Origin of the sequence: Microvirga pakistanensis (genome assembly GCF_004458765.1) — a bacterium.
In the GTDB taxonomy this organism is placed as follows: domain Bacteria; phylum Pseudomonadota; class Alphaproteobacteria; order Rhizobiales; family Beijerinckiaceae; genus Microvirga; species Microvirga pakistanensis.
Window position 1 is genome coordinate 57,445 of sequence record NZ_SPJX01000332.1, and the last position, 57,671, is coordinate 115,115.

Annotated in this window: 49 protein-coding genes (1 of these 49 running past the window's edge); 23 read left to right on the plus strand and 26 right to left on the minus strand. The window is 61.3% G+C overall.

The genetic code is table 11. The annotated features are described in order from the left end of the window. Positions 1-41: 41 nt before the first annotated feature. Positions 42-659, plus strand: coding sequence for a helix-turn-helix domain-containing protein (locus E4K09_RS17655; RefSeq protein WP_134499101.1), 618 nt, complete (start codon positions 42-44; stop codon positions 657-659). A gap of 23 nt (positions 660-682) precedes the next feature. Here E4K09_RS17655 and E4K09_RS17660 read toward each other — a convergent pair whose 3' ends face one another. The 6 genes from E4K09_RS17660 to uraH form a co-directional block, all read right to left on the minus strand. After that, positions 683-1,630 carry a c-type cytochrome gene (locus E4K09_RS17660; RefSeq protein WP_134499102.1) on the minus strand — a complete coding sequence of 316 codons (948 nt, stop codon included), beginning with the start codon at positions 1,628-1,630 and terminating at the stop codon, positions 683-685. Between the two features lie 65 nt (positions 1,631-1,695). Next, positions 1,696-2,130, minus strand: a complete 435-nt coding sequence (locus E4K09_RS17665; protein ID WP_134499103.1) for a c-type cytochrome — start codon at positions 2,128-2,130, stop codon at positions 1,696-1,698. Positions 2,131-2,268: 138 nt separating this feature from the next. Then, the gene (locus E4K09_RS17670; RefSeq protein ID WP_244610567.1) at positions 2,269-2,589 is read right to left on the minus strand and encodes a rhodanese-like domain-containing protein; all 321 of its coding nucleotides are present in this window, start codon (positions 2,587-2,589) and stop codon (positions 2,269-2,271) included. Between the two features lie 69 nt (positions 2,590-2,658). After that, complete coding sequence (gene lysM, locus E4K09_RS17675) at positions 2,659-3,105, minus strand: peptidoglycan-binding protein LysM (protein WP_134499104.1); 447 nt, start codon at positions 3,103-3,105, stop codon at positions 2,659-2,661. A gap of 75 nt (positions 3,106-3,180) precedes the next feature. Next, entirely contained in the window at positions 3,181-4,623 is a 1,443-nt protein-coding gene (gene puuE, locus E4K09_RS17680; protein ID WP_134499105.1) for an allantoinase PuuE, read from the minus strand. Between the two features lie 3 nt (positions 4,624-4,626). Next, positions 4,627-4,980 (minus strand): hydroxyisourate hydrolase, encoded by a 354-nt coding sequence (gene uraH, locus E4K09_RS17685; RefSeq protein WP_134499106.1) that lies wholly within the window; start codon positions 4,978-4,980, stop codon positions 4,627-4,629. 193 nt (positions 4,981-5,173) lie between these two features. Here uraH and E4K09_RS17690 point away from each other — a divergent pair, with 193 nt between their 5' ends. From E4K09_RS17690 to ligD, 7 genes are all read left to right on the plus strand, one after another. Beyond that, positions 5,174-6,391 (plus strand): urate hydroxylase PuuD, encoded by a 1,218-nt coding sequence (locus E4K09_RS17690; RefSeq protein ID WP_134499107.1) that lies wholly within the window; start codon positions 5,174-5,176, stop codon positions 6,389-6,391. A 46-nt stretch (positions 6,392-6,437) separates the two neighbouring features. After that, positions 6,438-6,872, plus strand: coding sequence for a GlcG/HbpS family heme-binding protein (locus E4K09_RS17695; RefSeq protein WP_134499108.1), 435 nt, complete (start codon positions 6,438-6,440; stop codon positions 6,870-6,872). A 170-nt stretch (positions 6,873-7,042) separates the two neighbouring features. Further along, complete coding sequence (locus E4K09_RS17700) at positions 7,043-8,638, plus strand: peptide ABC transporter substrate-binding protein (RefSeq protein ID WP_134499109.1); 1,596 nt, start codon at positions 7,043-7,045, stop codon at positions 8,636-8,638. Between the two features lie 84 nt (positions 8,639-8,722). After that, positions 8,723-9,643 carry an oligopeptide ABC transporter permease OppB gene (oppB, locus tag E4K09_RS17705; protein WP_134499110.1) on the plus strand — a complete coding sequence of 307 codons (921 nt, stop codon included), beginning with the start codon at positions 8,723-8,725 and terminating at the stop codon, positions 9,641-9,643. 8 nt (positions 9,644-9,651) lie between these two features. Then, a complete protein-coding gene (locus tag E4K09_RS17710; RefSeq protein WP_134499111.1) occupies positions 9,652-10,797 on the plus strand; it encodes an ABC transporter permease subunit in 1,146 nt (381 codons plus the stop codon). Between the two features lies 1 nt (position 10,798). After that, positions 10,799-12,433, plus strand: a complete 1,635-nt coding sequence (locus tag E4K09_RS17715) for an ABC transporter ATP-binding protein (RefSeq protein ID WP_134499112.1) — start codon at positions 10,799-10,801, stop codon at positions 12,431-12,433. A 42-nt stretch (positions 12,434-12,475) separates the two neighbouring features. After that, positions 12,476-14,071 (plus strand): non-homologous end-joining DNA ligase, encoded by a 1,596-nt coding sequence (ligD, locus tag E4K09_RS17720; RefSeq protein ID WP_134499113.1) that lies wholly within the window; start codon positions 12,476-12,478, stop codon positions 14,069-14,071. Here the strand turns inward: ligD and E4K09_RS17725 are convergent. Continuing rightward, entirely contained in the window at positions 14,053-14,688 is a 636-nt protein-coding gene (locus E4K09_RS17725) for a glutathione S-transferase family protein (RefSeq protein ID WP_134499114.1), read from the minus strand. The genes ligD and E4K09_RS17725 overlap by 19 nt on opposite strands. Before the next feature lie 139 nt (positions 14,689-14,827). Between E4K09_RS17725 and E4K09_RS17730 the strand changes: the two genes are divergently transcribed. From E4K09_RS17730 to E4K09_RS17740, 3 genes are all read left to right on the plus strand, one after another. Further along, positions 14,828-15,652 (plus strand): polyphosphate kinase 2 family protein, encoded by an 825-nt coding sequence (locus tag E4K09_RS17730; RefSeq protein WP_134499115.1) that lies wholly within the window; start codon positions 14,828-14,830, stop codon positions 15,650-15,652. Positions 15,653-15,714: 62 nt separating this feature from the next. After that, positions 15,715-16,551, plus strand: a complete 837-nt coding sequence (locus E4K09_RS17735; RefSeq protein ID WP_166802383.1) for a universal stress protein — start codon at positions 15,715-15,717, stop codon at positions 16,549-16,551. A 109-nt stretch (positions 16,552-16,660) separates the two neighbouring features. Next, on the plus strand, positions 16,661-17,575 hold the full coding sequence (locus tag E4K09_RS17740) for an SMP-30/gluconolactonase/LRE family protein (protein WP_134499117.1): 915 nt from the start codon (positions 16,661-16,663) through the stop codon (positions 17,573-17,575). Positions 17,576-17,662: 87 nt separating this feature from the next. Here E4K09_RS17740 and E4K09_RS17745 read toward each other — a convergent pair whose 3' ends face one another. Then, complete coding sequence (locus tag E4K09_RS17745; protein WP_134499118.1) at positions 17,663-18,118, minus strand: PaaI family thioesterase; 456 nt, start codon at positions 18,116-18,118, stop codon at positions 17,663-17,665. Positions 18,119-18,192: 74 nt separating this feature from the next. Between E4K09_RS17745 and E4K09_RS17750 the strand changes: the two genes are divergently transcribed. The 7 genes from E4K09_RS17750 (at position 18,193) to greA (ending at position 24,595) form a co-directional block, all read left to right on the plus strand. Then, positions 18,193-19,137 carry a DMT family transporter gene (locus E4K09_RS17750; protein ID WP_244610568.1) on the plus strand — a complete coding sequence of 315 codons (945 nt, stop codon included), beginning with the start codon at positions 18,193-18,195 and terminating at the stop codon, positions 19,135-19,137. Between the two features lie 101 nt (positions 19,138-19,238). Beyond that, entirely contained in the window at positions 19,239-20,429 is a 1,191-nt protein-coding gene (locus E4K09_RS17755; protein ID WP_134499120.1) for a substrate-binding domain-containing protein, read from the plus strand. 6 nt (positions 20,430-20,435) lie between these two features. Then, entirely contained in the window at positions 20,436-21,209 is a 774-nt protein-coding gene (locus E4K09_RS17760) for an ABC transporter ATP-binding protein (protein ID WP_193557310.1), read from the plus strand. Further along, complete coding sequence (locus E4K09_RS17765) at positions 21,202-21,927, plus strand: ABC transporter ATP-binding protein (RefSeq protein ID WP_134499121.1); 726 nt, start codon at positions 21,202-21,204, stop codon at positions 21,925-21,927. Before E4K09_RS17760 ends, E4K09_RS17765 begins: the two co-directional genes overlap by 8 nt. Then, a complete protein-coding gene (locus E4K09_RS17770; RefSeq protein ID WP_134499122.1) occupies positions 21,924-22,949 on the plus strand; it encodes a branched-chain amino acid ABC transporter permease in 1,026 nt (341 codons plus the stop codon). The genes E4K09_RS17765 and E4K09_RS17770 overlap by 4 nt, the downstream gene beginning before the upstream one ends. Beyond that, positions 22,946-24,064, plus strand: coding sequence for a branched-chain amino acid ABC transporter permease (locus E4K09_RS17775; protein ID WP_134499123.1), 1,119 nt, complete (start codon positions 22,946-22,948; stop codon positions 24,062-24,064). The genes E4K09_RS17770 and E4K09_RS17775 overlap by 4 nt, the downstream gene beginning before the upstream one ends. Positions 24,065-24,127: 63 nt before the next feature. Beyond that, complete coding sequence (greA, locus tag E4K09_RS17780; RefSeq protein ID WP_134499124.1) at positions 24,128-24,595, plus strand: transcription elongation factor GreA; 468 nt, start codon at positions 24,128-24,130, stop codon at positions 24,593-24,595. Positions 24,596-24,605: 10 nt separating this feature from the next. Here the strand turns inward: greA and E4K09_RS17785 are convergent, their stop codons facing one another. The 4 genes from E4K09_RS17785 to E4K09_RS17800 form a co-directional block, all read right to left on the minus strand. Further along, positions 24,606-26,081 carry a sensor domain-containing diguanylate cyclase gene (locus E4K09_RS17785; RefSeq protein WP_204985751.1) on the minus strand — a complete coding sequence of 492 codons (1,476 nt, stop codon included), beginning with the start codon at positions 26,079-26,081 and terminating at the stop codon, positions 24,606-24,608. A gap of 246 nt (positions 26,082-26,327) precedes the next feature. Beyond that, complete coding sequence (locus E4K09_RS17790; RefSeq protein WP_134499125.1) at positions 26,328-26,555, minus strand: hypothetical protein; 228 nt, start codon at positions 26,553-26,555, stop codon at positions 26,328-26,330. A gap of 95 nt (positions 26,556-26,650) precedes the next feature. Continuing rightward, the gene (gene mfd, locus E4K09_RS17795) at positions 26,651-29,965 is read right to left on the minus strand and encodes a transcription-repair coupling factor (protein ID WP_134499126.1); all 3,315 of its coding nucleotides are present in this window, start codon (positions 29,963-29,965) and stop codon (positions 26,651-26,653) included. 531 nt (positions 29,966-30,496) lie between these two features. Next, positions 30,497-30,694 carry a hypothetical protein gene (locus E4K09_RS17800; protein ID WP_134499127.1) on the minus strand — a complete coding sequence of 66 codons (198 nt, stop codon included), beginning with the start codon at positions 30,692-30,694 and terminating at the stop codon, positions 30,497-30,499. 321 nt (positions 30,695-31,015) lie between these two features. Between E4K09_RS17800 and E4K09_RS17805 the strand changes: the two genes are divergently transcribed. After that, on the plus strand, positions 31,016-32,443 hold the full coding sequence (locus tag E4K09_RS17805) for a protein adenylyltransferase SelO (RefSeq protein ID WP_134499128.1): 1,428 nt from the start codon (positions 31,016-31,018) through the stop codon (positions 32,441-32,443). A gap of 55 nt (positions 32,444-32,498) precedes the next feature. On the opposite strand, the gene E4K09_RS17810 is transcribed toward E4K09_RS17805, so the two are convergent. From E4K09_RS17810 to glgA, 14 genes are all read right to left on the minus strand, one after another. Then, entirely contained in the window at positions 32,499-33,200 is a 702-nt protein-coding gene (locus tag E4K09_RS17810) for a LuxR C-terminal-related transcriptional regulator (protein WP_244610569.1), read from the minus strand. Positions 33,201-33,424: 224 nt separating this feature from the next. Beyond that, positions 33,425-34,060 carry a HupE/UreJ family protein gene (locus E4K09_RS17815; protein WP_244610570.1) on the minus strand — a complete coding sequence of 212 codons (636 nt, stop codon included), beginning with the start codon at positions 34,058-34,060 and terminating at the stop codon, positions 33,425-33,427. Beyond that, entirely contained in the window at positions 34,026-34,649 is a 624-nt protein-coding gene (ureG, locus tag E4K09_RS17820; RefSeq protein ID WP_134499130.1) for an urease accessory protein UreG, read from the minus strand. The genes E4K09_RS17815 and ureG overlap by 35 nt, the downstream gene beginning before the upstream one ends. Beyond that, positions 34,646-35,335, minus strand: coding sequence for an urease accessory protein UreF (locus E4K09_RS17825; protein WP_244610571.1), 690 nt, complete (start codon positions 35,333-35,335; stop codon positions 34,646-34,648). The genes ureG and E4K09_RS17825 overlap by 4 nt, the downstream gene beginning before the upstream one ends. A 4-nt stretch (positions 35,336-35,339) precedes the next feature. After that, on the minus strand, positions 35,340-35,813 hold the full coding sequence (locus tag E4K09_RS17830) for an urease accessory protein UreE (RefSeq protein WP_134499132.1): 474 nt from the start codon (positions 35,811-35,813) through the stop codon (positions 35,340-35,342). A 1-nt stretch (position 35,814) separates the two neighbouring features. Beyond that, positions 35,815-37,542: an urease subunit alpha gene (gene ureC / locus E4K09_RS17835; protein WP_134499133.1), complete on the minus strand. Its 1,728-nt coding sequence runs from the start codon at positions 37,540-37,542 to the stop codon at positions 35,815-35,817. Beyond that, positions 37,542-38,162 (minus strand): urease subunit gamma, encoded by a 621-nt coding sequence (locus E4K09_RS17840; protein WP_134499134.1) that lies wholly within the window; start codon positions 38,160-38,162, stop codon positions 37,542-37,544. The genes ureC and E4K09_RS17840 overlap by 1 nt, the downstream gene beginning before the upstream one ends. A 9-nt stretch (positions 38,163-38,171) precedes the next feature. Beyond that, positions 38,172-38,885, minus strand: coding sequence for an urease accessory protein UreD (locus E4K09_RS17845; protein WP_342211357.1), 714 nt, complete (start codon positions 38,883-38,885; stop codon positions 38,172-38,174). Between the two features lie 115 nt (positions 38,886-39,000). Beyond that, positions 39,001-39,696: an urea ABC transporter ATP-binding subunit UrtE gene (gene urtE, locus E4K09_RS17850; protein ID WP_134499167.1), complete on the minus strand. Its 696-nt coding sequence runs from the start codon at positions 39,694-39,696 to the stop codon at positions 39,001-39,003. A 2-nt stretch (positions 39,697-39,698) separates the two neighbouring features. Further along, the gene (gene urtD, locus E4K09_RS17855) at positions 39,699-40,451 is read right to left on the minus strand and encodes an urea ABC transporter ATP-binding protein UrtD (protein WP_134499136.1); all 753 of its coding nucleotides are present in this window, start codon (positions 40,449-40,451) and stop codon (positions 39,699-39,701) included. A 4-nt stretch (positions 40,452-40,455) separates the two neighbouring features. Next, entirely contained in the window at positions 40,456-41,526 is a 1,071-nt protein-coding gene (urtC, locus tag E4K09_RS17860; protein ID WP_425293859.1) for an urea ABC transporter permease subunit UrtC, read from the minus strand. Positions 41,527-41,588: 62 nt separating this feature from the next. Further along, a complete protein-coding gene (gene urtB, locus E4K09_RS17865) occupies positions 41,589-43,178 on the minus strand; it encodes an urea ABC transporter permease subunit UrtB (RefSeq protein ID WP_134499138.1) in 1,590 nt (529 codons plus the stop codon). Positions 43,179-43,242: 64 nt separating this feature from the next. Continuing rightward, positions 43,243-44,475 (minus strand): urea ABC transporter substrate-binding protein, encoded by a 1,233-nt coding sequence (gene urtA / locus E4K09_RS17870; protein WP_244610575.1) that lies wholly within the window; start codon positions 44,473-44,475, stop codon positions 43,243-43,245. 322 nt (positions 44,476-44,797) lie between these two features. Then, a complete protein-coding gene (gene glgA / locus E4K09_RS17875) occupies positions 44,798-46,282 on the minus strand; it encodes a glycogen synthase GlgA (RefSeq protein WP_244610576.1) in 1,485 nt (494 codons plus the stop codon). Between the two features lie 328 nt (positions 46,283-46,610). Here glgA and treZ point away from each other — a divergent pair, with 328 nt between their 5' ends. From treZ to glgX, 4 genes are all read left to right on the plus strand, one after another. Beyond that, positions 46,611-48,431 (plus strand): malto-oligosyltrehalose trehalohydrolase, encoded by a 1,821-nt coding sequence (treZ, locus tag E4K09_RS17880; RefSeq protein ID WP_134499140.1) that lies wholly within the window; start codon positions 46,611-46,613, stop codon positions 48,429-48,431. Continuing rightward, entirely contained in the window at positions 48,428-53,281 is a 4,854-nt protein-coding gene (locus E4K09_RS17885; RefSeq protein ID WP_134499141.1) for a malto-oligosyltrehalose synthase, read from the plus strand. The genes treZ and E4K09_RS17885 overlap by 4 nt, the downstream gene beginning before the upstream one ends. Positions 53,282-53,422: 141 nt before the next feature. After that, positions 53,423-55,651, plus strand: a complete 2,229-nt coding sequence (gene glgB, locus E4K09_RS17890; RefSeq protein WP_193557311.1) for a 1,4-alpha-glucan branching protein GlgB — start codon at positions 53,423-53,425, stop codon at positions 55,649-55,651. A gap of 92 nt (positions 55,652-55,743) precedes the next feature. Then, positions 55,744-57,671 carry the 5' portion of a glycogen debranching protein GlgX gene (glgX, locus tag E4K09_RS17895; protein ID WP_134499143.1) on the plus strand. 280 nt of this gene lie beyond the right edge of the window, so only the first 1,928 of its 2,208 coding nucleotides appear in the window; the start codon lies at positions 55,744-55,746; its stop codon lies off the right edge, out of view.

The window sequence follows — 57,671 nt, forward strand, 5'->3', positions numbered from 1 at the left end:
AAAGGAACGGATGTTCGGTTTTTCAGAACAGAGGCAACGGCATGGGCGTCGAAGGCAAAGAGCGGCAGCGGGACCTGGAGACGGGCGCGCAGGTTTTGTCCGGGAACATGGGCAAGACGATCCAGCGGCTGCGCAAGGCTTACAACCTGTCCCTGTCGGAACTGGCCGAGCAGTCGGGCGTCGCCAAGTCCATCATCAGCCAGATCGAGCGGAACGAGACCAACCCGACCCTCGCCACCATCTGGCGCCTGAGCCAGGCCCTCGACGTGTCCATCGAGCGGGTTCTCGCCTCCGCCGACGAGGAGCCGTTCATCGAGAAGTCCTCCAAGGCCGACACCCCCATTCTCGTCTCCGACGACGGCAAGATGAAGCTCGCCATCATCGGCTGGATCAAGACCATCGAGTGGCTTCAATGGTACGACGTGCACTCCGAACCCGGCGGCGTGCTCGATTCCGACAGCCACCAGCGGGGCTCGGTGGAGTGCCTGTCCGTGCTCGAGGGCGAGTTCGAGGTCGAGGTCGGCGGCGTCACACAGCAGGCCAAGGCCGGTGAATCCCTGCGCTATCGGTGCGACCGCCCCCATTCCGTGCGCTGCATCGGCACGATTCCGGGCCGCGCCACGATGGTGTGCATCCTCAAGGCCGCCGTGATGGATTGAGGCCAAAGCCTCAATCCAGCTCCTTACGGCTTGGGCGCAACGTAGCCCTGCTTCGGCGGCAACGAGAGCAGGTATTCCGCCATGGCCTGGCGATCGGCATCCGGCAGTTGCCCCGTATTGCGAACCACATCCCCCATCGGCCCCCCGACCGTGTCGAACAGAGGCGTCTCGCCGGTTTTCAGGAGCGTCGCGAGTTCCTCGGGGCTCCAACCGCCGATGCCGGTCTGATGGGGCGTGATGTTGGGCACCGCGCCGCGCCCTTCCGGATCGGGCCCGCCCGCAAACCGTCTTTCCTCGATGATCGCTCCGGCGAAGCTGCGCTCGCTGTGGCACTCGGCGCAGTGTCCCGGTCCGTTCACCAGATAGGCGCCCCGGTTCTGGCTTTCGGACTTCGATGGATCGGGCGCGAACGGCTTGCCGTCGAGGAAGGCGAGCTTCCATAAGCCCACGCCGCGGCGGATATTGAAGGGGAACGGCAGGTCGTGATCAGGCGCCTGTCCCGCGACCGCGGGAAGGGTCTGCATGAAGGCGAAGAGATCGGCCAGATCCTCCCGGCTCATGCGCTGATAGGAGGTATAGGGAAAGGCCGGGTAATAGTGCCGGCCGTCGGGGGAGGTTCCCTCCTGCATGGCGCGGATGAAATCCGCCGTGCTCCAGGATCCGATGCCGTCCTGCTTGTGCGGCGAGATATTGGGAACATGAAACGTGCCGAAGGGCGATTTCAGGGCATAGCCGCCGCCGAGCCGCAGCTTGTCGTCCTGGTTCGGGGTGGCGTGGCAGGAGGTGCAGCCTCCCGCGAAGAACATGACGCGGCCGTTCTCCAGGTTCGGGGCGCGGTCGATGCCCGCCGCAGTCGCCGAAGTAGCGGAGGCCCCCCGCACCATCCGATAGGCCGAGGGCGACGTCAGGACCAGAAAGCCCAGGACGCCGAGCAGTACGAGAATGCCTAGACCCAGAATCGCTTTACGCATCGCCGTTCCCGACACGAAGCGGGCGGCTTCTCTCCAAAGCCGCCCGTTCGATCACTCAAGAGGTCTCAGCTCTTCTTGCGGAAGTCGTTGTGGCAGGCGCCGCAGTTCTGGAGAACCTTCGGCATCTCCGCCTTCAGCGTCGCTTCGTCCTTGATCGAGGCAAGGGCCGTGGTGGCATCCTGATTGAGCTTCGTCATGATCGATTCGAACTTCGCCTTGTTCTGCCAGATCGACGGAAGCGCTTCGGTTTTCGGCGCGTCCTTCGTGTTCTCGGGGAAGAGCGGCGCAGCCTTCTGGGAGTTCTCGGCGAACACCTTGAGGCCGGCCTGCACCTTAGCGAGATCAAACGGCTCCTGACCACGGAGCATGCCGCCGATCGGACGGGTCTGTGAGCCCATCTGCTTCATCAGATTCTGACGCTGCTCGACCACATCGCTCTGGGCAATGGCCGCCGACACGCCGAGCGCCAGAACGCTGGCGATGAAAATCGTACGCTTCATGAAGTCGTTCCCTTGTTTATCGAGCGGTGACTGGCTCATACCCTTGCCGTCACCGTCAGGCTGTCATTAGGGCATATCTTCTTAAGATTGCGCACTGTACTTTAGAACACATCTACGTGAAGTGCCGCCCCATTGCGGTCACTCGACAGGCTCTCCCGCGGAAACCCAATCCTTGAAGCCGCCCTTGTAATGCTCGTGAATACCGAGGCCCGCAGCCTGCGCGAATTCGAGCGCCCGGACGGACCGGACGCCTGCCGCGCAGGAAAACACGATCCGCCTGCCCTCCGGCAGAGACGACGGATCGAACGACGAGAGCGGATGCGAGACCGCGCCGGGGATATGCCCCGCGGCGAATTCATGGGGCTCGCGCACATCGACCAGCAGGATCGATCCGTCCTGTAGCCCTTCCTTGATGTCTTCGCGATCGAGATCGACGACCCGTGGCATAGATGCGTTCATCGAAGCGCTCCTCCCTGCAAGGCCCTCTTCATAAGGGCTGCGCAGGGCGCATGACAACCCGAGCCTCCGTCACGCGAGCGGCGGGATCCGGAGCACCCAGCCCGGCTGGATCATGTCGGGATCCTTGACCGGCGGAGAATTCGCCTTGACGATCTCCGTGTACTTTGCGCCCTTGCCTTTGCCGTAGTGCTTTTCTGCAATCTCCCAGAGCGTGTCGCCCTTCTGAACCGTGTACATGGTGGCGGGAGCGGACGGCTGCTGGATCTGAAGGTCGCTCGTATCGACCTCCGCGACGCCATAGGTGTTGCCGAGCGACAGAATGATCTTTTCAGCCTCCTCCTGGGTCACCGCCTGACCGGAGAGCTTCACCTGATCGCCGTTGACCTGGATCCCGAGCTTGCCCGCATCGAACCCGTGCCCCTGAACTTCCTTCTGCAGCGCCTCAGGCGTTGCCGCAGCGGCGCTGCCGCCGAAGATCTTGGCGCCGGCGTCCTTGATGAACTTAAAAAGGCCCACGTATTCCTCCGTCGAATTGGCCGAATCTCCGGCCAAGCAGTGACGAAGACGCACGACCTTCGCAAAGGGTTCCCCTCAAGCCAGGTTCGAGAACACGTCCGCCAGCGACGGCAGGCGCTCCTTGAGGCGCAGGAGCGCGATCAGCTCGATCTGCACGATGGCCGTTTCGAACTCGGTCTCGGCATCGTGCTCCAGCCTTTCCTCGAAGGCCGCCATGATCTCGCCCTTCGTGCGGCCCTTCACCGCCATGATGAACGGGAAACCAAATTTTTGCCTGTAGGCATCGTTCAAGGCGATGAAGCGGTCCCGCTCCTCTTGCGAGAGGCTGTCGAGACCCGCTGAGGATTGCTCGTTGCGGGAATCCGCCGTGAGATCCGCGAGCTTCAGACGTCCGGCGAGATCGGGATGCGCTCGGATGAGAGCCATCTTCTGGTCTCGCGTTGCCTCCGACAACACATGCACCAGAGCCGCGTGCAGCCCTTCCGCCGTATCCTGCGCGGTCGTGAAACCGGACCTGTGGCCGCGCTCGGCAATCCATGGCGAATGCTCGAAGATGTCGCCGAACAACTCCAGGAACACCGCCCTGCTCATCGTGCTCGGCCTGAGATTGGCCGGGCGGTGATAGCGGATCCAGAGCCGCGCGATGTCGATGCGCCGGGCGATCCACACATCGTCGTGAGACGCCACGTAATCGAGAAAGCGCGCAAGCGCCGCCGCGCGCCCGGGGCGGCCCGCAAGACGGCAATGAAGGCCCACCGACAACATCTTCGGTGCCGTCGCGCCTTCCGCATAGAGCGTATCGAAGCTGTCCTTCAGATAGGCGAAGAACTGGTCGCCCGAGTTGAAGCCCTGCGGGGTTGCGAAGCGCATGTCGTTGGCGTCCAACGTATAGGGCACGATGAGCTGCAGGTGATGCCCGTGCTGCTCCCAGTAAGGCAACTCGTCGGCATAGGAATCCGCGCTGTAGAGAAATCCTCCCTCCTCCGCGACGAGGTGATTGGTGTGCTCCGACGTGCGGCCGGTATACCAGCCGAGCGGGCGCTCTCCCGTGACCTCCGTGTGGATGCGGATCGCTTCTTTCATGTGGGCCCGCTCCTCCTCCCGTGAGAAATCGCGGTAATCGATCCACTTGAGCCCGTGGCTCGCGATCTCCCAATCGGCTTCCTTCATGGCCGCCACCGCCTCCGGGTTGCGCATGAGAGCCGTCGCAACGCCATAGACGGTGACGGGCATCCTGCGTTCGGTGAACATGCGCCACAAACGCCAGAAGCCGGCGCGGGAGCCGTACTCGTAGATCGACTCCATGCTCATGTGCCGCTGGCCCAGCCAGGGCTGGGCACCGACGATTTCGGACAGGAAGGCCTCAGACGCACGATCCCCGTGCAGGATGTTGTTCTCGCCGCCCTCCTCGTAATTGATCACGAACTGGACGCAGATCCGCGCATCGTCCGGCCACCGGGGATGAGGCGGATTTCGGCCATAGCCGACGAGGTCGCGGGGATAGGAGGTCTCGGGCATGTTTCAGCTTCCGCGATAGGTGGAATAGCTCCAGGGCGTGACGAGGAGCGGCACGTGATAATGGCCGTCCGGCTCCGCGATGGTGAAGCGGACGGGAACCGTGTCCAGGAACGGCGGATCGGCCGTCGGCGTGCCGAGCGCCTTGAAATACGCGCCCACCTCAAAAACGAGCTCGTAAGTGCCCGCCCGAAAGGCCTCGCCGATCATGAGAGGCGCGTCGGTGCGCCCGTCGGCATTTGTCACGGTGCGGAGGACGGAGCGGCGGACATCGCCCTCGAGGACGAAGAGTTCGATGCGGATTCCCCTGGCGGGCTTGCCATTGACGTTATCCAGGACGTGGGTGGACAGGCGGCCCATGAAACCTCGCATGCTTGGACGAAAGCGGAAATGTTTCGGGCCCGGCGCCCGGCGTCAAGCATTCCATGCGCAACTGCCCCAAAAGTCCAGGACTCGCCCGTGGCGGTTCCTGTTGAAAAAGCGCGCCGGGAGGCCTTCCGCAATTGGGGGCGCCGCCCTAGGCTTAGGCTTCCTTCAGTGTTCAAGGGGCTGCATGATCGACCCGCAAATATCCGAATGGATCAGCCAGATCCTGCGCTGGACCCACGTGATCACGGCCATCGCCTGGATCGGTTCGTCCTTCTATTTCATCCATCTGGATCTGAGCCTGAAGAAGCGGGAGGGCCTGCCGGAAGGCGTCGGCGGCGAGGCCTGGCAGGTTCACGGCGGCGGCTTCTACAACATGCGCAAATATCTCGTTGCGCCTCCGGAACTGCCGAAGGAGCTCACCTGGTTCAAATGGGAGAGCTACTCCACCTGGATCAGCGGCTTCTTCCTGATCGTCTGGGTCTATTATCTCCAGGCCGACCTCTACACGATCGATCCGGCGGTGCGCGCCCTCGCCCCCTGGCAGGCGCCCGCTATCGGCATCGGGGGAATCCTGGTGAGTTGGTTGGTGTACGAGGGGCTGTGCCGGTCGCCCCTCGGCAAGAACGGGCTTGTGCTCGGCTTCGTGCTCTTCGCCTATATCCTGCTCGCGGCCTTCGCCTTCACGCAGGTTTTCAACGGACGCGCCGCCTTCCTCCATACGGGCGCGATGATCGCCACCTGGATGTCGGCGAGCGTCTTCTTCGTCATCATCCCGAACCAGAAGAAAGTGGTGTCCACCCTGCTGGCTGGCGGATCACCGGACCCCAGGCTCGGGCAGGAAGCAAAGCTGCGCTCGACGCACAACAACTACCTGACCCTGCCCGTCATCTTCCTGATGCTGTCGAACCATTACCCGCTGGCCTGGTCGTCGCGCTATGCGGTGGGGATCATCGGCTTGATCCTGATCGCCGGCGCGGTGATCCGGCACTTCTTCAACAGCCAGCATGCGGGCAAGGGCTCGCCCTGGTGGACATGGGGTATTGCTGCGGCCTCCATCGCGCTCGCGATCTGGCTCTCGATCATTGGCAAGCCCGGCAGCGAGACCGTGGCGGATGCGTCAGCGGCCGCAGAACCCGCGGCCGCCTTCGAGGAGGCCACGCTCGCCATCCAATCCCGCTGCTCCATGTGCCATGCGGCGGCACCTGTCTGGGAGGGCATCCCCGTCGCGCCCAAGGGCGTGCGGCTCGACACGCCCGAGGAGATCGCCCGCCATGCGGAGCCCATCAGGATCCAGGCGGTGCTCACCCACGCCATGCCGCCCAACAACATCACCGAGATGACCCCGGACGAGCGCAAGGCCGTCGCCACCTGGCTGGCGAGCCGCGAGACCGCTACGCGTTGAACCCTGTGCACCCCCGCACCAAGACTATGTCGATGGAGGATTCCCGATGTCCGAGCTCAGCCTCAAGACCGCCCAGACCATTGCCGAAGCGACCCTAAAGACCGCGCGGGAGAAGGCTTTCAAGCCGCTGTCCGTCGTGGTCTATGATGCGCGCGGCGCCCTGCGGGCCCTCCTGTCCGAGGACGGCACGAGCCTCAAGCGCGCCGAGATCGCCATGGGCAAGGCCTATGGCGCATTGTCCCTCGGCGTCGGCTCGCGGGCTCTCCACAAGATGGCGACGGACCGCCCCTATTTCGTCGCCGCCGCCACCCATGCCGTGGGCGGGCAGCTCGTGCCTGTGCCGGGAGGCGTGCTGATCAAGAACGCACAGGATCAGATCCTCGGAGCCGTCGGCGTGTCCGGGGACACCTCGGACAATGACGAGATCGCTGCCGCAGGCGGAATCCAGGCCGCGGGCCTGGTCTTCGACGCGGGCGCCTGAATGTCGCCATAGCCAAGCCCTTGGCAACCCTGGGTTACAGAAACGGTCCGCGGATAGGACTGGACACGAACGGTTGATTGATCAACTAATGGGACAAGGTTACTGCCATATCGGCTCTGACCGAGACATTCTAAGACCCTAAGATATAAACCAGAAAGGGAACGCGTCCGATGTCATCATGGATCAAACGTACGGCGCTTGCTGCCGTCGCCACGGCCGCCCTCATGGGTGCCATGGGCGCCGCTTCGGCCGAGGTGGTCTACAACCGCGGGAACCTTGGCGAACCGGAAACGCTGGACACCCACAAGACCTCGACGGTGCAGGAAGCTCATATCCTGCGCGACATGCTCGAAGGCCTCGTCGCCTACAACGCGAAGGGCGAAGCCGTTCCCGGGCAGGCGGAGAAGTGGGAGGTCAGCGACGACGGCAAGACTTATCGCTTTACGCTGCGTCAGGGCCTGAAGTGGTCGAACGGCGATCCGGTCACGGCCGAAGACTTCGTCTTTTCCTACCGCCGCATCATGGATCCGGCCACGGGCGCGAAATATGCGAATATCCTGTACCCGATCAAGAACTCCGAGAAAATCAACAAGGGCCAGGGCAAGCCTGAAGAGCTCGGGGTGAAGGCGGTCGACGCCAGGACCGTCGAAATCACCCTCGAGGCTCCCACGCCCTATTTCATCGAGCTGCTCACCCACCAGACCAGCCTGCCCGTGCACAAGGCCTCCGTCGAGAAATTCGGCAAGGATTTCGTGAAGCCCGGCAACATGGTGTCCAACGGCGCCTACAAGCTCGTCGAGTTCGCTCCGAACTCCCACATCAAGCTCGCGAAAAACGAGAACTACTGGGATGCGAAGAACGTTCAGATCGACACGGTGAACTTCATCCCGCATCCGGATCTCGCCGCCGCCGTGCGCCGCTACGAGGCGGGCGAGCTCGATTCCATGGACGAGCTTCCGGCCGATCAGATCAAGTCGCTCAAGGAGCGCTTCAAGGACCAGGTCAAGCTCGGTCCCTATCTCGGCACCTGGTTCTTCGTCGTCAACTCCTCCAAGGCTCCGTTCAACGACGTGCGCGTGCGTCAGGCCTTGTCCATGGCGATCGACCGCGAATTTATCGCGGGCGAGATCTGGGGCCAGACCATGCAGCCGGGCTATTCCTTCATGCCGCCAGGCGTGGGCAATTACGGCGAGCCGGCTTACATGGAGTACAAGGACCAGTCGCCGATCGACCGGGAGGACAAGGCCAAGGCCCTCCTCCAGGAGGCAGGCTTCGGGGCGGGCAAGCCCCTGAAGGTCCAGATCCGCTATAACACCACGGACAACAACCGCAACTCGGTCATCGCGATCGCAGACCAGTGGAAGCAGATCGGTGTCGAGACGTCGTTCATCAACACGGACGGCAAGACCCACTTCGCCCACCTTCGCGACGGCGGCGACTTCGACATCGCGCGCTACGGCTGGATCGCCGACTATTCGGACCCGAACAACTTCCTGTTCCTGGTCAAGAGCGACAACAAAGGCTTCAACTACGGCAAGTACAACAGTCCGGAGTTCGACAAGCTTCTCGATGACGCCGCCAAGGAACTGGACCTCAAGAAGCGCGCCGACATGATGAAGAAGGCGGAGGCTATCCTGATGAAGGACATGCCCTGGATCCCGATCATGTACTACGGCAAGAGCAACCTGATCTCGCCGAAGATCAAGGGCTTCGTCCAGAACACCCGCGGCGTCTATCCGTCGCGCTTCCTCTCGAAGGCGCAGTAAAATAAAGAGCCGGAACAGGGCGGTCTGATCTTCAGACCGCCCTATTCTTTTATCTGTTATCGCGTTTCAGCGGAGGAGCCCGCCGTGCTCTCCTTCATCGCCCGCCGGTTCCTGTCGGCCATTCCGACGCTGTTCATCATCGTCACGATTTCGTTCTTCCTGATCCGGCTTGCGCCCGGCGGCCCGTTCGATCTCGAACGCCCGCTTGAAGCGAAGGTGATGGAGAACCTCAACCGGATCTACCAGCTCGACAAGCCGCTGATCGAGCAATACTGGCTCTACCTGAGCGCCGTCATGCAGGGCGATTTCGGCCCCTCCTTCATTCTGCGCGACTTCTCGGTGGCCGAGCTCTTTGCCCGGGGCCTGCCGGTTTCCATGACCCTTGGAGCCCTCGCCCTGTCGCTGGCGGTGCTCCTCGGCGGAACCCTTGGCACCGTTGCGGCGCTGCGCCAGAACAGCGCCATCGACTACCTAGTCACCGGCATGGGGGCGCTCGGCCTGACGATCCCGAATTTCGTGGTCGCTCCCATCCTCCAGCTCGTCTTCGGCCTCGCCCTCGCGATGCTGCCCGTGGGCGGCTGGGCCGAGGGCAATCCGCGCAACATGATCATGCCGGTCATCGTGCTGGCCCTGCCCCAGATCGCCGTCGTCGCGCGCATGACACGCGCAGCCATGATCGAGAACCTGCGCTCCAACCATATTCGCACTCTGCGCTCGCTCGGCCTGCCGACGCGGACCATCGTGGCTCATGCCCTGCGCGGCGCGGCGCTGCCGGTCGTGTCCTATCTCGGCCCTGCCGCCGCCGCCCTGCTCACCGGTTCGGTGGTGGTCGAGACGATCTTCGGCCTTCCCGGCATCGGCCGCTATTTCGTCGAAGGCGCTCTCAACCGCGACTACACGCTCGTCATGGGCACGGTCGTGGTCGTGGCCGTCTTCGTCCTGTTGTTCAACCTCGTGGTCGATATCGTCTACGCGCTGATCGATCCACGCATCCGTTACGATTGAGTGTCATCATGGCTGAAGGCGCTGTTCTTCCTGTCGAAACCATGACCGGGCCCGTCGTCACGGGCCGCTCCCTCTGGGCGGAGGCCCGGGGACGCCTCGTCCGCAACCGGGCCGCCCTCGCCAGCATCATCGTGCTCGGCCTGATCGCGCTGGCCTGCATTGTCGGACCCTTCTTCACAGGCCATCCGTTCGATCGGGTCTATACGGATTACGTGAAGGTGCCCGCCAGCCTCGAGGCCTACCCGAAGCCGGACCAGATCGAGCCTCAGATCGAGCGCATCGGCGCACGGGTACGGGCCAAGGCCGAGAACATCAGCACCGACGACGGCACCGTGCGTCTCACCCTCGTGAGCACGAGCGCCCGCCCCATCGACGAGCGGCTGCTCGCCTATTTCGAGCGCTCGGACCTCTTCGGCACCGCCCGGGTGGTGGACCGTCAGGAGGAGGGCCGCAGGCTCATCGTCGACGTTCCGGTGAAGCAGCAATACTTCTACTTCGGAACCGACACGAACGGACGCGATCTTCTGACCCGCACCATGAAGGCCGGCCAGATCTCCCTCTCCATCGGCCTGCTCGCCACCTTCGTGGCAATCCTCATCGGCGTGATCTACGGAGCGACTTCGGGCTATCTCGGCGGGCGCGTCGACCTCGTGATGATGCGCATCGTCGACATTCTCTATTCGCTGCCCTTCATCTTCTTCGTGATCATGCTGGTCGTCTTCTTCGGCCGCAACTTCATCCTGATGTTCATCGCGGTCGGAGCGGTGGAGTGGCTCGACATGGCCCGTATCGTGCGTGGCCAGACTCTCTCGATCAAGCGCCAGGAATACGTGCAGGCCGCGGAGGCGCTCGGCGTCGAGACCAAGGGCATCATCCGCCGCCACGTGATCCCGAACACGCTGGGGCCCGTCGTGGTCTACATGACGCTGCTCGTGCCCAAGGTGATCCTCTTGGAGAGCTTCCTCTCGTTCCTCGGCCTCGGCGTGCAGGAGCCCAATACCAGCCTCGGCGTCCTGATCTCCGAGGGCGCCAAGAACATCCAGGGCGCCACCTGGATGCTGCTCTACCCGTCCATCACCCTTGTCGCGATCCTGTTCTGCCTCAACTTCATCGGCGACGGCTTGCGCGATGCTCTCGACCCGAAGGATCGGTGACATGGCCGAACCCGTTCTGTCCGTCCGCAACCTTCACGTCCGCTTCCGCACCGGCGACGGCATTCTCCATGCGGTGAAGGGCATCGACCTCGACATCCCGGCCGGCGAGACCGTGGCGATCGTGGGCGAGTCGGGCTCAGGCAAGAGCCAGACCATGATGTCCGTCATGGGGTTGCTCGCATCCAACGGCTGGGCCGAAGGCTCGGTGACCTATCGTGGGAAGGAACTGATCGGCCTTTCCCCCGACAGGCTCAACGCCTATCGCGGCTCGAAGCTCACCATGATCTTCCAGGAGCCGATGACCTCGCTCGACCCGCTCTACCGGATCGGCGACCAGCTCGCACTGCCCCTGATGACCCACGGCAAGATGAGCAGGGCGGCCGCGCGCAAGCGCGCCATCGAGCTCCTGGAGCTGGTGCGGATCCCCGATCCGGCCCGCCGCATCGATGCCTATCCGCACGAGATGTCCGGCGGTCAGCGCCAGCGCGTGATGATCGCCATGGCGCTCGCCAACAATCCGGACGTGCTGATCGCCGACGAGCCGACCACTGCTCTCGACGTGACGGTTCAGGCGCAGATCCTCGCATTGCTGCGCGACCTTCAGAAGCGTCTCGGCATGTCCATCGTGTTCATCACCCACGATCTCGGCATCGTGCGCCGTTTCGCGGACCGCACCTATGTGATGAAGCGCGGCGAAGTCGTGGAGAGCGGAACCACGGCGGACATTTTCGCGTCCCCCAAGCATCCCTACACCCAGATGCTGATCGACGCGGAGCCGCGGGGCCGCAAGGAACCCGCGCCAACTGGCGCGCCCGTCGTTCTGGACGCCAGGAACATCCAGGTGACGTTTGCCCTCGAGAAGAACCTGTTCGGCAAGACCACCCACATCCTCCGCGCGGTCGACGATGTCAGCCTCGCCGTGCGGGCCGGGGAAACGGTGGGGATCGTGGGCGAGTCGGGCTCCGGCAAGTCCACCCTCGGGCGCGCGATCCTGAAACTGCAGCCTGCCTCCGGAATGGTGCGGTTCGAGGATCGCAACCTCATGCCCCTCGACCGTTCCGGCATGCGCCCCCTGCGCCGGCATCTGCAGCTCGTCTTCCAGGATCCTTTCGGCTCCCTCTCGCCGCGCATGACGGCGGGCGAGATCGTCACAGAAGGCCTTCTCGTCCACGAGCCGAGCATCTCCCGCAAGGAGCGAGACCGCCGGGCGGCCCAGGCCTTCGAGGAGGTGCAGCTCGATCCGGCGTGGCGCAACCGCTTCCCGCATGAATTCTCCGGCGGCCAGCGCCAGCGCATCGCGATCGCCCGCGCCATGATCCTGCATCCGAAGCTCGTGGTGCTCGACGAGCCGACCTCGGCCCTCGACCGCTCCGTGCAGAAGGAGATCGTGGAGCTGCTGCGCAACCTGCAGAAAGCCCATGGCCTCGCCTATCTGTTCATCAGCCACGACCTCGCGGTCGTGCGGGCCTTGTCGGATGAGATCATGGTCATGAAGACCGGCAAGGTGGTGGAGCGCGGCACGGCCGAGGACATCTTCGAGCGCCCTCGGGAGGCCTATACCCGCGACCTGATCGCCGCCGCCTTCCTGACCGAGCGCGACAACACCGAAACCAGGAGCCAGCCCCTGGCCTCCTGAGCCCTGGAACCGAACACCACCGCGCGGATTTGACTCCGCGCCATGGCAAAGCTCGCTTCCTACCGCTCCAAGCGCGACTTCACCAGAACCTCCGAGCCGGAGGGCAAGACAGCACGGCGCAAGGGCTCGTCCTTCGTCGTCCAGAAGCACGACGCCTCCCGCCTGCATTACGATTTTCGCCTGGAGCTCGACGGTGTCCTGAAGAGCTGGGCCGTGGCGAAGGGCCCGAGCCTCGTCAAGGGCGAGAAGCGTCTCGCGGTCCAAGTGGAGGATCACCCGCTCGCCTATGCGGATTTCGAGGGCACGATCCCCGAGGGGCAATATGGCGGCGGAACGGTCCTTGTCTGGGACCGGGGCACCTGGGAGCCGGAGGGCGATCCCCAGAAGGGATATGACGAGGGCCGCCTCACCTTCCGCCTCGACGGCGAGAAGCTCCATGGCACATGGCATCTGATCCGCATGGCGAAGCGCCCGCGCGAACGCCAGGAATCCTGGCTGCTGATCAAGGCCGACGACCCCTATGCCCGCACCGAGGACGTCCCGGACATCCTCGAAGAGGAGCCCCTCTCCGTGAAATCAGGCCGGTCCATCGAGGAGATCGCCCCCACCCGCAGAGCCGCGAAAGGCACGGCGAAGCGAAAGACAGCCTCGAAGAAGGCCGCTGCCCCTCCGGTGGAGAAGCGCGCGTCTCCCGCAAAGCGCACAGCCACCGCCAAAGCTGCCAAGGCGAGCGACGTCGCGGTTGCCGGCATTCCCCTCACCCATCCCGAGCGGGTGCTCTGGGAGGATCAGGGGCTGACCAAGCAGGAACTCGCGGAGTTCTACGCAGGCGTCGCCGAATGGCTCCTGCCCCATCTTGTCGACCGCCCCCTGACCCTGATCCGCTGCCCTTCGGGGGCGCAGAAGAAATGCTTCGTCCAGCGCCATTCCTGGGCGGGCATGAATTACGCCATTCACAGCACCATGGTGCCGGATACGTCGGGCAAGCTGGAGGTGCTGACCGTCACCGACATCCAGGGCGTCGTGGCCCTCGTCCAATCGGGCGTGCTGGAACTGCACGTCTGGGGGGCGACAATGAAGGATCTGGAGCGCCCGGATCGGCTGATCTTCGACCTCGATCCCGGAGAGGGCGTGGAGTGGACCCAAGTGATCGAAGGCGCGCTCGCGATCCGTGAGCGCCTCAAGGCGCTCGGCCTCGAGACTTTCGTGAAGACCACGGGAGGCAAGGGCCTCCATGTGGTGGCGCCTCTGAGGCCCAAGGCAGCCTGGAAGGATGCCCTGGACTTCGCCCGCAATATGGCGGAAGCCATGGCGACGGACGAGCCGGATCGCTACACCACCACCTCGGTCAAGAACGAGCGGAAAGCTAAGATCTTCATCGATTACCTGCGCAACAACCGGGAGGCGTCCGCAGTCGCTCCCTATTCGAGCCGCTCGCGTCCCGGCGCGCCCGTGGCGACGCCGGTTGCCTGGGAGGAGCTGACGCCGGATCTCAAGCCCAACAGCTTCACGGTCCCGAACCTGGGCCAGCGCTTGTCATCCTTGAGAGAGGATCCATGGGCGCGGATGGCTCAGGTCGATCAGGTATTGCCCGAGGTGAAGCGCCCGAAGCGCGCCTCTCAGAAGAAGGGCGACTGAATTCCCTCGACTCGCAAGGCCTCCTGCACGGCAGGGCGCGCGAGGACCCGTTCGGCCAGTGCGTTCAGGTTCGGGAGCATTCGCGGCGGGCGCGGCATGCCCCGCCCCCAGCGTATCAGCATGAACAGGAAGAGATCCGCGGCGGAAAAGCGATCCCCGAGGAGCCACGTCCTGTCGCCGAGCTGTTCGGAAATGACGTCGAACATCCGGTAGAGCCGCTGCTCGGCAGCCTGTTTGGCGGCAGGCACGGCCGTCTCTTCGCTGACATGCTCATGCGGATAGAACCAAGCCCGATACTCCGCCTGCGGCGTGTTCGTCAGATGGATCATCCACTTGTAGAACTCCGCACGCTCACGGGTTCCCACCTCCGGGGCAAGGCCGGCCTGGGGGAATTTGTCGACGAGATGGAGCGCGATGGCGGCGGTCTCGAACAACACGAGATCGCCGTCGATCAGCACGGGAATGCGGCCGTTCGGATTGAGGCTCAGGTAGTCCGCGCTTTTTTGCGCATTGTTGCCCCGGTCGACGAGACGCGTCTCGAAAGGTACCCCGGTTTCCCGCAGCATCATATGCGGAAGCAGGCTGGCATTGCCGGGATAATAATAGAGCGCCAACATCGGGAGGAGCCTTTCGTGAGCGGAACTTCATTCGTAGAAAGCGGGCCGCGTTTCGTAAAGATCCCCGCCTGCTCCGTCCCAACCTTCCTTTCGCAGGCAACCGCCCTATCGTCCTGAAGAGGTTTTGGGAGACCCGGAAATGACGGAACTGGAGCGCAGCATCATCGCGAAAGTGCGGGTGGCGCCGGGAGAGCGCGTCCGATTGACGGAGCGCGACACGCGCGATTCCAGCCTCTTCGGCGGCGAGAAAGACACCAAGGCGGCAACCGCCGCCCTCGCGAAGGACATCGACGCCTTGCAGGACCGGCTCTATGCGGAAGGCTCGCGCGCGCTGCTCGTGATCCTCCAGGGCACCGACACGTCGGGCAAAGACGGAACCATCCGCACCGTGTTCAATGCCACGGGGCCGCTGGGCGTCACGGTGACCCCCTTCGGGGTTCCCACAAGAACGGAGCTGGCGCACGATTATCTCTGGCGGGTTCATGCCGCCTGCCCTCGCCGGGGCACCATCGGCATCTTCAACCGTTCGCATTACGAGAGCGTGCTCGTGGAGAAGGTGCGCAACCTCTCGCCGCCGGACATCGTCGAGCAGCGGTATGACCAGATCAATGCCTTCGAGAAACACCTTGTCGAGAACGGCACGACCATTCTCAAATTCATGCTGCATATTTCGAAAGACGAGCAGAAGGAACGGCTTCAGGAGCGTCTCGACGACCCCCAAAAGCACTGGAAGTTCAACCCGGGCGATCTCGAAGACCGGATCTACTGGGACGCGTACCAGGACGCCTACGAGACCATGCTGGAGCGCTGTTCCACGCATCATGCGCCCTGGCATGTCATTCCGGCCGACCGCAAATGGGTTCGCAATGCAGCCATTGCCACGATCGTCAAAGCCACCCTCGAGGACATGAACCCGCAATATCCGAAGGTGCAGTGGCAGCCCGACGAATTCACGATCTCATAAGGGGGATGGCGCTTTCGTCGAAAGCTCTTGCCGAGGCGGGCCCGGCGAGCGACAATAATCTTATGAAAAGCATTCTCGTTCCGATCGAAGATCATGGCCAAATCGAGAGCCAGCTTGAGCTGGCTCTCCTCCTGGGCCGAGCCTTTGACAGCTATATCGAGGGGCTGGCGATCACCCCCGATTATCCCGTGGTTCTGCCGGTCGACATCGCCATCGGCGTTCCCTCGCCCCTTACGCCCGAAAACCGCCTGGACATGGCACGCATCTGCCGCGAGCGTTTCGAAGGCTTCATGACCTCCAAGCAGATCCCGCGCGCGTCCGCAGGCCTTCCAGGTCTGAGCTTCGGTTGGCGTCAGGATGGTCTGATGGAGGATGCATTCCTGGGTGCTTACGGCCGGGTGTTCGACACCATCGTCGTCGGCAGGCCGGATGGTTCGGACGGCCAGACACGCCTGTCCACGGTGGAGGCGGCCCTGTTCGAAACGGGCCATCCGGTCATGATCGCTCCGCCGATTCCGCCAAAGACCTTCGGCGAAGTGGCCGTGATCGCCTGGAACCGGAGCACCGAAACCGCACGCGCCGTTCTCGGCGCCATGCCTCTGCTGAGGAGAGCGCGGCGCGTCATCGTTCTGGAACTGGAAGATTGGGGGGTTCCCGGTCCCTCGGGGTCCGAACTCGCCCGCTCCTTGCGGATGCACGATATTCCCGCCGAGGCCATGACGGCTCCCGACCCGTCGGACAGGCCCGGCGAGACCATCCTGACCGAATGTGCCGCTCTCGGCTGCGACCTCCTGGTCAAGGGCGCCTATACCCAGAGCCGCCTGAGGCAGATGTTCTTCGGCGGGGCGACCAGCCATATTCTGAGCAACACCACGATGCCCGTGCTGATGGCCCACTAGAGCTGTTTCCACGGGCGTGGAATCATTTCTCTTCTTTGGTGTACCGCGTTTTTGGACGGCGAACCGGGTCCACTTCGCCGCAAAATGCTCGGGGAATGGGGAGTTCACGATGTTTCGCGATGTGGCTGTCGTCCTGGACGAGCGCTTCCGCCGCCTGTTCATCCCGTCCGCCCGGCTCGAAAAGCTCGCGGAAGGATGCCGCTGGGCGGAAGGCCCCGCCTACTTTCCGGCGGGACGCTATCTGGTCTGGAGCGACATTCCCAACGACCGCATGATGCGGTTCGACGAGACCTCGAACGCGGTGAGCGTCTTTCGTGCCCCGTCGGGCCATTCCAACGGCAATACGGTCGACCGCCAGGGGCGCCTGGTCACCTGCGAGCATGGCAACCGGCGTGTGACACGCACGGAGCATGACGGATCCATCACGGTGATCGCCAGCCACTACGAGGGCAAGCGCTTCAACAGTCCCAACGACGCGGTGGTGAAGTCGGACGGATCGATCTGGTTCACGGATCCGGCCTATGGAATCGATTCCGACTACGAAGGCCACAAGGCGGAGAGCGAGATCGGCGCCTGCCATGTCTACAGGATCGACCCGCACAGCGGCTCCGTCAGCATCGTCGCCGACGACTTCGTCCGCCCGAACGGCATCGCCTTCTCCCCGGACGAGAAGCGCCTGTACGTCGTCGACACGGGGGCAACCCATGTCGACGGCGGGCCCCGCCATATCCGCGTCTTCGACGTGGGCGAGAACGGCCGTCTCACGGGCGGAGACATCTTTGCCACCTGCACCAGCGGCCTCTTCGACGGCTTCCGGCTGGACGAGGCCGGGCGGATCTGGACGAGCGCGGGAGACGGGGTGCATTGCTACGACAGCGACGGCACCCTCATCGGCAAGATCCTCGTTCCGGAAGTGGTGGCGAACGTGGTTTTCGGGGGCGTCAAGCGCAACCGGCTCTATATCTGCGCCACGACGTCCCTGTACTCGATCCTGCTCCCGGTGAACGGGGCGAAGACCTTCTAGAGCATTTTTCGGCGAAGTGACCCGGTTCACCGGCAAAAATGCGGCACACCAAAGAAAAGAGGTGATTCCACGCCCGTGGAAACAGCTCTAGTCATCGACCCCCGAGCGTCCCTCGATCGTCATGAGGGTGGCCATGAGGACGGCCACGAGCCTCTCCTGCGCGTCGCGCTCGGCAAAGACGTCGGCTTGCGCCAGCGTGAGCGTGCGCCCCGCCTTGACCACCCTGCCCCGCGCCACGATGCGATCCCCCATGGCGGGCGCCAGAAGGTTGATCTTGAACTCGGCCGTGAGCACACCCGCTCCGGGCGGCATCAGGGTCAAGGCCGCATAGCCGGCGGCCGAATCGGCAATGCTCGCGACGGCTCCCGCATGCACGAAACCATGTTGCTGCGACACGGCATGGGTCGGGCTCAAAAGGATCTCCACCGCTCCAGGAGCGACGCGGACGATGGAGGCTCCCAGCGTGTCCATGAGGCCCTGCTTGGCGAAACTCGTCCGCACCCGCGCCTCGAAGTTCGGATCTGCCGGTACCGGATCACCCATGTTCCCGCCTCTGCTGCCCGGCTCATTAAGACAGCTTCCAGCCCTCTTGTGAATTCTTCGGGCTTCGATCATGTATGCCGACCATGAATCAGGCTGTTTCCAAATCTGCCCGACGGGTGCGTTCGGGTGCGCTGGTCGGGATCGGCCTGATGCTGCTCGGCACGTTTCTGTTTTCCGTGAACGACGTCATGGGCAAGTGGCTCGTGGCCACCTATTCCGTGGGACAGGTCCTGCTCCTGCGCGGCCTCGCGGCGCTGGCCGTTCTTCTCCCGATCATGCGGCAGCAGAACATTCCCGTCAGGGTTCCGCCGCAGCCGGGCCTGCATGCATTCCGCATCCTGCTTTCGACGCTGGAGGTGTCCTGCTTCTACTGGGCCGTCACCTACCTGCCGCTCGCGGACGTGATGACCTATTATCTTGCAGGACCGATCTACGTCGCGGCCTTCGCCGTGTTCTGGCTGGGCGAGAGGATCGACCGGCCGCGCATTCTGGCCATCGCCGTGGGCTTCATCGGCGTCCTGATTGCCCTTCACCCGTCACCGGCGACCATTTCGTGGCCGGCCCTCATCGCGCTTGCGGGCAGCCTGTTCTACTCTCTGCTGATGATCGCGACCCGGAAGCTACGCGACACCGACGACGGGACGCTCGTTCTGGGGCAGATGCTCGGCAACGTGCTCTTCGGTATCGTCGTCGCCCCTTTCGCATGGGTCACACCGGACTGGCTGGACCTGGCAGGCCTTTTCCTCCTCGGCGTCGTTTCGATGACGGCCCATGCCTGTGTCAACCGCTCCCTGAAGATTGCTCCGGCCTCGGTCGTCGCGCCGTATCAGTATACGCTCATCGTCTGGGCCATCGTCCTCGGCTATCTTGCCTTCGGAGATATCGTCGAGTTCTGGACTCTGGTGGGAGCCGCCGTCATCTGCACCGCCGGGGTGGCGCTGCTGCTCCTCGAGCGGGAGGCCGCCCGACGCGGGCGCGAGGCCAGGGACATCGAGGAACCCGTCCTCCCGGAGGCTTGATCCAAAGACTGACCTCATCTCTCCCGCCTCCCTCGCGAACGAACTTGACAGGTCCCTCGCCGCGACCGTCAATGACGTAATAAGAACACAGAGGGAGTCCGATGCATCTCAAGCTCACGATCGCTGCCGCCACGGCAGGAATGCTTTTCGCCTCCGCGGCCATTGCCCAGGACATCAAGATCGCCCTGATCGCCGGCAAAACCGGTCCGCTCGAAGCTTACGCCAAGCAGACGGAAGCAGGCTTCATGATGGGCCTCGAATATCTCACCAAGGGCAGCATGACGCTGAACGGACGCAAGATCTCCGTCTTGGTGAAGGACGATCAGCTCAAGGCAGATCTCGCCAAGACCCTGCTGGAGCAGGCCTATAACGACGACAATGTCGACATCGCGGTCGGCACCACCTCGTCGGCCGCGGCCCTCGCGATGCTGCCGGTGGCGGAGGAGAACGGCAAGGTGCTGATCGTCGAGCCCGCCGTGGCCGATGCGATCACCGGGGACAAGTGGAACCGCTTCATCTTCCGCACCTCCCGCAACTCCACCCAGGATGCCTATGGCGCGGCGGCCGCCGTTCCGGCCAGCGGTGACGTTTCCATTGCGACCCTCGCGCAGGACTACGCCTTCGGCCGCGACGGCGTCGCGGCGCTCAAGAACGCGCTGGCGGAAATCCGCCCCAACGCGAAGGTGGTTTTCGAGGAATACGCTCCGCAGAACGCCACGGACTTCACCGCCTCGGCTCAGCGGATCTTCGACGCGCTGAAGGACAAGCCCGGCAAGAAGATCATCAACATCATCTGGGCCGGCCAGCATCCGCTGCCGAAGATCGCAGACCTGAAGCCAGAGCGCTTCGGCATCGAGATCGCGCCCGGCGGCAACATTCTGCCCGCCATGCAGATCTACAAGAACTATCCCGGCATGGAAGGGGCGATCTACTACTACTGGAACTTCCCGAAGAATGCCATGAACGACTGGCTCGTGGCCGAGCACCAGAAGCGCTACAACGCTCCGCCGGATTTCTTCACCGCAGGAGGGTTTGCCGCTGCCTCCGCCGTCGTGACGGCCATCCAGAAGGCCGGCGGCACCGATACCGAGAAGCTGATCTCGGCCATGGAGGGCATGAGCTTCGAAACCCCGAAGGGCACCATGACCTTCCGAAAGGAAGATCATCAGGCGATGCAGGCCATGTACCATTTCAAGGTCAAGGGCGACGGCAAGGATTCCAACGACCTGCTCGATCTGATCGCCACGATTCCCGCCGAGAAGATGCCGATCCCGGTTCGCAACAAGCGCTAGGCAGACATGACATCCTCAGCCGTGCCCGCGCTCGAAACGCGCGGGCTCACCATTCGCTTCGGCGGGCATGTGGCCGTCGACAATGTGTCGTGCCAGTTCACACCCGGCACGCTCACGGCCATCGTCGGTCCGAACGGGGCCGGTAAGACGACCTTTTTCAACCTTGTTTCCGGCCAGCTGCGCGCCACGGCTGGACGGATTCTGGTCGAGGGCGAGGACATCACCTCCCTTGCTCCCTCCGCCCGCGCCAAGCGCGGCCTGGGCCGCGCCTTTCAGCTCACGAATCTCTTTCCCGACCTGACGGCACTGGAGAACGTGCGCCTTGCCGTCCAGAGCCGCGCCGAGGCAGGTTGGTCGCTGTTCAAGGTCTGGACCAGCCGCCGCGATCTCATAGCCAAGGCGGAAGAGGTGCTCGAGCGCGTTCGCCTGAGCGACAAGCGCCACATCGCCCCGAAGGCGCTTTCCCATGGCGATCAGCGCAAGCTCGAAGTCGCGCTCCTCATCGCGATGGAGCCGAAGGTCTTCATGTTCGACGAGCCCACGGCGGGCATGAGCGTCGACGAGGTGCCGACCGTGCTCGACCTCATCCAGGACATCAAACACCAGGGGCAGGCGACCGTGCTGCTCGTGGAGCACAAGATGGACGTGGTCCGTTCGCTCGCCGACCGCATTGTCGTGCTGCACAATGGCGCTCTCGTGGCCGACGGCGAGCCTGCCAAGGTCATCGCCTCACCGGTGGTGCAGGAGGCCTATCTCGGCCTGGAGGCGGCCAATGGCTGAAGCCTTGCTGCAACTCTCCGGCGTCCACACGCATATCGGCCCCTATCATATTCTGCACGGGGTGGACTTCGCCGCTCCCGCGGGCCAGCTCACCATGCTGCTCGGCCGAAATGGTGCGGGCAAGACGACGGCGCTTCGCACGATCATGGGCCTGTGGCAGGCATCGTCGGGAACAATCCGTTTCGGGGGCGAGGACATCACACGGAATACGACGCCGGACATCGCACGCGCGGGAATCGGCTACGTTCCGGAATCCATGGGCATCTTCGCAGGCCTCACCGTTCGTGAGAACATCGTGCTCGCCGCCCGCAGCGGCCCGGTGGATTCCACACGCCTCGACTGGATGCTCGGCCTTTTCCCGGCGTTGAAGCGCTTCTGGAATCTGCCTGCCGGCAATCTCTCCGGAGGACAGAAGCAGATGCTCGCCATCGCCCGCGCCATCGCGGAACCACGCCGTCTTCTGCTCATCGATGAGCCGACAAAGGGCCTTGCCCCCGTGATGGTCCGCAGCATGATCGAGGCCTTCAAGGCCCTGAAGGCCGCAGGTGAGACGATCCTGCTCGTGGAACAGAATTTCCACGCGGCATCGGCACTGGGTGACAACGTCCTCGTGATGGACGACGGACGTATCGTGCATTCGGGCCCCATGAGCGAACTCGTTGCCGACAAGAACATGCAGCAGCGCCTGCTCGGCCTTTCCCTGGATGCTCACCAATGACCGACATAGCCGTCGAATCCTCTGCGTCGACCGAGCAGCTTCCGCGCACGAAGACCGACTGGCTGCCGCTTCTGCTCGTTCCGGCGCTCGCGCTCATCGCCCTGCCCTTCGTGGGCAGCGGCTCCACCTGGGTGACCCTCACGGTCGCTGGGCTCGCCATGGGCATGATGATCTTCCTCATGGCGTCAGGCCTCACGCTGGTCTTCGGCCTCATGGACATCATCAATTTCGGGCACGGGGTCTTCATCTCCCTCGGCGCTTACGCCAGCCTTCTCGTGCTGGGCCCGCTTGGAGGTTGGGTCCAGGCGGATTCGATATGGCTGAATCTCGGCCTGCTCCTGCTCTGTATTCTTGCGGCCATGGGCTTCACCGCCGTCGTCGGCGCGGTCTTCGAGCGTGTGATCGTGCGCCCCGTCTATGGCAGCCATCTCAAGCAGATCCTCGTCACCATGGGCGGCCTGATCGTAGCCGAGCAGGCGATCCATGCCATCTGGGGTGCCTCGCCCATTGCGATCCCTCTTCCGGCGACCCTGCGCGGCGCCTTCATCATCGGTGACGTTGTCATGGAGCGCTATCGGGTGGTGGCGGTCGGCATCGGCCTCTTCGTGTTCCTCGGGATGCAGCTTCTGCTCAACCGCACCCGCCTCGGCCTCCTCATTCGTGCGGGCGTGGAGAATCCGGAGATGGTCGAGGCGCTGGGCTACCGGATCCGCCGCCTTTTCGTCAGCGTGTTCGTGGCAGGCTCCGCGCTCGCGGGCCTCGGTGGCGTCATGTGGGCCTTTTATCGCCAGACCCTCACCGCCGGAATGGGCATGGACGTGATGGTACTCGTGTTCATCGTGATCATCATCGGTGGGCTCGGATCAGTGGGCGGGTGCTTCGTCGGTTCGATCCTGGTCGCGTTGGTCGCCAATTATGTCGGCTTCGTCGAGCCGAAGCTCGCCCTCATTTCCAACATTCTTGTCATGGCTCTGGTGCTGATCTGGCGTCCGCAGGGCCTCTTTCCGGTAGCACGTCGATGAGCCGATCTCCTGCTCCTGCCTTGACTGTCGACAGAGACCGCGCGAGCGGCAGCGTCCTGACCGGTCTTCTGTCGTCGGACCTGCCCCGCTCGAAGGTGCTGACCGTCGTCCTGCTGGCCATTCTGCTCATGCTGGCGACGACGCCGTTCGTGTTCTCCGGCAGCCAGCCCCTGAGCACGGCGGCGAAGATCTGCGTGTTCATCGTTCTCGTGGCAAGCTACGATCTGCTGCTCGGCTATACCGGCATCGTTTCGTTCGCCCACACCATGTTCTTCGGCATCGGAGGCTATGGAATCGCGATCGCATCGGAGAGGCTCGGAGCAACATGGACCTCGGTGGCCGTCGGCCTCGGCACGGCCTTGTGCCTCTCGGCCCTCCTTGCCGTTGCGATCGGTCTTCTGTCCTTGCGCGTTCGTGCGATCTTCTTCTCGATGATTACCCTGGCGGTCGCATCGGCCATGGCCGTTCTGGCCTCTCAGCTTTCCACGATCACCGGCGGCGAGGATGGCCTGTCGTTCCAGCTTCCCTATGAATTGCGGCCGGCCTTCAGGCTCCTCTCGGAGCCGGTGTTCGGGGTAGCGGTCAATGGGCGTCTCATTGCCTATTACATATTGTTTTTTGCCACGCTTCTCACGTTCCTTCTGCTCCTGCGGATCGTGAACTCTCCCTTCGGCCGCGTGCTGCAGGCGATCCGCGAGAACGAATTCCGCGCCGAAGCTCTCGGCTACCGTGTTGTCGCCTATCGCACGGCCGCATCCGTCCTCTCGGCCCTTGCCGCAACGATGGCGGGCGCCCTTATGGCCCTGTGGCTACGTTACAATGGACCGGACACGACGCTGTCCTTCTCCATCATGATCGACATTCTGCTCATGGTGGTGATCGGCGGCATGGGAACGATGTATGGATCCGTGATCGGCGCTGCGCTTTTCGTCCTGGCACAGAGCTATCTTCAGGTGCTCATGGATGCCGCGAGCAAAGCACTCGCGGGAGTGCCGGTGCTGCCGGACTTGGTCCACCCGGATCGGTGGCTGCTCTGGCTCGGGGCACTCTTCGTGATCAGCGTCTACGCGTTTCCAGGCGGCATCGTCGGGCGCCTCCGACAGGCTGAGCAATAAAGTCGTAGATGGGAAACCTCGCCGGTCTGATGCGTTTTCTTTTAAAGACCGGAGGAAGCGTCCATGAGTCGTGCCTTTGTTCGTGAGGCCGAAGGCGGAGAAGCCTTCGAGGATCTGCCAGACCGGACCTTGACCCCTCATCATCTCGTCACTCCATCGGGGCTGGCCCAGATGGATGCGACGATCCAGGCCTTGGAACAACGTCTTGATGAAGCGAAAGCCGCGGATGACAAGGCCGAGATGGCCCGCCTCTCACGCGACCTGCGGTATTGGTCGGCGCGGCGTGTCTCGGCCGAGGTGGTCCCACCGCCCACCGACACAACGCATGTGCGTTTTGGGGCGCGCGTCTCCTTCGAGCGCGAAGACGGGCGGCAGCAGACCTATCGCATCGTAGGCGAGGATGAGGCGGATCCAGCGAAGGGAACCATTTCCTATGTCTCGCCACTTGCGCAAGCGCTGATGGGCAAAGAGGTGGGCGACATCATTCCCGTTGGATCGACCACGGCGGAAATCATCGGCATCACCATTTGACGATCGGTACTCAGGCTCTGCGGTCTCGTTCCGTGGACGCGTAGTAGGCTCGCTTGGCCTCATACATCCTCAGGTCTGCACGTCTGACGACCGCCTCCAGCCGCTCCCCGGGTTCGCTGGTGGCAAGTCCCATCGCGAAACTGAGCGGGAGACCCGTGTAGAACTGGTTGTTGACCTCGAGCATGTTCTCGATGCTCTCCAGCACCAGCTTTGCATCGCGCTCGTCCGTTCCCGGCATCAGGAGGGCGAACTCATCACCTCCGATGCGAGCCGCGCACGAAGGTTTGTCGACCGCCTTGCTCAGCACCTCACCGGCACGGCGCAGGAGTGCGTCCCCAGCCGCATGCCCGAGCTGGTCGTTCGCCATTTTCAGGCCGTTGAGATCGATCATGACGACGGTAACCGGAAAAGGTCCCTTGCGCTCCAGACGATTGAGCTCATCGACATAGAAGGAGCGGTTGTAGAGCTTGGTCAGCACGTCATGCTTGCCGAGGTACTCCAGATAAGCCTCTGCACGCTTGCGGGCGGTGATATCCGTCAGCGCGACCTGAACCAGCGACCAATCGTGCTCGTAGCCAGGCAGGACCGAGAACTGCAGGTGCAGATGAAGCTCGTCTCCGGCCAGGGAGTAGTTGACGACCTCCCTCTGCTGGAAAATCTTGCCGTTCCAGAGATCGATGAGCTGCTCCCTGAAGTGATCCAGCATCTCCTCGCGGAACACGTCGCCGAGATTGCTCAACAGCGTTCTCTTGTCGGGTGAGGCGAACAGTTCGAGTGTGTGCCGGTTCACGTCGATGACGCGGATTTCGCTCAAGCAACGGGCAATGAATTCCGGGTGCACATCGGTGAAAGTGCGGAAATTGCTGATCCCCTGCCGCCGAACATCGTCAAGCAAATTCTTGACCGCACTGAAATCCTCCACCCAGAGGGAAACGGGAGAATGTTCGAAAAGACCGCGTGAGTAAGTCTCGCTGATCGCCAGCTCCCGGCGAGCCGTTTCCCGTTCGGTGACATCCTCGATCGCCACGAGAACACGGTCCCACCGGCTCTCGTGCCCTGGCAGGATTGTTCCTTTGAGTTGAATGTCGAGACGCTTTCCAGAGAGATTGTAATTAACGGCGTTGCTGCCGAACTCCGTGTTTCCGTCCCAGAGCTGAACAAGCTCCTCGATGTGGGACTTGAACATGTCGGCACGGAAGATCTTGTCGAGATTGTCGACCAAATGGGCCAAGTTATCAGCTTCGAAGAGGCTGAGTGTCCTTCGATTGACCTTGATGACGCGGATCCGCCTGGAGCAGGCACGCACCCGTTCGATGTCTTCCTCCAGGTACTCTCTCAACGACACGATCCCGGCGGAACGCCACTCGTCGAAGAGCTGCTTGACGCCGCTGTAGTCCTCGAGCCAAAGGGAGACAGGCGCCAGGTCGAACATGCGCGCGTCGTCCTGTCGGTCGTCGGGTAGAGATGCTGCCAAAGAATGGGGCATGGAGGGCCTGCAGGTATTATTTCCCCGGCCATTCACCCTGAAGCTCGCATGTAATACAAGAGCAAAATACAAAAAAGGCAGGTTCTCCTTTGCCCCTTATGCCGCAAAAGCTGGCACAGCTCCTATCGAGCCCACCTGTCGCTCGGGCACAAGTCTGTTCATCCTGCGCCCGAGCCCCGCGACCTCTCTTCAACCTGGTCAGATCGCCGATGCCTCACGGCCGGTCCAGCTCCCGGGCAAGCTCTTTCATGCCTCAGCCTTCATCTGATCGACAACTGACTGGCTCATATAAGGATGCCCAGCTTCGTTCAGGGCCCGGTCCAAGGCCTCGATCGCGGTCAGGATCTTGGAGAGCTCCTCCGCCATTTCCACGGAGGGAAGCGGTGCTTCGGCGATCTGCCGTGCCATCTCGCGGCGTCGCTTGACGAGGCTCTCGCGCGCAGCATTCAGCTCCTTGATTTCCTCGGACGTCATGGGCTCCTCGTTTTCTTCCGTCGTTTCAGAGATAAGTCGGTTTGGCTGAATATGTTCGCAAGCCAGCTGCGGCAGGGTGCGCCGGATAGATTGGCTTACGCAAATCTGCCGAGCAGCTCCAAAACGGATTTGAGACGTTCCTCGGCATTCGCAATGGAGCGGGCCAGGATCAGTCGCTCCCCGTTCCAGCGAAGCTCGTCCTTGTAAGCTTCCATCGCTCGCTGGATCGGAAGTCGCTCAGCGGCTCCCGGGCGAAAACTCAGGGCTATGGCCTGCGGCCCGGCATCGACGCGTGCGACGCCTGAACGACGACAAAGCTGCTTCAGTTCGGCCAAGTTGATGAGATTTTGCAGGGGCTGTGGCAAGGCCCCAAACCTGTCTTCGATCTCCGCACAGAGATCGTCCACACTCTGCTGAGCGTCGAGCCTTGCGGTTCGAACGTAAAGATTAACCCGCGTTTCCGCGTCGATGACATAATCCTCAGGAATCCTTCCGGCGATGCCAAGGTTCAGCTCCGGCGACCAAGAATCCTCGACGCCCTCACCACGGAGCGTGCGCGCCAGCATGGCTTGATAAAGATCGGCGCCGATGAGCCGAACATGGCCGGCCTGCTCGTCTCCCAGGAGAGAGCCTGCCCCGCGCAGATCGAGATCCTGCGCGCTGATGGCGAAGCCCGCGCCGAGACGATCCAGGGCCTCGAGCGTACGCAAACGCTTCTCCGTTGCCTTCGGTAGCGTCTGATCCGGCTCCGTCAGGAGATAGGCAGCACCGCGAACGCGCCCTCGACCGACACGTCCGCGCAGCTGGTGAAGTTGCGCAAGGCCGAAACGGTCAGCGCGCCAGACGAGCATCGTGTTCGCACGGGGAACATCAAGCCCGCTTTCGATGATGTTGGTTGAAAGCAGCACATCCCCCTCTCCATCCGCAAAGCGCACCATCGCTTCGTCCGTCTCGGCCGGCGGCATCTGCCCGTGCGCCACGACCAAGTCGAGATCGGGCACGAGCTTTCTCAGCTGCTCCTGCATCGGCTCGATGTCCTCCACCCTGGAGCAAACCACGAAGCTCTGCCCGGCCCGTCTCTTCTCGCGCATGAGCGCATCGCGCACGGTGGCCGGATCGAAAGGGGTCAGGAAAGTGCGGATCGGTTGGCGCCGCGCGGGCGGTGTCGCGATAATGCTGATGTCCTGCAATCCGACGAGTGCCGACTGCAGGGTTCGCGGAATCGGTGTAGCCGTGAGCGTCAAAACGTGCCCACCCTTGGTCAGCTCCCGTAGCTTTGCCTTATGGGACGCTCCGAAGCGCTGCTCCTCGTCGATGACCGCAAGGCCGAGGTCACTGAATGCAATTCCTTTTCCGGCAAGCGTGTGTGTTCCCACGACGATCCTGATCGACCCGTCCGCCAGTCCTTTCTTGACGGCCCGCGCCTCTGCGGGAGCGACAAGGCGTGAAAGGTGCGCAACCTCCACACCGAGACCGGCGAAACGCCGCCGGAAGGTCCGAAAGTGCTGACGTGCAAGAACCGTCGTCGGCGCGACGATAGCCACCTGCTTCCCGGAAAGAGCCACGGCTGCTGCCGCACGCAAAGCGACCTCCGTCTTGCCGAAGCCCACATCGCCGCAGACGAGGCGATCCATCGGATGTCCCGAAGCGAGATCCTGCAGGACCTGCTCGATGGCGCGAGACTGATCAGGGGTCTCGGAAAAGGCGAAACGGGCAACGAAGCGCTCATAATACCGCGTGGGCGGAACAACTGGATCCAGCTCGGTCCCGTTCCTCGCTGCGACAAGTGTCTTCATCCGCTGCGCTGTTTCCTGGAGCTCGCTCTCGATTTTCCGGCGGCGAGCAGCCCACGTATTGTCGTTGAGCCTATCCAGTTTGACAGCTTCAGGAGATGCGCCGTAACGCCAGATTCGATCCATCTCCGCCGTTGGAACCATGAGCGTCGCATCATCCGCATACCCGAGGCGAACGGCGTCCTCGCTGTGGTCAGCATCGAGCGACACCCTCTCGATGCCGTCCAGCCGGCCAAGGCCATGCTCGCTGTGGACAACGATGTCGCCAATGTGAAAGCCGATATCCGTCAGTTGACCAATCGTTGACGGGGATGCGGCTGCATCCTCGCTGCTCGCGCGGCTGCCGAGAACGTCATAAGCCGTGATCACTGCAATATCCGAGGACGCGTCGATGAAGCCGCCCCTGATGTCTGCCGTGATCATAAAACGGCCCTGGAACGGGCCCGCGACGATCTCACCCCAGCTGTCGGCGCCAACAGGCTCTGGCTTTGATTCGCCCAACCTGCGGCGCAGCTGAGTTAGATCACGCTGCGTTGCGGCAAGAAGCACGATCTTCCGCTTGGCCTGATCTTGCGCCTGGATGAAACGCGACAGCGCCTGTGACGGTTTTGGAGAGCCCGCGAAGAAGGGCACGGCAGCATCGTCGTCCTCCACCTCATGAATGAGCGTCACGCGGCGTGCGTCCAGCAGACCTTGCCATTCCTGTTCCAGAATGAAGAGCCGCTCAGGCTTTACGGCGTGCTCGGCACTCGTGCGGAGACTGGTCCGACTCTCGAACGCATCGACGACCTCGTCCATCACGTCCTGACGCCGCTCCTCCGCCCGTCCTTCCATCAAGATTGCCGCCCCAGGCCAATAATCGAAGACCGTCTCTAGGCCCTCATAATATTCCGGCAGGCGGTGCTCCATTCCGGCATGACGCTCCTGCGGGGAACGGCCGTCATCCGTCTTGCTCAGCACCACCTCTGATGCGGGCTCGAGCATGATATTTGCGATCTCCTCCTCGGTCCTTTGAGAAACAGGGTCGTAGCGACGGATCGCGAGGATCCTCGCTCCATCGTGCTCGATGCGATACGGCAGGGCGGAATTGGCTGGAAAGATGTCGACAACCTGTCCGTGGATGGCCGCTTCTCCCGGCTCATCCACCCGGTCATCAAGAACATAGCCTGTGCGATCCAGAAATCGCTCAAGGAGTTCCTGCGCAAACCGATCCCCTGCCCTGAGAGACAAGCTCGCGTTCTGTATCACGTTGCGCGGCGGCAGCTTTTGAATGATGGCGGCCGGGCTCGTGATGAGCACACCCCCCTTGTCGTTGCGATCCAGCATCTGCCGGAGCATCGACATCCTCTGCCCCATCACTTCGCGCGAGGGCGAGGCGCTGTCGTAAGGAAGACAATCCCAGGGCGGCAGGAGAAAGACCTGCAGGTCTGGGGACAATCCTCGGACCGCCTTTGCCAGCAGCTCCGCCCTGCGCCGTCCCTGTGCCAGGTAAATCACCCCCTCCGCTCCAGTCGTATCTGCCAGCTCGATCAGGCGTACTGCATGGAGGCCGAGAGGCGGCGCAAGGGTAAGATGAGTATGCCCTGTGTCCTGAGGACCAATGGGCTTGGGATGCATAGGGTTCTCTTGGGGCTTTGTTGGGCGGAAGATGTGGCGAACACACTATCAACGCCCATTGGCTTCGCCAGTTGCACCTAAGAACTTCGCCTTCTCAGAAGTGCACCGATTCGCGGAGCGTTCGTCTCAGCCCGGCGCATTTCGAGCAATGCGTCCTGAAGCATGTCAATTGAGGCGCAAGCCTGAGCTCGGGATACAGCAATGGTCGTGGGATCACGCATGGAAAAACGGTCTGCGTCCCGCACCAGTTTCGCGCACCGTTCATGAACGAGCCAGCGAATCTCCTTAAGGCGTGGAGTGGGGTGCGAGATCTGCACTATCTCATCACAGACCGTAAGCACGTCTTGGGCAAGGTCCTCACGTGAATAGAGCCCTGAATAGGATCGGATCAAGCTGCGGGCCCGGTTCAAGGAATGGCGGATTTCCTGGCGCAAAATGCTGTCGTTGCTCATCGCACGTTTCCGGAAAGACCTCGCCCACGTCCGTCGGCAGGAACGATGTTGCCTTCATGCCCTCGGAAAAAACGGATCCTTACCCACGCCCGCCCGAGGCAGCCGTGGCCTTGACACGGACCAACTCCGGAATCGGAACGTCCTGCGCCGCAGTAACGGACGGACCGAACCCGGCTTTTTGTAGAAGGGGGCCGGCGATGATCGCCGCAACAAAGGCAAAGGCGAAAACGACCAAAGCAACACGCCCATAAAGGGTGGCCATATCCTTGGGTACCATTCGTCTCTCCTCGGACTGCTTCGCTTGAGGAATCATAGGAGTCGCCTTTGCTTTGGCCAAGCCGTTAACTTTCGTTTCGACCTGGAGGCGGCGGTGATGCCTTGAATGATCCCGCTTAAGCTCCGGAAAGAGCGGAGATTTCCGGTTCTGAAAATGTGAGAAATACTTTTCCACAACATGGTTAATCTCACACATATTCCTACACATTGTATCGTATTTTAGAGACACTTACATCTTTGATCAAGAAGTGGTTGGCCATCTCGCCCGTAATGAACATTCCAGCACGGAAGGGATTGAACAGAACACACGGAACCTGATCTGATGCCGCTTTCTCCTCTGTACCGTGCCGCGACGAGCCATCAGGCGCTTGGGCCTGAATTCTACGACATCGTCACGCCAGCACGCTTCCCAATGCATCACCTGCGCTATCGGAACCGGCGATGGGCGATGCGTACCGGTCTTGAGAGCCTAACGGACGAAGAGTGGATCAGACACTTCGGCATGTTCGAACCCCTTCCCGGCAGCCTGCAGGAAGCGCTCGCCCTGCGCTACCACGGGCACCAGTTTCGAACCTATAATCCCTATCTGGGCGACGGACGCGGATTTCTTTTCGCTCAACTGTACGACACCCGAAGTGACAAGCTGCTCGACCTCGCGACCAAGGGGAGCGGACAGACGCCCTGGTCGCGTCATGCGGATGGACGCCTGACGCTCAAGGGTGGCGTGCGGGAAGTCCTGGCGACCGAGATGCTGGAAGCGCTCGGCGTCCACACGTCCAAGTCGTTCAGCCTGATCGAAACCGGCGAGGAGTTGGAGAGAGGCGACGAGCCCTCACCGACACGTTCCTCCGTTCTCGTGCGCCTCAGCCATTCGCACATCCGGATCGGCACATTCCAGCGTTTGCTCTACCTGGATGAAATTCCCAACATCAGCAATCTGCTCGACTATACGATCACGACCTACATGCCCGAGATTTGGCGTGACAGCGAGGCGGAACGGGCAACTGCCTTTCTGGAAGAGGTCTGCCGTCGGGTGGCGCGCATGGGCGCTCAGTGGATGGCTGCGGGTTTTGTGCATGGCGTGCTGAACACCGACAATGTCAATATCACCGGAGAGAGCTTCGATTACGGTCCCTGGCGCTTTCTGCCCACCTATAATCCTGCCTTCACGGCTGCGTATTTCGACGAAACGGGTCTCTACGCTTTCGGCCGCCAGCCTGATGCGCTCTTGTGGAACCTGTTCAGGCTCGCGGAATGCTTTTTGCCCATTGCCGAACAGAGCAGACTCGAAGAGGCGCTCACGGCCTTCGAGCCGGCATTGCACCAGGAATTCGCGGCGGCGATCCTTCGTCGGCTCGGCCTGCGCCCCCAAAACCCCGAGCTGAACGGATTGCTCGCGAAAAGTCTCTGGACTTTTCTGCATAGCACGCAGGCCCCTTTCGAGCAGACATTCTTCGATTGGTTCGGAGGCGCGCGGAGCACTGAGCGTGCGCGGCGAAGCCCGTCCTCCTCATACTATTCCGCTACGACCTTCGAGCCGTTTCGCGACACTCTGGAACGGTTTGAGCCGCTTCCAGGAATCGTGCTCGATCATGCCGATTTTGCAAAGGAACGACCCTGTACGATGCTGATCGACGAGGTCGAAGCACTTTGGGAACCCATTGCAAACGGCGACGATTGGTCTTCCTTCAACGCCAAACTCGCAGAGATCGACCTGATGGCTGAGGCCTACGGCTTGAGGGATGCATGAACATGCGGTGCAGCAGAACGATCTGCTGCTTCCTCCCTGAGTGGTGCGAAACTCGCTATGGCTCGCTCATCAGGTTGCGCTTCCGGTTTGGATACGGACGCGCCCCAGCCACGGCCGCCGCCGCGCGGTTGTTAACCCCAAAATAACGGAAAATGGCCGCCATATGAATTTTGACGGTCCCCTCACGCAGTCCGAGAGCGTGGGCAATCTCCTTGTTCGTCTTGCCTTGCACAAGCAGATCAAGCACATCCTGCTGGCGCGATGTGAGCGGGCCGACAGACGAAGAAGCCGGCTCCGGCACAGCGGTCTTGTCACCCTTCCCCATGGATGGGGGCATATCCTCTTCTGAGGTTCCAACCGGCTCGGACGAAATATCCGCCAGACTCGGAGGGACATAGATTCCGCCACCGAGGATGAGCCTGAGGGCGGCCGCCATCTCCTCGTCGCTCAAACTCTTGAGCATGTAACCATGCACCCCCGCCTCAAGCGCCAGGAGAATGTTTCGCCGGTGGTCGGACGTGGACACGACGGCGACCTTCGTCTGAGGGAAACATGCGCGCACCGTCCGCAGGTTCGTCGGCGTTCTCATCCCTGGCGTGGAAAGGCCGAACACGGCGAGAGCCATATTCGGATATTCCCCCAGGCGTTCCAGAGCGCCATCCAAGGAATCGGCTTCGATGAGGTGCGAGCGCTTGAAAATGCGATCAAGGATTGCCTTCACAGTCATGCGAAAGTTCGCATCATCATCGACGATCAAGCCGATGGCCGGAGGCCCACTCATCGAATTTCCCCTTCAAGACGTCTGCTCGATAGAAAAGGGGACGAAAAAGTGCAACCCAGAATAGCCGCGCCAGCCAACGTGCCGCAACCTACCCAGGGCCGCACGTTACAACGTGCATCACCAACAACCTACGGCCGGTGCAAGTATATTGGGCAGAGCTGGCTCAAACCAACATTTCATGTCGATCAATGCAGCCCTCCTCAACTGAATGCAACCCATACCCCGACCAGGGTCACGGCAATCCCCGACACGCGCGTTGCCCGCTCATTCTTGATCATGCCTGCTCCAGCTAGAATGCCGAGACCATGAAGGGAGAAGCTCGCGAGCGCAAAGCCGGCGCTGTAGCCGAGACCGGAATCCTCTACCGTTCGTTCGACTCCATGCGCATAACCATGGAACACTGCAAAGAACCCGACGAGAGCCATCGTAGCGAAGGGCGCCAGCGGTTTTCCCCATGTCACAAGAGCGCCCAAGACAATCATCGAAGCCACGATACCGATCTCGAAGGCCGGAACGACAACTCCAGCCATGCCAAGTCCGCCACCAACGAGCATCATTGCGGCGAATGTCGCGGGGACGAACCAAATGGCTCGCCCGCCCAGTAACGCTGCCAACACGCCGACGCTGAGCATCGCCAGAACATGGTCCACTCCACCGAACGGATGGGTGAATCCAGCCGCGAAGCTCCAATGATAGTGTTCTCCTACATGGGCCAGAGCTGGAGTGGCGGCCATCATAGGCCCCAGAGCGAGAAGTATGCGTGTTGATTTCATGACGATTTCCCCTTCGTTTGAATTTTCTTCAAGCCGCCCCAGCCAGGCCACCAGCTCGCTCAATGAACCGAGCGATCACATCGACTCCGATGCCATCCCTTATGTTGCTGAATACGTAGGGACGCTGCCCGCGCATGCGCATGGTGTCCTCTTCCATGATCGTAAGGTCAGCTCCGACATAAGGCGCGAGGTCGATCTTGTTGACGACGAGGAGGTCCGATCGGGTGATCCCAGGCCCGCCCTTCCGGGGAATTTTCTCACCGCCCGCAACATCGATCACGTAGATCGTGAGATCGGCGAGCTCAGGCGAGAACGTGGCTGCGAGATTGTCACCGCCGGACTCCACCAAAATGAGATCCATTGCCGGAAAGCGATTTCGCATCGTGGCAATGGCCGCAAGGTTGATCGATGCGTCCTCGCGGATGGCAGTATGCGGGCATCCGCCCGTCTCGACTCCCATGATGCGCTCGACCGGGAGAGCTCCTGCCACGGTGAGAAGACGCGCATCCTCCTTGGTGTAGATATCGTTCGTGATGGCACAAATATCGTAGCGCTCGCGGAAGGTCTTGCAGAGCGCCTCCATCAGAGCCGTCTTCCCCGATCCTACCGGCCCGCCGATTCCGACGCGAAGGGGTCCTGTTTGGGAATTCATGAGCGAAAAAGCCTCGTATACTGGTTTTCGTGATGGAACGAGCCGAGATCAGCGCGGAACATTGCGCTCCCGATATGATCGAGCGACAGATTGAGCGTCTTCTCCGCCACCATCTGAACGGTGGCCGACAAAGCAGAGCAGACGCGAATTCCTGCCGTCTGCCCGATCGGGGCGAGCCGGATCGCAGCGGAAACGAACGTTTGAACGAATCCAAAGAGATAGGCAGACGAGACGATCGACAAGGGAATGTCGTGCGCTGCTGCCGCCATGCCGACGGCAACGGGATATGCGACGTCGCCTTCAATGAGGATCAGGCGGGATGACGGCCAAGCCGCGATGGTCGCGTCAAGGAAGCTGCGCCCCTGCTGGCTCGTTTCAAGGTAGAGTTCCGCGGACGGAGACAGAGCCAGTGCAAGATCATTGACGCCCTCCAAAGCAGAAGCGTCTCTATCCCGAACGGCACGATAGGCCTCACCGAGGAGAATAGCGTCGTTACGTCCAAACCCGAGCAGAAGCTGGTCCGTGAGCCATGCGACGAGTGTCTCCTCGTTCGTGACGTCTCCTGTCTCGACCGCCCATTCCAGAGTATGAGAATAGGCATAACAGCCGACAGGATAGGACGGTGATAGCCATGCGAACAGCGGCAATATCGCCATGGCTTCAGGACTTACCGCTTCGCGCTTCATCAGATCATCCATGGGCGTGCCCAGAATGATGGTGGTGGCCGTGCTCGTGATGGTAAGCCCCTCGCACAGGCTGGAAGGGACGATCGACGACCTCCACCCGCGCTCCCAGCCCGCGCAGCATGTCCATCAGCACGTGATCATAACCGATATAGATCGCATTCGGCCCTATCTCCGCCGGAACGTGCCGGTTGCCGATGTGCCAGGCGAGGTTCAGAAGCTCGAGGATGTCCCCGGTTCTGATTTCCATCAACCGCTCCGAGGCGGCTCGCACTTCGATAAGCCATCCCGTATCCAGGCGAATGGCATCGCCGTCCTCCAGCGCCTCTGCCTTTTCGAGATCGAGCAGAAAGGTGGTGCCACCATCGGCGTTCAATAGAATACGCCTGCGGTGGCGATCTCCATGGTCGAGCGTGATCACGTCCACGACGCGGTCGGCATCGACATTCGCTCGGCGGATGATGGATGTGGCGCGCATCATATCAGAACAGGAAGTAGCGTTGGGTCATGGGGAGGATGCTTGCCGGCTCGCAGACGAGGAGCTCTCCATCGGCGCGAACATCGTAGGTTTCAGGATCGACTTCGATCAACGGGGTCGCATTATTGAGCACCATGTCCTTCTTACCGATCCCACTGCGCACGTTTTCGACTGCGACAAGCTGCTTGTTTACACCAAGCCTCGACGCTAAACCGTTCTCGGCAGCCGCCCTGGACACGAATGTAACGGATGTCGCCGCAAGGGCGCGGCCATAGGCTCCGAACATCGGCCTGTAATGGACCGGCTGCGGCGTGGGGATCGACGCATTCGGATCTCCCATGAGAGCGGCGGCAATCGCCCCGCCTTTCAGCACGAGGTCGGGCTTCACTCCGAAAAAGGCAGGTGTCCAGATGACAATGTCGGCGATCTTCCCGACCTCCATCGAGCCGACGTGCTTGGAAACACCGTGCGCAATGGCCGGGTTGATCGTGTACTTGGCAATATAACGGCGGGCGCGAAGATTGTCGTTATCACCCACTTCGCCCGGCAACCCTCCACGTTGCACTTTCATCTTGTGGGCGGTCTGCCAAGTCCGAATGATGACCTCTCCCACCCGACCCATAGCCTGGCTGTCGGATGACATCATGGAGAGCGCCCCGATGTCATGAAGAATATCCTCCGCCGCAATCGTCTCTTTGCGAATGCGGCTCTCAGCGAAAGCAAGGTCCTCGGGGATCGTCGGAGAGAGATGATGGCAGACCATGAGCATGTCGAGATGCTCGTCGATGGTGTTGACCGTGTAGGGCCGCGTCGGATTCGTGGAGGACGGCAGGACATTGGGCAACCCCGCCACCTTGATGATATCCGGTGCGTGACCGCCGCCCGCGCCTTCCGTGTGGAAGGCGTGGATGGTGCGACCTTTGAAAGCCGCGATCGTATCTTCTACGAAACCGGATTCGTTCAGGGTATCCGTGTGGATCATCACCTGCACGTCGTAGGCATCGGCCACCGAGAGACAGCAATCGATGGCCGCGGGCGTGGTACCCCAATCCTCGTGCAACTTGAGCGCGCAGGCGCCCGCCTGGATCATCTCTTCAAGCGCAGCCGGCCGCGAAGCGTTGCCCTTTCCTGTGAAAGCGAGATTCATCGGAAAAGCGTCCGCGGCCTCGATCATCCGCGCGATATGCCATGGCCCCGGCGTGCATGTGGTGGCGAAAGTTCCGGTCGCAGGTCCCGTACCGCCACCAAGCATCGTGGTGATGCCGGACATGAGCGCCTCTTCGATCTGTTGCGGGCAGATGAAGTGGATGTGGGAGTCGAAGCCTCCCGTCGTGACGATCTTGCCCTCGCCTGCGATGATCTCCGTGCCAGGTCCAATGATGATATCGACATTGTTCTGGACGTCCGGATTGCCCGCTTTGCCGATAGCTGCGATCCGACCGTCCTTGATGCCGATATCAGCCTTCACTACGCCCCAGTGATCGAGGATGACCGCATTGGTGATGACCGTATCGACGGCTCCTGCGGCCCGTGCGGCCTGTGACTGACCCATTCCGTCGCGGATGACCTTACCGCCCCCGAATTTCACCTCTTCGCCGTAGGTGGTGAAGTCCCGCTCCACTTCGATCACAAGAGCCGTGTCGGCAAGGCGAATCTTGTCGCCTTTGGTCGGCCCGAACATCTCTGCGTAGGCAGCCCGAGACAAGGATGAGGGAGTTCCTGCATTCGGCATCAGAGCCCTCCCATCACAGCCTGACGGAAGCCGTAAACCTCGCGTTTGCCGGTGAACGGCACGAGGACGATCTCGCGGGTTGCCCCGGGTTCGAAACGCACGGCTGTTCCGGGCGGGATATCAAGACGCATGCCGCGCGCCTTCTCGCGCTCGAAGGACAAAGCCGGATTGGTCTCGTAGAAGTGATAATGACTGCCAACCTGAATAGGACGGTCTCCGGTATTGGCCACGATCAATGCGACACGCTCGGCACCCTCGTTGAATACAACCGCACCAGGCTGAGCCTTGACTTCCCCCGGCACATCCGTCGAGGCCGCGCCCCGGATCGGATGATGGACTGTGACGAGCTTCGTGCCATCCGGAAATGTGGCTTCCACCTGCACGTCGTGGATCATTTCGGCTACGCCTTCCATGACCTGATCGGCGGTAACGACATGGGCGCCGGCCGCCATCAGTTCGGCGACCGTACGCCCATCCCGCGCGCCTTCCACGACTGTGTCCGTAATGAGCGCTATCGCCTCCGGATGGTTGAGCTTGACGCCCCGCTCCAGGCGCCGCCGAGCGACCATGGCCGCCATGGCAATGAGGAGCTTGTCTTTTTCACGGGGTGTGAGTTGCATGAGAGAACCTTAACTGAGCCAGACACGCGGCAGGGGCTCGCCGCGAAAGCCAATGAGAAACGGGATGGCGGCTGCCCGAAGCGCCGCGATGCTCACAGCACAGAACCGGACAACCAGGAGACCATTCCAAGCACTCGCAGCAGTCTCGCAGCCGGTGCTGGAGAGGAGGTGCGAGCGGGCGAAGTCCAGACGGGCCTCTGCATCGGGCGCACCATGAACCATGGTTGCAAGCACCCGAGCTCCATTCCCGACACCCGGTTTGCTCAGGAGTTCCGAGAGCGGCCCGATCAGCCTCAGTGTGTCGGCATAGATAAGGCGCCCGCCGCGCCGAATGCGCCATCGGTCCTCGAACAGGCCATTTTGGACACATTCGGCCCGGGCCTCACGCCCAAAGACGACTGCCTCGAACAGGGTGAGACTCGCGTTCTCGGAGATGGACGCATCCATCGTCCGCGAAAGACGCGCTTCATCGAAAAGAAGTGTCTCCTGCGGAAGCCATTCGACCTTCGCTCCGGGATGCGCGTGCAGTGAGACCGACAACTCTGCAACAGGTCCGTCGGAGCGGTAGACCTTCTCGGCCGCAGGAGTCGCCAGGCAGATTTTGGCTCCGGACTGCGCTTCGATTTCGACTGCGAAACGGTCGCCGCAAGCAATTCCTCCTGCCGTATTGACGAGGACGGCATCGAGAGCGTTCCCCTCGCCTTTCGGCAAACGGATGCGCATGGACCCACTCTCCTCGATCCGCATCGGGCGCGTTAGGCCATTCAGGCCGGCCGCACTGAAGGCGACGCGCCCATTGGCACGCTGACGCTGGGGACTGGCCGCCCCTAGCGTCCCGTCAAATGGCCAAGCGTTGACGTACATCGTCTCTCCCAAGCGCCTGACGGGTCCCTTTCTGGACAATCTCGCCACGCTCCATCACGACGAAGCGGTCGGCCAGATCGCGCGCAAACTCGAAATATTGCTCGACCAGCAGAATGGCCATGCTCTTCTGCCCTCTCAGGTAATCGATCGCCCGGCCGATATCCTTGATGATGGATGGCTGGATTCCCTCCGTCGGTTCATCGAGCACAAGGAGACGGGGCCGAGTGACGAGGGCTCTGGCGATGGCAAGCTGCTGCTGCTGTCCTCCGGAAAGATCGCCTCCCCGTCGGTGCAACATCGACTTGAGAACGGGAAAGAGCTCAAAAATTTCGCCCGGAAGCCGACGCTCGGCACGCTTCAACGGGGCAAAACCAGTTTCGAGGTTTTCCCGAACCGTCAGCAACGGAAAGATCTCTCTCCCTTGAGGAACATACGCGATCCCGAGACCAGCCCGCTCGTAAGGCTGCAAAAAGGTGATGTCACTCCCGTCAAAACGGATCGCACCGCCGGAGACCGGACGATGACCCGCGATAGCCCGCAGGAGAGACGTCTTTCCGACGCCGTTGCGCCCAAGGACGCAGGTGACTTCACCCACGGCGGCTTCGACGGAAACCCCTCGCAGGGCTTGCGCGGCGCCATAGTGAAGGGAGAGGTTCTCAACGGAAAGCATCGTCATCGGCCCAAATACACCTCAACCACACGCTCGTTGGCGCTGACAGCGTCCAATGGACCTTCCGCCAAGACGGATCCCTCGTGAAGGCACGTGACCTTGACGCCAAGATCGCGAACGAAGGTCATGTCGTGCTCCACCACGATAACGGCCTTTGTTGTTGCAATGTCGCGCAGGAGGTCGACCGTATCGGCGGTTTCCTGATCGGTCATTCCGGCCGCCGGCTCGTCGATCAGCAGCAGCTTCGGCTCCTGTGCGAGCAGCATGCCGATCTCGAGCCATTGTTTTTGCCCATGTGACAGTTCCCCCGCCTTACGTCTCCGGTGGGCTGTCAGGCGTACTCGGTCCAGCAGCATATCCATTCGTTCGCGCTCACGGGGGGTTTGCCGAGCGAACAGAGTCGAGAAAGGTCCCCGCCTGCTCCTGCTGGCGAGAAGAAGGTTATCCTCGACGGAATGCATCTCGAACACGGTCGGCGTCTGAAACTTGCGGCCAATGCCAAGTTCTGCAATGGCAGCCTCGTCCAATGCGGTCAGATCGTGAGAGCCCTCGAAGAGAGCCGTTCCCTGGTTTGGACGGGTCTTTCCTGTGATCACGTCCATCATTGTGGTCTTTCCTGCACCGTTCGGGCCAATGATGGCCCGCATCTCTGCATGATCGACGGCCAGAGACAGCGCATTAAGAGCTCGAAATCCATCAAACGTTACAGTGATGTTATCGAGATAGAGCAACGCCGGAGTAATTGGTGCGGTCATGGCGCTACTCCGCCGCCTGCGAAGTCGCGGGAGCTGCTTGATGAAGTTGCGATCTTTGGCGCATCCTGTCCCAGAGCTCCTGTCCCGTTCCGAGAATGCCACGGGGCATCAGTAACGTGACGAAGACAAAGAGGCCGCCGAGAGCGAACAGCCAGAACTCCGGGAGAGCGCCGGTGAACCATGTCTTGCCCGCGTTGACGACCAGGGCTCCGAGAATGGCACCGGCCAACGTCCCGCGCCCTCCAACGGCGACCCAGATAACGATCTCGATCGAGTTCTCCGGAGCGAATTCGCCGGGATTGATGATTCCGACCTGCGGCACATACAGTGCACCGGCAAGGCCTGCGAGCATCGCGGAGATGATGAAGACGGTCAGCTTGTAGCGCTCGACTCTGTAGCCCAGGAAGCGGGTTCGGTTCTCCGCGTCCCGGATTGCCACCAACACCTTGCCGAACTTGGATTCGACCAGCCATCGGCATAGGAGGTAACCAAGTCCCAACGCAATGGCGGACACCACGAAGAGGACAAGCCTGGTCGATCCCGCCTGCAGGGGAAAGCCTAGGATGTCCTTGAAATCGGTCAATCCGTTATTGCCACCGAAACCCATGTCATTGCGGAAAAAGGCCAGCATCAGTGCGAAGGTCATCGCTTGCGTGATGATGGAGAGATAGACGCCTGTCACCCGCGAGCGGAATGCGAACCACCCGAATGCAAGAGCAAGTATGCCGGGGGCCAGCACCACCATGAGCACTGCTATCGGAAAAATGTCGGATCCGTACCAGAACCACGGCAATTCCTGCCAGTTCAGGAAGACCATGAAGTCCGGCAGAACGGGATGGGCATAGACCCCTCGCGACCCGACCTGCCGCATGAGGTACATGCCCATGGCATATCCCCCCAGCGCGAAGAAAGCTCCATGACCTAGAGAAAGAATTCCGCAGAAGCCCCATATCAGATCGACGGAGAGAGCCAGGAGAGCAAAGCAGAGATATTTTCCGAGCAAGGGCACAAGATGGTCGGGAACATGCAAGGCGGAATCTTGCGCAACCAACCCGTTGAAGATTGGAACCAGCATCGCGGCCCCGGCGAGAAAGCCTATGACAACAATCGTTTGCCTGTCGAGTACGGACCGCGTTCTCATGCTTCCACCGCCCTGCCCTTCAGCGCGAACAGCCCGCGCGGTCTTCTTTGGATGAAGATAATGATCGTGATCAGCAGAACGATCTTGCCGAGGACGGCGCCAGCATAGGGTTCTAGCATCTTGTTGGCGACGCCAAGAGTCATGGCACCGATCAAGGTACCCCAGAGATTCCCGACGCCGCCGAAGACGACAACCATGAAGCTGTCGATGATGTATCCCTGACCAAGATTGGGACTGACATTATCGATCTGGGAAAGCGCAACCCCCGCAATACCTGCAACGCCCGACCCCAATCCGAATGCCAGCGCATCGATGCGATTGGTTCGTATTCCCATGGATCCCGCCATGCGCCTGTTCTGCGTAACCGCGCGCACGTAGAGCCCCAGGGACGTATAGCGCATGACAAGGAGAAGAATGGCGAAAACCGAGAAAGCGAAAACCACGATCGCAAGGCGATTGTAGGTCAAGCTCAAGCCGCCGATCTCCAGAGCTCCCCTCATCCAACCGGGAGTGCCAACCTCACGATTGGTGGGTCCAAAGACCGTGCGTACAGCCTGCTGGAGAATGAGCGACAAGCCCCAAGTTGCGAGCAGCGTTTCAAGCGGTCTTCCATAGAGAAACCGGATGACACAGCGCTCGACGAGAACTCCCACGGCTCCTGCCGTCAGAAAGGCCAGCGGCAAAGCAATGAAGAGCGAAGCGTCGAAGAGACCGGGTGCGTGGAGGCGAATGACTTCCTGCACCATGAAAGTGGTATAGGCTCCGATCATGACCATTTCGCCATGAGCCATGTTGATGACGCCCATTGTACCGAAGGTGATGGCGAGCCCGATGGCCGCGAGGAGCAATACGGAACCGAGGGAGACGCCATACCAGACGTTCTGAAGCGCATTCCACAACGCCAGACGCGTCCTAATTCCTTCTGCCGCATCTGATGCGGCCTTCGCCAAATCCGGTGCAGAACTCGCAGAGACATTGCTCAGTAGCGCAAGAGAATCCTGGTCGCCGCGGCGGCTCAGAATTTCGACGGCGATCTTCTTTTCAACAGCGGGAGCGTCAGGCTTGTTGAGGATCACGGCAGCACGTGCGCTCTCGAGTGCGCCCCGCACACGCAGGTCGCTCTCCTGGGCAATCGCACGTTCGAGCACTGGCAATGCGGAGGCATCACGAGAACGGAACACGGCTTGAGCTGCGTTGAACCGTGTCCGCGTATCACTGCTGAGCAAAGTGAGGTTCCCAAGGGCAGCCTCGATGGCGCGCCGCACGCGATTATTCACTCGAACAGGTTTGAGATTGCCGGCACCGCCGACGATCTCACCCGTTGCCGCATCGATCATTCCGTTGGACGCTTCCCTGATGTAGACCTGCCCTGCTCCTGCCAGAAGGCGGCCGTCCCGCAGGGCTTCGACAACGGTCAAGGCGCGCTCATGGCCGCTGCCCGCGACAGCTGAAATCGCCGCTTCCGTGTCCGAATAGCTGTCAGCGGAAAACTTCGGCAAAGCCTCCTCGAAAGGGCCTGCCATGGCGCCGGCGGCCATGGCGGTCAGCAGGGCGATCGCCCGCAGAAGGATGCGCAAGCTGGTCATTCGACGATCTCGGAAAGAGAGTGAGTGAGAGCGACCATGAGGTCGCTCTCTCCTGCTCAGAGGCTTAGGCGCCGCATTTTTTCGTGACGGTGTTGTAGTTGCCGCACTTGAGCGTTTTCCAGTCGGCAATCAGATCCTTCGATCCTTCGAGGTATTTGGACCAGGCATCGCCAGGCACCAGCGAGTCGGTCTGAGACACCGTGTCAAACTGTCCATCTTCCTTGATTTCGCCGATCAGCACCGGCTTCGTGATGTGGTGGTTCGGGAGCATCTCGGACATACCGCCAGTCAGGTTGGGAACCTTCACGCCGACGATCGCGTCGATAACCTTGTCTGGGTCGACCGTGCCGGCGCCCTCGACGGCCTTGACCCACATGTTGAAGCCGATCACGTGAGCTTCCATGGGATCGTTGGTGACACGCTTGTCGTTCTTGGTGAAGGCCTTCCACTTGTCGATGAAGGCTTTGTTGTCGGGCGTATCCACTGACTGGAAATAGTTCCATGCTGCAAGATGTCCGACGAGCGGCTTCGTGTCGATCCCTGCAAGTTCTTCCTCACCCACGGAGAAGGCAATCACAGGAATATCAGTCGCCCTGACGCCCTGGTTGGCGAGTTCCTTGTAGAACGGCACGTTCGCATCGCCGTTGATAGTGGAGACCACGGCCGTCTTCTTGCCGGCCAACCCGAACTTCTTGATGTCGGCGACGATGGTCTGCCAGTCAGAATGCCCGAAGGGCGTGTAGTTGATCATGATGTCCTCGTCCTTCACACCCTTGGACTTCAGGTATGCTTCGAGGATCTTGTTCGTCGTGCGCGGATAGACATAGTCTGTGCCTGCAAGCACCCAGCGCTCGACCTTCTCTTCCTTGGCGAGATAATCCACGGCTGGGATTGCCTGCTGGTTCGGCGCCGCGCCGGTATAGAACACGTTGCGCTCGCTCTCCTCGCCCTCATACTGCACAGGATAGAACAGGATGCTGTTGAGCTCCTTGAACACCGGCAGGACCGACTTGCGCGAAACCGATGTCCAGCAACCGAAGACGGCGGCGACCTTGTCCTGGCTGATCAATTGACGGGCTTTCTCGGCAAAGAGTGGCCAGTCAGAAGCAGGATCCACCACCACGGCTTCCAACTTCTTGCCCAGAAGGCCTCCCTTCTTGTTCTGCTCCTCGATGAGCATCAGCATGACGTCTTTCAGCGTGGTTTCGCTGATCGCCATGGTGCCCGACAAGGAATGAAGAATCCCAACCTTGATCGTTTCCTGTGCCTGTACGACCTGCGTCATCGTGCCCGACATGAGCGCGGCCGAGGCCAACGCGATCAGGCTTCTCCGAGTCATCTTCAACATCGACATGGTCCTCTCCCCTGCCTGCCCTGCTTTGAGGTGCAACACGGGGGATAGAAGCAACAACCATGCCAACATTCGTTCAGCGGCAGACCAGAGCTTTGTCGTTACGGAAGTGTTACGGTCGGGGGTAAGGATTGGGCAGGCTGACTGAAAAAGGGGCACTGGCCGCAAGAGGAATTCAGCAATGCTCCAAGATATCATGATTAAAAAAGGCGAGGGAACCCGATTGGCTCCCTCGCCTCAATGTCCAGCCTTCAGCCTGCGGTACAAATCAGATATAGGCTGCGGTTTGGCATGCTCGCTCGTAGACTTCCCTGTATTTGGAAGCCGAACGATCCCATCCGTGAGGCCGCTGCATTGCGGCCCTCCTCATGGCCGAGAGGCGTGGCCGAGAGCGAAACGTCTCAAGGCCTCGCTTGATTGCATCCATGAAACGATGAAGGCACGGCTCCCCAAAGAGGAAACCATTAACGCCGTCCTCGATCGTATCGGCCAGACCGCCCGTTCTATGGGCAATGGGAAGCGACCCGAAGCGCTGCGCATACATCTGGCTCAATCCGCAAGGCTCGAAACGGGAGGGCATCAGAAGGAAATCGCTGCCGGCATACATGCGGCGCGCAGCTCCTTCGTCATAACCGATTTTCACCCCCACGGATCCCGGGTGGCGCTCGGCCAGAACCTTGAGCTCTGCTTCGAACCGCGGCTCCCCTTGGCCGATGACGGCGATCTGGCCGCCTTGCGAAACGATTGTTTCAGCGGCCGAAATGGCAAGGTCGACGCCCTTCTGATGGACGAGACGCGACACGACCGCAAACAAGGGACCGTTGGAGAGGGCGAGCCCGAAATTCTGACGGACATTGTTGGCGTTCGCGCGCTTTCCCCTGAAGTTTTCTGCGGAGAAGCGGCTGACCAGATAGGGATCCTTGCTTGGATCCCAACTTGAATCAATGCCGTTGATGATGCCATCGAGGCGGCCTTGATGAGCCCTTGTCCTCAAGAGCCCGTCGAGCCCGCAGCCGAACTCCGGCCGCGTGATTTCCTGGGCATAGGTCGAGCTCACGGTCGTGATGTGAGAGGCATAAAAAATCCCTGCCTTGAGAAAAGAAAGTTTGCCGTGGAACTCGACACCATTGATGTCGAAAGCGGCATCGGGGATGCCGAGGCGCGGCAGGCGATCACGTTCGAAGATACCCTGATAGGCAAGGTTATGAACGGTCAGGATAGTCGGGATATGCTGCCCGCGCCATGTCAGATAGGCTGCAGCCAGTCCCGAAGGCCAATCATTGAGGTGGAGGAGGTCGGCTTGCCAAAGCGGGTCACCGTTGCCGCACGCAATGTCGGCGGCCGCCAAGCCGAGACGTGCGAAACGGACGTCGTTGTCGCTCCAGTCCATGCCGAAGGGATCGACATAGGGCGAGCCGTCCCGATCGTACAGTTCCGGGCATAGGAGGATATAGACGGTCAAGCCATCCTTCGTCACGCCCCGGCCAAGTCCGCAGGCAGGGATTCCGTACGAGGCCGGCAAGCGTGCGATCTCCTCGACCGCTCCAATCTGCGAAAGGACCTGCCGATAGCCCGGGATGAGGATGCGGACATCATAATGATGCCGCAAGGCGCGCGGCAGAGCCGCTGACACCTCCCCGAGACCTCCCGCCTTGACGTAGTCGGCGATCTCGGATGTGACAAAAAGGATGGACTGTCTGCGGGTTATAGAGATGGTAGGCTGACGATCCTGGTGCAGATCGGCGCGCGCCATTGTCGCGAAAGCCGCACCAGCTTCCGAGTGAAATGTTTCCAACATGCTGTCACGAGGGCGCGCTCCCCATTGACCCCTCGCGCCCAAAGTAGGTCGGCCTTATAACGCCCTTCCCTCCGCAAAGTTCCGAACAAAGTCAGATTATTTTTCGGTAATCCGAGCTTGCAGAGCTTTATGGGCGAGCTGGAGAGCGCCAAGGCCTGACATCTCGCGTCTCGACATCTCACATCCTTAAAGTCCCTGAAGAGCTTGACTGTATTTTTGAAGAACCCCGGGAACATTGGAAAGCGAAGCTCGTTCGCAAGTGCCCCGAACTTTTGGAGATCTCATGCGGCGAAAACACCCAATGCCTTTTGGGGCAGAAATCTCAGATGAGGGCGTTCGCTTCGCCCTCTGGGCTCCGACCGCGCGCGAGGTCAAGCTGGTCCTCGACGGGGCAGAAGACCCATTGGATCGACAGGATGACGGCTGGTATCGCACCGTCTCGGCGAGAGCTGGGGCGGGCAGCCGCTATGGCTACAAGATCGACGGCAATCTCGTGGTGCCGGACCCTGCCTCTCGGCACCAACCTGACGATGTCCATGGATTGAGCCGTGTCGTGGATCCGAGTATCTACGAATGGTCCGACGCAGCATGGACCGGGCGTCCGTGGGAAGAGACCGTTCTCTATGAGGCGCATGTGGGCACGGTGACCCCGGAGGGTACATTTTCCGGCCTCATGAACAAACTCGAGGCTCTACGCGATACGGGCGTGACGGCGGTTGAACTGATGCCGATCGCGGAATTCCCAGGGCGTCGGAACTGGGGCTATGATGGGGTTCTCCCCTACGCACCTGACGCAGCCTACGGCAGCCCCGAGGACCTGAAGCGGCTGATCGACCGTGCTCACGAACTTGGTCTGATGATGTTCCTCGACGTCGTCTACAACCATTTCGGTCCTTCCGGCAACTATCTTCATGCCTATGCCAAGGCATTCTTCACGGATCGGCACCCGACTCCGTGGGGTGCAGGAATCAATGTGGATGGCGAGGGAAGCCGCGTCGTGCGCGACTTCTTCATCCACAATGCGCTCTATTGGTTGGAGGAATATCGCTTCGACGGTCTGCGCTTCGATGCCGTGCATGCCATCGTGGACGACAGCAAACCCCATTTCCTCGAGGAGCTCGCCACACGCGTCCGCCAAGCCTTTCCCGAGCGCCAGATCCATCTCGTGCTCGAGAACGAGGCCAATCAGGCGCGCTGGCTCGAACGCAGCTCTGACCGGCGCCCGCTCCTTCACACGGCACAATGGGCGGACGACATCCACAACTCCTGGCATGCCCTGCTGACCGGAGAGAACGAGGGCTACTACGAGGATTATGCCGACCGGCCGCTCGAACGTCTCGGCCGCGCGCTTGCGGAAGGCTTTGCATATCAAGGAGACCCGTCAACCCACAAACCCGGCGTCACGCGCGGGGAGCCGTCCGCTCATCTGCCGCCGACAGCCTTCGTGTCCTTCCTCCAAAACCACGATCAAGTCGGCAATCGCGCCTTCGGCGAGCGCCTCGCACATCTCATCCCGTCGGATCGCCTTGGACTGGCTCAGGCCATCTTTCTCCTTTCACCACAGATTCCGCTGATCTTCATGGGAGAAGAGTGGTCGGCATCGTCACCCTTCCAGTTCTTCGTCGATTTCGAGACGGAGCCCGATCTTGCCAAGGCCGTCCGGGACGGACGACGAGGCGAGTTCAAACATTTCAAGGCGTTTGCCGACCCTGCGACGGCACAACGTATTCCCGATCCGACGGACCGGACAACATTCGAGCGCTCCAAGATCGACTGGATGGAGACAGGCGGCTCGCCGCACCGGGAGGCCCTTCTGGAAACGAAACAACTGCTGATGCTGAGGCGAGACGAGATATTGCCCCTCATCCGGAGTGAATATCGTGGTTCTCGATATGTCATCCTGCAGGAAAGCGCCCTTGATGTGAGTTGGATGTTCGAAAGCGGAACACTCCGCATGCTCGCGAATTTCGGAGACAAGCCGGTATCGGTCGACATCGGCGGCAATGAGCGTGTGCTCTGGTCGAACGCAGATTCCACGCCCACCCAAGGAAACGCTCGGCTCGGGCCAGGGAACGGCATTATCGTAAAAGAGGCATTGGCATGAGCAAGCTGGATGCTCTCTTGGAGCACATGGCGGACCTGGTCGGCATGTCCACGGACTATGCGGATGCCTTCGGACGAACCATTGAGACCAGCCCCGAAACCCGCAACGCCGTTCTGGCGGCTCTCGGCCTCAGCATAAACTCTGAGGCTGAGGCTCAGGCCAGCCTTGCCCGCCTGGAAAAGCTGAAATCGGGTCTCATCCCGGCCATTCTTCCGGTATCCTCGGAGCAGCCCACAACCGTCCGGCTGCGCGGGAAAACAGGCCCACTCGGTTGGACGATCATTGAGGAGAACGGCGCAAGGCACGAAGGGAAACTGGCCGAGGGAGCAGGCACGCTGAAGCTCCCTGCCCTGCCCATGGGCTATCATCGTCTCCACTTCGGTGCATTCGAGTCTACGCTGATCGCAGCTCCCGAAAGCTGCTGGATTCCCGAAACCCTGAGGCAGGAAAACCGCCTGTGGGGCGCGGCAACCCAAATCTACTCCCTTCGCTCGGAGCGCGATCTCGGCATCGGCGACTACTCGGATGTGGCGCTCCTGGCGGAGAAAACCGGCATCATGGGCGGCTCCTTTCTGGGCCTCAGCCCGGTTCATGCCCTTTTCTCCGCCGATCGGACGAAGATCTCACCGTACTCGCCCTCGTCACGGCTCTTCCTGGAGCCGCTTTACATCGACCCGACCGACGTGGAAGGGTTCGCGGAGAGCGACGCCAGCCGGATTTTGGGCAGGCCCGACGTCCAGAAGCGTTTGTCTCAGCTCCAAGAGGCTCACCTCATCGACTACGCCGAAGCATGGTCCATCAAGCTCTCTGTCCTCGAGGCGCTGTGGCGACACTTCCAGGCATCCGGCGAGCATGCGGCTTTCGAGACGTTCCGCCGCGACGGCGGACAGGCGCTCGAGGCGCATGCCACCTTCGAGGCCCTCTCGGAGCACTTTCGGGAACAAGGCTGCGCCTGGGTCGGTGATTGGCCGGAGCCTTATCGGGACATTCGCTCCATCGAAGTCAGCCGCTTTCGTTCCGAGCACCAGGAGCGTGTCGCCTTTCATGTGTGGCTGCAATGGCTTGCCGATCGGCAGCTGGCACGGGCTGATGAACGCGCCCGGGCAGCCGGCCTGACGATTGGCCTTTACCGCGATCTCGCCGTTGGCGCAGACGGCGGCGGCTCGGAAATTTGGGCGACACCCGAGCGGTTTGCTCCAGGCCTCGCCATTGGCGCGCCTCCTGACCCTCTCGGTCCGCAGGGACAGAACTGGGGCTTGCCGCCCTTCAATCCTCTCACGCTGGAGGAACAGGGCTTGGCGGCCTTCCGGGACCTTGTCGCCGCGAATATGCGGCATGCAGGTGCGATCCGCATCGATCACGCATTCCAGCTTCAGCGTCTTTTCCTCATTCCCTCGGGTGCGCCGGCTTCGCAGGGCGCTTATGTCGATTACCCATTCGAGGCCATGCTCGCAGTCCTGCGCGTGGAAAGCCATCGCGCGCGCTGCCTCGTCATTGCCGAGGATCTCGGAACGGCTCCGAAAGGATTCTCGGATGCCATTATGACATCCGGCGTGCTCAGCTATCGCGTTCTTCCTTTCGAGAGAGAAGGATCATCCTTCAAAAGGCCAGACGATTACCCACGCTCGGCGCTCGCCGTTCTGACGACGCATGATCTTCCCACGTTCAGGGGCTGGTGGCAGGGGCTCGATATCGATCTGCGGCAGACGCTTGGTATCTTCGATCCCGCGACCGCAGCCAGGGAGCATGCGGCGCGAGAGGTGGATAGGCGATCTTTTGCCGATGCCCTGCGCGGAGAGAGCCTGCTCTCTGCGGCCGATATCCCGAGCGAACCGCCCCTGGAAGGAGCGGTGCGCTATCTTGCTCGCACCGCATGCGCCCTCACGGCGCTGCAGGTCGAGGATCTGTCCGGCGAGTTGAACCAACCCAACATGCCCGGCATGGACGCGGGCCATCCTAACTGGCGCAGGCGTCTGTCGAGAACGATCGAGTCGATTGCAGCCCCCGGCAGCCCGATGGCCAAATTATCCGTCGCCATGACGGAAGAAGGCCGGAACGCTCACGGTCGCGGCAGTCGTCTCGCCTCGCCTCCGCCTCGCGCCACGTACCGGCTCCAATTTCACAAGGACTTCACATTTGACGATGCCGTCAAGATCGTGCCGTATCTCGCGCGGCTCGGCATCAGCCACGTGTACTCGTCCCCCATTCAAATGGCGAGCCCTGGCTCCACTCATGGTTACGACATCGCGGACCATTCCGCCATCAATCCTGAACTCGGAGGCGAAGAAGGCTTTCGCCGCCTGTCGGATGCTTTGACGGCCCATGGCCTGAAACTCCTGCTCGACATCGTGCCCAACCATATGGGTATCGGTGGCCGGACGAACGAATGGTGGCTGTCCGTTCTCGAATGGGGTCGGCTGTCGCCTGTCGCGAACGCTTTCGACATTGATTGGGAACGTCCCGGCGCCGACGGCAAGCTCATCATTCCTGTTCTCGGCAGCCTCTATGGCGAGACACTCGAGAAGGGCGAGTTGCAGGTTAAGTTCGATGAGGATGGGAGTTTCAGCGTCTGGCATTGGGAACACCGGCTTCCGATCTGCCCGACAACCTACCCCCTGCTGCTCGATTTGGCGTTGGCGGCGATCGATGACAGATCGAAATCAGGAGAGTTGCTTGCAATCGCGGAAGATCTGCGGGCTCTGAGCAGGCAGGCATTGTCGGAGCCTCAATCTACCCTTCCGGAAAAGGGGGAGGAGCTGAAGCGGAGACTGGCCGAAACCGTCGCCGCCCACCCGTCGGCCCGCAAAGCCATCGATCGCGCGCTGACAATTGTCAACGGCCGGCAGGGTTATCCTGAGAGCTTCAATGCTCTGCACCGTCTCCTCGAGGCGCAGGCATATCGCCCTGCCTATTGGAGGGTCGCATCGAGCGACATCAATTATCGCCGTTTCTTCGACATCAACAACCTTGCGGGCTTGCGCGTGGAGATCCCTGAGATCTTCGAGCGTACACATGATCTGATCATCCGGCTGGTGAACGAGGGCCGGGTTCATGGCCTGCGGATCGATCACATCGACGGCCTTGCAGATCCGGAAGGCTATACCCGGGCCCTGCAGCGCAAGGTGGGTCCCGGATTCTACGTTGTGGTCGAGAAGATTTTGGAGCCGGGTGAAAAGCTCCGCGCGTGGCCTGTCGCCGGAACGACCGGGTACGACGCGCTCAACCTGATCGACGGCGTTCTGGTCAATGAAGAGACGGGTGATACTTTCGAACGCATCTACCGAGAAGCCTCGGGAGTCTCCGATGATTACGAGGATCTGCTGAAACAGGCGAAGATGGACATAACCCAAGTCAACTTCGCCAGCGAGCTGGAGGTTCTCGTCAAGGATATCAAGACGATCGCAGCTTCCAGCCGGTACACACGGGACTATACGGCCTATGCACTGCGCCGTGCCTTGGTGGAGATCATCGCCGTATTCCCCGTCTACCGCAGCTACCTCGGCGAAAGTGAGACCGAACCCGCAGATGTTCAGTTGATCGAGAGCACGGTCGATGGAGCCAAACGATTCAGCACCCTACCCGACACGAGCGTGCACGACTTCATCGCAAGCGCTCTTCTCGGGAAGGCACGGACGGCCGATCCCGAGGATACCCGCCGCTTCCGCCGGCGCTTTCAACAGCTCACCGGTCCCGTTATGGCCAAGAGCCTGGAGGACACCCTGTTCTACCGCTACGGCCGCCTCATCGTTTTGAACGAGGTGGGCGGAGACCCTGCTCACTTCGGTCTCCCACTGCAAGTCTTTCATGAGTGCAACGCCGACAGAGCGGACAACTGGCCCCATGCCATGATCGCCACGGCCACTCATGATACGAAACGTGGCGAGGACGCCCGAGCCCGTCTGATCGCGCTCTCCGAGATGCCTGAGACATGGGAGGATTCCCTGAAGCTCTGGCGTGAGATCATCGCTCCTTACCTGTCCGATGTGAATGGCTCCCTTGCTCCGGATGCCAACGATCAGGTGATCCTGCTTCAGTCACTCCTCGGCGCCTGGCCACTGGAGCTTCTCGAATCCGAGGACAGTGGGCAACTCAGCTCCTTTCACGAACGCCTGAACGGGTACGTCACGAAAGCTCTTCGCGAGGCCAAGAGGAAGACGAGCTGGATCGATCCCGACGAGGACTATGAGGGAGCCGCGCTCAAACTCGTGCAGGCTGCGCTTGACCCGAAGAACGGCATCCTCAAGCGACTGCGCCCCCTTGCGCAACGCCTGTCCATGCCGGGAATGCTCAACGGGTTATCCCGAACCGTTCTGAAGCTGACCCTGCCGGGTGTGCCGGACATTTATCAGGGAACTGAATTCTGGGACTTTTCTCTGGTCGACCCGGACAACCGGCGCCCTGTCGACTACACCGCGCGGGAGAAGGCTCTTGATGAAGAGACATCGGCCGAGGCGTTGCTGGCCCAATGGCAGGATGGTCGCATCAAGCAACATTTGATCACGCGCCTCCTGCGGGACCGTGCAGACGCTCCCGAACTCTATGGTGTGGGCGACTACGCTTCCCTCCCGGTTGAAGGCAGCCGGGCTTCTCATGTCATCGCTTTTCAGAGACGCCATGGGGAGGATCGCCTCGTCGTGATCGTGCCTCGATTGTGGGGTGGGCTTGGCTCCATCGAGCGTCTGCAATTCGATCACGCGATCTGGCGGGACACGCGCATGACGCTGCCCGGGGGCCGGTGGAGAAACGTGATATCGGGCGATGTCATGGAAACAGGAGCTGAAGGGTCGGATCTGGGCGAGTTCCTGTCTCCCTTCCCCCTCGCCGTTCTCAGGCTCGTGGCGGAAGAATAAGGTGCCGGAGAGGATCTCCTCGCGCCTGCATCTCACCGTCTGGTCGCAGAGTTTGACCGCCCCATAATGGCTTCTCACGAACCTTGAGCGCTGCCGGATGATATGTATCGGCAGCCGAAGGATAACAAGGAGACGGCCAGGATGGCTCAGCGCAGGGGCGAATTGCAGAACGTAACGGAGAGTTCGTTCGCACCCCGAACCGTTTCCGATATCATTGCCTTAGGCGATCCTTTTTCGGTGCTTGGCCCTCACGAGATTGCACCCGGAATCTGGGAGATCCGGGCCATCATTCCCGATGCCGACGCCGTAACCCTGCTCGACCGTGATGGCCGGACCGCTCTCACGACCATGGAGAAGCGACATCCCGATGGCCTGTTCGTCGGTACTCTGAGCACTTTCGAAAGACCGGACTACCGCCTGCAGATCGAAAGGCAGGGACATACCGAGATCCGGCATGATCCCTACAGCTTCGGAACATTCCTGTCCCACGACGATCTGATGCGGCTTCGCACCTCCGGCAGCGATGCGGTTTATACGAAGCTCGGCGCCCACCATTTGGATTTGGGCGGGATCCAAGGCTTCCTTTTCACCGTCTGGGCGCCGAATGCGCGCCGCGTGAGCGTCGTTGGTGAGTTCAACAACTGGGACGGCCGCTGCCATCCCATGAGGCGACGTCACGAAGGAGGGGTTTGGGAGCTCTTCATTCCGGATGCCTCGGCAGGCCAGCGTTACAAGTTCGAGATTGTCGGATTCCACGGAAATCTGCTGGCGTTGAAGGCCGATCCGATGGCCTTCGCGGCGGAGAACCCTCCCGCTACCGCCTCCATTCTCAAGGGAGAACCGGCCTTCGAATGGAGGGACGAGGAATGGATGAAGTCCCGCGCTCGACAAGATCAGCGCAAGGCTCCCATATCGATCTATGAATGCCATCTCGGCTCATGGGCGCGCGTGCCGGAGGAAGGCAACCGCTATCTCACCTACCGCGAGCTTGCCATCCGGCTCATTCCCTATGTGAAGGATCTCGGCTTCACCCATATCGAGCTCTTGCCGATCACCGAATACCCCTTCGACGGATCATGGGGCTATCAACCGATCTCCCTTTACGCGCCAACAAGCCGTTTCGGAACTCCGGACGATTTCGCCGCCTTCATCGAGGCGGCTCATGCCGCAGGGATCGGCGTCATCCTCGATTGGGTGCCGGCGCATTTCCCGAACGACCCCCACGGCTTGAGTTATTTCGACGGCACGCATCTCTATGAACACGCAGATCCCCGCCTCGGTTTTCATCAGGACTGGGGCACTTATATCTACAATTTCGAGCGCCAGGAGGTTGCCACCTTTCTCGTAGCCAATGCTCGCTTCTGGCTCGATCACTATCATCTCGACGGTTTGCGGGTCGATGCGGTGGCCTCGATGCTCTATCTCGACTACTCCCGCAAACCGGGCGAGTGGATACCGAACCGCTACGGCGGCAACGAGAATCTGGGAGCCATCGATTTTCTGCGGCGGATGAACGAGGTGGCATACGCCTCCGCACCAGGCGCTATGACGATCGCCGAAGAATCGACCGCATGGCCGGGCGTGTCGCAGCCGACCTATGCCGGCGGCTTGGGTTTCGGGTTCAAATGGAACATGGGCTGGATGCACGATACCCTGCGCTACATCAGCAGGGATCCGATTTTCCGCCGTCATCACCATCGCGACCTCACCTTCGGCCTGGTTTACGCCTTCTCTGAGAATTTCATCCTTCCTCTCAGCCATGACGAGGTTGTCCATGGAAAGGGATCGCTCATCCGGAAGATGCCGGGCGATCGGTGGCAACGTTTCGCCAATCTCCGAGCCTATTTCGGCTTCATGTGGGGACATCCCGGAAAGAAACTTTTGTTCATGGGCGGCGAGTTCGCCCAGGAGCAGGAGTGGAACCACGACAGCAGCCTCGACTGGCACCTGCTGAACGATCCGGACCACAAGGGAGTCCAGGCACTGATCCGCGACCTTAATCAGGCCTATCGGTCGATCCCGGCTCTGCATGAACGGGATTGCGAGCAGAAAGGCTTCGAGTGGATCGTCTCCGATGACGAAGACAACAGCGTCGTTGCCTGGCTACGGCGTGGCCACAAGGAGGATGCGATTGCCGTGGTTGTGTCGAACTTCACGCCCGTTCCACGGGAGGGGTATCGCATCGGCGTGCCGGTACGGGGCTTCTACCGCGAGGCGGTGAATACGGACGCCTCCGTCTATGGCGGCACCAATATGGGCAATCTCGGAGGAGTGACCGCTGAGGAGGCGCCAAGCCATGGCTTCCCCTGCTCCCTCTCTCTCGTGATTCCGCCCCTCGCCACCCTGATTTTCGTTCTGGACCGTGTTTGAACGGCAAACCTGCCACCGAGCGTGACCGGGACTTCCTGTTTCCTCGCGCGTTGATGATGTAAACTGATCTGCTCCGCTTCCCGAGATCCGTGATGAACGACAAAGTTGCAATCCGTGAACCTACCCCGGCCGAAATCGTCACGCCGACCGTTCGGCGCACATCCCGGCTGCGAGAAGGGTTACCCTACCCACTGGGCGCGACATGGGACGGTCTCGGCGTCAATTTCGCACTTTTCTCCGCCAATGCCATCAAGGTTGAGCTGTGCCTCTTCGACTCTGAAGGCAAGCGGGAGCTGGAGAGGATCGAGCTTCCAGAATATACGGACGAAGTCTGGCATGGCTACCTGCCGGACGCCCGGCCCGGCACCACTTACGGCTATCGTGTCTATGGTCCTTACGAGCCCGACGCGGGACACCGGTTCAATCCCAATAAGCTGCTTCTCGATCCGTATGCCAAGCAAATCATCGGCGACTTGAAATGGGATCCCGCGCTCTTCGGGTATACGGTCGGCTCGCCGGATGCCGATCTTTCCTTCGACGAGCGCGACAGCGCTCCTTACATGCCAAAGTGCCGCGTGATCGAGTCAGCGTTTACGTGGGGCAACGAACGCAGGCCGCAGATCCCGTGGGAACGCACCATCATCTACGAGGCGCACCTGCGCGGCTTCACCATGAAGCATCCGGCGATCCCGAAAGATATGCGTGGCACGTGCGCGGGTCTGATGCATCATGAAGCCATCAACTACATCAAGAGCCTTGGTGTCACCGCCATCGAGCTGCTGCCCATCCACGCCTTCGTGGATGACAGCTATCTCGTCGAGAACGGCCTTCGAAACTACTGGGGCTACAACACCATCGGATTCTTTGCCCCCCAGCCGCGCTATCTGGCAACGCCTTTCGTGAACGAAGTGAAGGAAATGGTCAGCCATTTCCATGATGCCGGAATCGAGGTGATCCTCGATGTGGTCTACAACCACACGGCCGAGGGCAACGAGCTGGGTCCGACGCTCTCTTTCAGGGGCATCGACAACCCGTCCTATTACCGGCTCGCATCTGAAAATCGTTACTACATCAACGATACCGGCACCGGGAATACCGTCAATCTCAGCCATTCCCGCGTCCTGCAGATGGTGACGGACAGCCTCCGCTATTGGGCGCAAGAGGTGCGGGTCGACGGGTTTCGCTTCGATCTCGCGACCATTCTCGCCCGCGAGCCGCATGGCTTCGAAGAAGATGGCCGTTTCCTCGATGCGGTGCGGCAGGATCCGGTGCTCAGTCGGGTCAAACTGATCGCGGAACCTTGGGATTGCGGACCAGGAGGCTATCAGGTCGGGCGATTTTCGCCTGGTTGGGCAGAATGGAACGATCGCTATCGCGATACCGTGCGGGCGTATTGGAAAGGCGAGAACGGCAAGCTGCCCGAGCTTGCCTCGCGCCTCACCGCCTCGGCGGATCTCTTCAACAAGCGCGGACGAAAGCCCTGGGCATCCGTCAATTTCGTCACGGCCCATGACGGCTTCACGCTCCATGATCTCGTTTCGTACAATGACAAGCACAACGAGGCGAACGGCGAAGGCAACAAGGACGGTCACGATCACAATCTGTCCTGGAACCACGGCGTGGAAGGCGAGACCCAGGATCCCGAGATCCGCGCCCTGCGCAACCGCCAGATGCGCAACATTCTCGCAACGCTGCTCTTCTCCCAGGGAACACCGATGCTGCTGGCAGGAGACGAGTTCGGGCGGACACAAAAAGGCAACAACAACGCCTATGCTCAGGACAACGACATTTCCTGGATCGACTGGGAGGGCGTCGATGAGGACGGAGCCGAGCTTTTCGAGTTCACCCGCAAGCTGATCCAGCTGCGGCAGAACCTGCCGATCCTCCGGCGCGGACGCTTTCTGTCAGGCGTCTACAATGAGGAACTCGATGTCAAGGACGTGACTTGGCTCACGCCCGCTGGCGACGAGATGACTCCCGAGCACTGGCAAGATCCTCATGCCCGCTGCATCAGTATTCT

Excerpts from the sequence above, each read along its gene's own strand:
- E4K09_RS17770 (WP_134499122.1), top strand. The coding sequence starts at position 21,924 with ATGACCGACATAGCCGTCGAATCCTCTGCGTCGACCGAGCAGCTTCCG.
- puuE (WP_134499105.1), bottom strand. The coding sequence starts at position 4,623 with ATGCCCGAGACCTCCTATCCCCGCGACCTCGTCGGCTATGGCCGAAAT.
- E4K09_RS17775 (WP_134499123.1), top strand. The coding sequence starts at position 22,946 with ATGAGCCGATCTCCTGCTCCTGCCTTGACTGTCGACAGAGACCGCGCG.
- ureG (WP_134499130.1), bottom strand. The coding sequence starts at position 34,649 with ATGAATTCCCAAACAGGACCCCTTCGCGTCGGAATCGGCGGGCCGGTA.
- E4K09_RS17825 (WP_244610571.1), bottom strand. The coding sequence starts at position 35,335 with ATGAAGCGCGAAGCGGTAAGTCCTGAAGCCATGGCGATATTGCCGCTG.
- E4K09_RS17840 (WP_134499134.1), bottom strand. The coding sequence starts at position 38,162 with ATGCAACTCACACCCCGTGAAAAAGACAAGCTCCTCATTGCCATGGCG.
- ureC (WP_134499133.1), bottom strand. The coding sequence starts at position 37,542 with ATGCCGAATGCAGGAACTCCCTCATCCTTGTCTCGGGCTGCCTACGCA.
- E4K09_RS17760 (WP_193557310.1), top strand. The coding sequence starts at position 20,436 with ATGACATCCTCAGCCGTGCCCGCGCTCGAAACGCGCGGGCTCACCATT.
- uraH (WP_134499106.1), bottom strand. The coding sequence starts at position 4,980 with ATGGGCCGCCTGTCCACCCACGTCCTGGATAACGTCAATGGCAAGCCC.
- E4K09_RS17845 (WP_342211357.1), bottom strand. The coding sequence starts at position 38,885 with ATGCGCATCCGTTTGCCGAAAGGCGAGGGGAACGCTCTCGATGCCGTC.
- urtC (WP_425293859.1), bottom strand. The coding sequence starts at position 41,526 with ATGCTGGTTCCAATCTTCAACGGGTTGGTTGCGCAAGATTCCGCCTTG.
- E4K09_RS17700 (WP_134499109.1), top strand. The coding sequence starts at position 7,043 with ATGTCATCATGGATCAAACGTACGGCGCTTGCTGCCGTCGCCACGGCC.
- mfd (WP_134499126.1), bottom strand. The coding sequence starts at position 29,965 with ATGCATCCCAAGCCCATTGGTCCTCAGGACACAGGGCATACTCATCTT.
- E4K09_RS17670 (WP_244610567.1), bottom strand. The coding sequence starts at position 2,589 with ATGAACGCATCTATGCCACGGGTCGTCGATCTCGATCGCGAAGACATC.
- E4K09_RS17740 (WP_134499117.1), top strand. The coding sequence starts at position 16,661 with ATGTTTCGCGATGTGGCTGTCGTCCTGGACGAGCGCTTCCGCCGCCTG.
- urtD (WP_134499136.1), bottom strand. The coding sequence starts at position 40,451 with ATGACCGCACCAATTACTCCGGCGTTGCTCTATCTCGATAACATCACT.
- E4K09_RS17765 (WP_134499121.1), top strand. The coding sequence starts at position 21,202 with ATGGCTGAAGCCTTGCTGCAACTCTCCGGCGTCCACACGCATATCGGC.
- E4K09_RS17755 (WP_134499120.1), top strand. The coding sequence starts at position 19,239 with ATGCATCTCAAGCTCACGATCGCTGCCGCCACGGCAGGAATGCTTTTC.
- urtE (WP_134499167.1), bottom strand. The coding sequence starts at position 39,696 with ATGCTTTCCGTTGAGAACCTCTCCCTTCACTATGGCGCCGCGCAAGCC.
- E4K09_RS17695 (WP_134499108.1), top strand. The coding sequence starts at position 6,438 with ATGTCCGAGCTCAGCCTCAAGACCGCCCAGACCATTGCCGAAGCGACC.
- greA (WP_134499124.1), top strand. The coding sequence starts at position 24,128 with ATGAGTCGTGCCTTTGTTCGTGAGGCCGAAGGCGGAGAAGCCTTCGAG.
- glgA (WP_244610576.1), bottom strand. The coding sequence starts at position 46,282 with ATGGCGCGCGCCGATCTGCACCAGGATCGTCAGCCTACCATCTCTATA.
- treZ (WP_134499140.1), top strand. The coding sequence starts at position 46,611 with ATGCGGCGAAAACACCCAATGCCTTTTGGGGCAGAAATCTCAGATGAG.
- E4K09_RS17805 (WP_134499128.1), top strand. The coding sequence starts at position 31,016 with ATGCCGCTTTCTCCTCTGTACCGTGCCGCGACGAGCCATCAGGCGCTT.
- E4K09_RS17665 (WP_134499103.1), bottom strand. The coding sequence starts at position 2,130 with ATGAAGCGTACGATTTTCATCGCCAGCGTTCTGGCGCTCGGCGTGTCG.
- urtB (WP_134499138.1), bottom strand. The coding sequence starts at position 43,178 with ATGACCAGCTTGCGCATCCTTCTGCGGGCGATCGCCCTGCTGACCGCC.
- E4K09_RS17785 (WP_204985751.1), bottom strand. The coding sequence starts at position 26,081 with ATGCCCCATTCTTTGGCAGCATCTCTACCCGACGACCGACAGGACGAC.
- urtA (WP_244610575.1), bottom strand. The coding sequence starts at position 44,475 with ATGTCGGGCACGATGACGCAGGTCGTACAGGCACAGGAAACGATCAAG.
- E4K09_RS17710 (WP_134499111.1), top strand. The coding sequence starts at position 9,652 with ATGGCTGAAGGCGCTGTTCTTCCTGTCGAAACCATGACCGGGCCCGTC.
- E4K09_RS17735 (WP_166802383.1), top strand. The coding sequence starts at position 15,715 with ATGAAAAGCATTCTCGTTCCGATCGAAGATCATGGCCAAATCGAGAGC.
- E4K09_RS17745 (WP_134499118.1), bottom strand. The coding sequence starts at position 18,118 with ATGGGTGATCCGGTACCGGCAGATCCGAACTTCGAGGCGCGGGTGCGG.
- ligD (WP_134499113.1), top strand. The coding sequence starts at position 12,476 with ATGGCAAAGCTCGCTTCCTACCGCTCCAAGCGCGACTTCACCAGAACC.
- E4K09_RS17655 (WP_134499101.1), top strand. The coding sequence starts at position 42 with ATGGGCGTCGAAGGCAAAGAGCGGCAGCGGGACCTGGAGACGGGCGCG.
- E4K09_RS17660 (WP_134499102.1), bottom strand. The coding sequence starts at position 1,630 with ATGCGTAAAGCGATTCTGGGTCTAGGCATTCTCGTACTGCTCGGCGTC.
- glgB (WP_193557311.1), top strand. The coding sequence starts at position 53,423 with ATGGCTCAGCGCAGGGGCGAATTGCAGAACGTAACGGAGAGTTCGTTC.
- E4K09_RS17885 (WP_134499141.1), top strand. The coding sequence starts at position 48,428 with ATGAGCAAGCTGGATGCTCTCTTGGAGCACATGGCGGACCTGGTCGGC.
- E4K09_RS17730 (WP_134499115.1), top strand. The coding sequence starts at position 14,828 with ATGACGGAACTGGAGCGCAGCATCATCGCGAAAGTGCGGGTGGCGCCG.
- E4K09_RS17715 (WP_134499112.1), top strand. The coding sequence starts at position 10,799 with ATGGCCGAACCCGTTCTGTCCGTCCGCAACCTTCACGTCCGCTTCCGC.
- E4K09_RS17690 (WP_134499107.1), top strand. The coding sequence starts at position 5,174 with ATGATCGACCCGCAAATATCCGAATGGATCAGCCAGATCCTGCGCTGG.
- E4K09_RS17800 (WP_134499127.1), bottom strand. The coding sequence starts at position 30,694 with ATGGTACCCAAGGATATGGCCACCCTTTATGGGCGTGTTGCTTTGGTC.
- E4K09_RS17790 (WP_134499125.1), bottom strand. The coding sequence starts at position 26,555 with ATGACGTCCGAGGAAATCAAGGAGCTGAATGCTGCGCGCGAGAGCCTC.
- E4K09_RS17750 (WP_244610568.1), top strand. The coding sequence starts at position 18,193 with ATGCCGACCATGAATCAGGCTGTTTCCAAATCTGCCCGACGGGTGCGT.
- E4K09_RS17725 (WP_134499114.1), bottom strand. The coding sequence starts at position 14,688 with ATGTTGGCGCTCTATTATTATCCCGGCAATGCCAGCCTGCTTCCGCAT.
- E4K09_RS17830 (WP_134499132.1), bottom strand. The coding sequence starts at position 35,813 with ATGATGCGCGCCACATCCATCATCCGCCGAGCGAATGTCGATGCCGAC.